General features: G+C 40.8%; 60 protein-coding genes (2 of these 60 cut by a window edge). 13 read left to right on the top strand and 47 right to left on the bottom strand.

What is annotated here, in order from left to right; genetic code table 11:
- From WA256_RS07705 to hutH, 9 genes are all read right to left on the bottom strand, one after another.
- Window positions 1–475, bottom strand: partial view of a helix-turn-helix domain-containing protein gene (locus tag WA256_RS07705; RefSeq protein WP_335990303.1) — the 5' portion only. 44 nt of this gene lie to the left of the window's left edge; only the first 475 of its 519 coding nucleotides appear in the window; the start codon lies at window positions 473–475; the stop codon falls past the left edge of the window.
- 29 nt (window positions 476–504) lie between these two features.
- The gene (locus tag WA256_RS07700) at window positions 505–768 is read right to left on the bottom strand and encodes a hypothetical protein (RefSeq protein ID WP_335990302.1); all 264 of its coding nucleotides are present in this window, start codon (window positions 766–768) and stop codon (window positions 505–507) included.
- Window positions 769–845: 77 nt separating this feature from the next.
- Window positions 846–1,316 carry a DUF4262 domain-containing protein gene (locus WA256_RS07695; protein ID WP_058584388.1) on the bottom strand — a complete coding sequence of 157 codons (471 nt, stop codon included), beginning with the start codon at window positions 1,314–1,316 and terminating at the stop codon, window positions 846–848.
- A 59-nt stretch (window positions 1,317–1,375) separates the two neighbouring features.
- On the bottom strand, window positions 1,376–1,741 hold the full coding sequence (locus tag WA256_RS07690; RefSeq protein ID WP_135926487.1) for a hypothetical protein: 366 nt from the start codon (window positions 1,739–1,741) through the stop codon (window positions 1,376–1,378).
- A gap of 215 nt (window positions 1,742–1,956) precedes the next feature.
- A complete protein-coding gene (locus tag WA256_RS07685; RefSeq protein WP_295509969.1) occupies window positions 1,957–2,319 on the bottom strand; it encodes a hypothetical protein in 363 nt (120 codons plus the stop codon).
- A 26-nt stretch (window positions 2,320–2,345) separates the two neighbouring features.
- On the bottom strand, window positions 2,346–2,738 hold the full coding sequence (locus WA256_RS07680) for a hypothetical protein (RefSeq protein WP_269408511.1): 393 nt from the start codon (window positions 2,736–2,738) through the stop codon (window positions 2,346–2,348).
- 678 nt (window positions 2,739–3,416) lie between these two features.
- A complete protein-coding gene (locus WA256_RS07675; protein WP_335990290.1) occupies window positions 3,417–3,827 on the bottom strand; it encodes a GFA family protein in 411 nt (136 codons plus the stop codon).
- 121 nt (window positions 3,828–3,948) lie between these two features.
- Window positions 3,949–5,949, bottom strand: coding sequence for a urocanate hydratase (locus tag WA256_RS07670; RefSeq protein WP_335990288.1), 2,001 nt, complete (start codon window positions 5,947–5,949; stop codon window positions 3,949–3,951).
- A gap of 11 nt (window positions 5,950–5,960) precedes the next feature.
- Window positions 5,961–7,454 carry a histidine ammonia-lyase gene (hutH, locus tag WA256_RS07665; RefSeq protein ID WP_335990285.1) on the bottom strand — a complete coding sequence of 498 codons (1,494 nt, stop codon included), beginning with the start codon at window positions 7,452–7,454 and terminating at the stop codon, window positions 5,961–5,963.
- A gap of 120 nt (window positions 7,455–7,574) precedes the next feature.
- Here hutH and WA256_RS07660 point away from each other — a divergent pair, with 120 nt between their 5' ends.
- Window positions 7,575–8,471, top strand: coding sequence for a LysR family transcriptional regulator (locus WA256_RS07660; RefSeq protein WP_058584229.1), 897 nt, complete (start codon window positions 7,575–7,577; stop codon window positions 8,469–8,471).
- Here WA256_RS07660 and WA256_RS07655 read toward each other — a convergent pair.
- The 8 genes from WA256_RS07655 to WA256_RS07620 form a co-directional block, all read right to left on the bottom strand.
- Window positions 8,449–8,856: a DoxX-like family protein gene (locus tag WA256_RS07655; RefSeq protein ID WP_304637927.1), complete on the bottom strand. Its 408-nt coding sequence runs from the start codon at window positions 8,854–8,856 to the stop codon at window positions 8,449–8,451. The two genes, WA256_RS07660 and WA256_RS07655, sit on opposite strands and share 23 nt — an antisense overlap.
- A 49-nt stretch (window positions 8,857–8,905) precedes the next feature.
- A complete protein-coding gene (locus WA256_RS07650) occupies window positions 8,906–9,322 on the bottom strand; it encodes a DUF805 domain-containing protein (RefSeq protein ID WP_082665559.1) in 417 nt (138 codons plus the stop codon).
- A gap of 154 nt (window positions 9,323–9,476) precedes the next feature.
- Entirely contained in the window at window positions 9,477–9,719 is a 243-nt protein-coding gene (locus tag WA256_RS07645) for a hypothetical protein (protein WP_250660597.1), read from the bottom strand.
- Between the two features lie 102 nt (window positions 9,720–9,821).
- Complete coding sequence (locus WA256_RS07640; protein WP_062565591.1) at window positions 9,822–10,349, bottom strand: DUF4240 domain-containing protein; 528 nt, start codon at window positions 10,347–10,349, stop codon at window positions 9,822–9,824.
- Window positions 10,346–10,540, bottom strand: coding sequence for a YwbE family protein (locus WA256_RS07635; protein WP_036971837.1), 195 nt, complete (start codon window positions 10,538–10,540; stop codon window positions 10,346–10,348). The genes WA256_RS07640 and WA256_RS07635 overlap by 4 nt, the downstream gene beginning before the upstream one ends.
- A 59-nt stretch (window positions 10,541–10,599) precedes the next feature.
- Complete coding sequence (locus WA256_RS07630; protein WP_335990273.1) at window positions 10,600–11,046, bottom strand: hypothetical protein; 447 nt, start codon at window positions 11,044–11,046, stop codon at window positions 10,600–10,602.
- Between the two features lie 2 nt (window positions 11,047–11,048).
- Window positions 11,049–11,321 carry a hypothetical protein gene (locus WA256_RS07625; protein WP_335990270.1) on the bottom strand — a complete coding sequence of 91 codons (273 nt, stop codon included), beginning with the start codon at window positions 11,319–11,321 and terminating at the stop codon, window positions 11,049–11,051.
- Window positions 11,314–11,520, bottom strand: a complete 207-nt coding sequence (locus WA256_RS07620; protein ID WP_054563817.1) for a hypothetical protein — start codon at window positions 11,518–11,520, stop codon at window positions 11,314–11,316. Before WA256_RS07620 ends, WA256_RS07625 begins: the two co-directional genes overlap by 8 nt.
- Window positions 11,521–11,608: 88 nt before the next feature.
- Here WA256_RS07620 and WA256_RS07615 point away from each other — a divergent pair, with 88 nt between their 5' ends.
- The gene (locus tag WA256_RS07615) at window positions 11,609–12,415 is read left to right on the top strand and encodes an ion transporter (RefSeq protein WP_171037160.1); all 807 of its coding nucleotides are present in this window, start codon (window positions 11,609–11,611) and stop codon (window positions 12,413–12,415) included.
- A 75-nt stretch (window positions 12,416–12,490) separates the two neighbouring features.
- Here the strand turns inward: WA256_RS07615 and WA256_RS07610 are convergent, their stop codons facing one another.
- The 15 genes from WA256_RS07610 to WA256_RS07540 all read right to left on the bottom strand — a co-directional run bounded on the left by WA256_RS07610 (window position 12,491) and on the right by WA256_RS07540 (window position 31,140).
- Window positions 12,491–12,871 (bottom strand): VOC family protein, encoded by a 381-nt coding sequence (locus WA256_RS07610; protein WP_250660596.1) that lies wholly within the window; start codon window positions 12,869–12,871, stop codon window positions 12,491–12,493.
- Window positions 12,872–13,367: 496 nt separating this feature from the next.
- Window positions 13,368–14,051: a hypothetical protein gene (locus tag WA256_RS07605; protein WP_335990267.1), complete on the bottom strand. Its 684-nt coding sequence runs from the start codon at window positions 14,049–14,051 to the stop codon at window positions 13,368–13,370.
- Window positions 14,052–14,536: 485 nt separating this feature from the next.
- Window positions 14,537–14,971 carry a GNAT family N-acetyltransferase gene (locus WA256_RS07600; RefSeq protein WP_335990265.1) on the bottom strand — a complete coding sequence of 145 codons (435 nt, stop codon included), beginning with the start codon at window positions 14,969–14,971 and terminating at the stop codon, window positions 14,537–14,539.
- Between the two features lie 126 nt (window positions 14,972–15,097).
- Window positions 15,098–17,056: a methyl-accepting chemotaxis protein gene (locus WA256_RS07595; protein WP_063529242.1), complete on the bottom strand. Its 1,959-nt coding sequence runs from the start codon at window positions 17,054–17,056 to the stop codon at window positions 15,098–15,100.
- 285 nt (window positions 17,057–17,341) lie between these two features.
- Entirely contained in the window at window positions 17,342–17,953 is a 612-nt protein-coding gene (locus WA256_RS07590; protein ID WP_063529241.1) for an FMN-binding negative transcriptional regulator, read from the bottom strand.
- Window positions 17,954–18,014: 61 nt separating this feature from the next.
- On the bottom strand, window positions 18,015–19,157 hold the full coding sequence (gene asd, locus WA256_RS07585) for an aspartate-semialdehyde dehydrogenase (protein ID WP_063529240.1): 1,143 nt from the start codon (window positions 19,155–19,157) through the stop codon (window positions 18,015–18,017).
- 129 nt (window positions 19,158–19,286) lie between these two features.
- Entirely contained in the window at window positions 19,287–20,183 is an 897-nt protein-coding gene (gene yegS, locus WA256_RS07580) for a lipid kinase YegS (RefSeq protein ID WP_335990261.1), read from the bottom strand.
- A 137-nt stretch (window positions 20,184–20,320) separates the two neighbouring features.
- Complete coding sequence (locus tag WA256_RS07575) at window positions 20,321–22,954, bottom strand: TonB-dependent receptor domain-containing protein (RefSeq protein WP_062565602.1); 2,634 nt, start codon at window positions 22,952–22,954, stop codon at window positions 20,321–20,323.
- 78 nt (window positions 22,955–23,032) lie between these two features.
- Entirely contained in the window at window positions 23,033–25,786 is a 2,754-nt protein-coding gene (locus WA256_RS07570; protein ID WP_062565603.1) for a hypothetical protein, read from the bottom strand.
- Window positions 25,787–26,076: 290 nt separating this feature from the next.
- Window positions 26,077–27,384 (bottom strand): tetratricopeptide repeat protein, encoded by a 1,308-nt coding sequence (locus tag WA256_RS07565; RefSeq protein WP_062565604.1) that lies wholly within the window; start codon window positions 27,382–27,384, stop codon window positions 26,077–26,079.
- 17 nt (window positions 27,385–27,401) lie between these two features.
- A complete protein-coding gene (locus WA256_RS07560; protein WP_054552071.1) occupies window positions 27,402–28,007 on the bottom strand; it encodes an energy transducer TonB in 606 nt (201 codons plus the stop codon).
- Between the two features lie 12 nt (window positions 28,008–28,019).
- Window positions 28,020–28,433 (bottom strand): ExbD/TolR family protein, encoded by a 414-nt coding sequence (locus tag WA256_RS07555; protein WP_036971869.1) that lies wholly within the window; start codon window positions 28,431–28,433, stop codon window positions 28,020–28,022.
- A 45-nt stretch (window positions 28,434–28,478) separates the two neighbouring features.
- Window positions 28,479–29,006, bottom strand: coding sequence for a MotA/TolQ/ExbB proton channel family protein (locus WA256_RS07550; RefSeq protein WP_054552070.1), 528 nt, complete (start codon window positions 29,004–29,006; stop codon window positions 28,479–28,481).
- Window positions 29,007–29,009: 3 nt separating this feature from the next.
- Window positions 29,010–30,377 carry a MotA/TolQ/ExbB proton channel family protein gene (locus WA256_RS07545; protein ID WP_054552069.1) on the bottom strand — a complete coding sequence of 456 codons (1,368 nt, stop codon included), beginning with the start codon at window positions 30,375–30,377 and terminating at the stop codon, window positions 29,010–29,012.
- A 10-nt stretch (window positions 30,378–30,387) separates the two neighbouring features.
- A complete protein-coding gene (locus WA256_RS07540; RefSeq protein WP_062565605.1) occupies window positions 30,388–31,140 on the bottom strand; it encodes a DUF3450 domain-containing protein in 753 nt (250 codons plus the stop codon).
- Between the two features lie 304 nt (window positions 31,141–31,444).
- Between WA256_RS07540 and WA256_RS07535 the strand changes: the two genes are divergently transcribed.
- Window positions 31,445–31,930, top strand: a complete 486-nt coding sequence (locus WA256_RS07535) for a GNAT family N-acetyltransferase (RefSeq protein ID WP_062565606.1) — start codon at window positions 31,445–31,447, stop codon at window positions 31,928–31,930.
- Between the two features lie 125 nt (window positions 31,931–32,055).
- Here the strand turns inward: WA256_RS07535 and WA256_RS07530 are convergent, their stop codons facing one another.
- The 4 genes from WA256_RS07530 to fucP form a co-directional block, all read right to left on the bottom strand.
- Window positions 32,056–32,661, bottom strand: a complete 606-nt coding sequence (locus WA256_RS07530) for a DsbA family protein (protein ID WP_165385120.1) — start codon at window positions 32,659–32,661, stop codon at window positions 32,056–32,058.
- A complete protein-coding gene (locus WA256_RS07525; RefSeq protein ID WP_240701533.1) occupies window positions 32,662–33,741 on the bottom strand; it encodes a diguanylate cyclase in 1,080 nt (359 codons plus the stop codon).
- Between the two features lie 19 nt (window positions 33,742–33,760).
- On the bottom strand, window positions 33,761–35,650 hold the full coding sequence (locus WA256_RS07520) for a methyl-accepting chemotaxis protein (protein ID WP_304637769.1): 1,890 nt from the start codon (window positions 35,648–35,650) through the stop codon (window positions 33,761–33,763).
- A 348-nt stretch (window positions 35,651–35,998) separates the two neighbouring features.
- Window positions 35,999–37,270 (bottom strand): L-fucose:H+ symporter permease, encoded by a 1,272-nt coding sequence (fucP, locus tag WA256_RS07515; protein ID WP_062565610.1) that lies wholly within the window; start codon window positions 37,268–37,270, stop codon window positions 35,999–36,001.
- Between the two features lie 138 nt (window positions 37,271–37,408).
- Between fucP and WA256_RS07510 the strand changes: the two genes are divergently transcribed.
- The 4 genes from WA256_RS07510 (at window position 37,409) to WA256_RS07495 (ending at window position 42,447) form a co-directional block, all read left to right on the top strand.
- On the top strand, window positions 37,409–38,626 hold the full coding sequence (locus tag WA256_RS07510; protein ID WP_062565611.1) for an AGE family epimerase/isomerase: 1,218 nt from the start codon (window positions 37,409–37,411) through the stop codon (window positions 38,624–38,626).
- Entirely contained in the window at window positions 38,626–39,579 is a 954-nt protein-coding gene (locus WA256_RS07505) for a carbohydrate kinase family protein (RefSeq protein ID WP_062565612.1), read from the top strand. The genes WA256_RS07510 and WA256_RS07505 overlap by 1 nt, the downstream gene beginning before the upstream one ends.
- A gap of 288 nt (window positions 39,580–39,867) precedes the next feature.
- The gene (locus WA256_RS07500; protein WP_062565613.1) at window positions 39,868–40,635 is read left to right on the top strand and encodes a hypothetical protein; all 768 of its coding nucleotides are present in this window, start codon (window positions 39,868–39,870) and stop codon (window positions 40,633–40,635) included.
- 75 nt (window positions 40,636–40,710) lie between these two features.
- Window positions 40,711–42,447: a hypothetical protein gene (locus WA256_RS07495; protein WP_062565614.1), complete on the top strand. Its 1,737-nt coding sequence runs from the start codon at window positions 40,711–40,713 to the stop codon at window positions 42,445–42,447.
- A gap of 26 nt (window positions 42,448–42,473) precedes the next feature.
- On the opposite strand, the gene WA256_RS07490 is transcribed toward WA256_RS07495, so the two are convergent.
- From WA256_RS07490 to WA256_RS07480, 3 genes are all read right to left on the bottom strand, one after another.
- The gene (locus tag WA256_RS07490) at window positions 42,474–42,998 is read right to left on the bottom strand and encodes an RNA methyltransferase (protein ID WP_335990250.1); all 525 of its coding nucleotides are present in this window, start codon (window positions 42,996–42,998) and stop codon (window positions 42,474–42,476) included.
- Complete coding sequence (locus tag WA256_RS07485) at window positions 42,998–43,495, bottom strand: YcgN family cysteine cluster protein (protein ID WP_054552059.1); 498 nt, start codon at window positions 43,493–43,495, stop codon at window positions 42,998–43,000. Before WA256_RS07485 ends, WA256_RS07490 begins: the two co-directional genes overlap by 1 nt.
- Window positions 43,496–43,559: 64 nt before the next feature.
- Window positions 43,560–45,383 carry a DUF885 domain-containing protein gene (locus tag WA256_RS07480; protein WP_252949712.1) on the bottom strand — a complete coding sequence of 608 codons (1,824 nt, stop codon included), beginning with the start codon at window positions 45,381–45,383 and terminating at the stop codon, window positions 43,560–43,562.
- Window positions 45,384–45,530: 147 nt separating this feature from the next.
- Here WA256_RS07480 and WA256_RS07475 point away from each other — a divergent pair, with 147 nt between their 5' ends.
- The 4 genes from WA256_RS07475 to WA256_RS07460 all read left to right on the top strand — a co-directional run bounded on the left by WA256_RS07475 (window position 45,531) and on the right by WA256_RS07460 (window position 50,834).
- On the top strand, window positions 45,531–46,799 hold the full coding sequence (locus tag WA256_RS07475) for a Xaa-Pro dipeptidase (protein ID WP_335990244.1): 1,269 nt from the start codon (window positions 45,531–45,533) through the stop codon (window positions 46,797–46,799).
- Window positions 46,800–46,994: 195 nt separating this feature from the next.
- A complete protein-coding gene (locus WA256_RS07470; protein WP_335990242.1) occupies window positions 46,995–49,406 on the top strand; it encodes a TonB-dependent receptor in 2,412 nt (803 codons plus the stop codon).
- Window positions 49,407–49,578: 172 nt separating this feature from the next.
- Window positions 49,579–50,439: a tetratricopeptide repeat protein gene (locus WA256_RS07465; protein ID WP_335990240.1), complete on the top strand. Its 861-nt coding sequence runs from the start codon at window positions 49,579–49,581 to the stop codon at window positions 50,437–50,439.
- A 98-nt stretch (window positions 50,440–50,537) separates the two neighbouring features.
- On the top strand, window positions 50,538–50,834 hold the full coding sequence (locus WA256_RS07460) for a hypothetical protein (RefSeq protein WP_287243505.1): 297 nt from the start codon (window positions 50,538–50,540) through the stop codon (window positions 50,832–50,834).
- Between the two features lie 215 nt (window positions 50,835–51,049).
- Here WA256_RS07460 and WA256_RS07455 read toward each other — a convergent pair whose 3' ends face one another.
- The 7 genes from WA256_RS07455 to adhP all read right to left on the bottom strand — a co-directional run bounded on the left by WA256_RS07455 (window position 51,050) and on the right by adhP (window position 55,353).
- On the bottom strand, window positions 51,050–51,346 hold the full coding sequence (locus WA256_RS07455; RefSeq protein ID WP_335990237.1) for an energy transducer TonB: 297 nt from the start codon (window positions 51,344–51,346) through the stop codon (window positions 51,050–51,052).
- A gap of 98 nt (window positions 51,347–51,444) precedes the next feature.
- Window positions 51,445–51,864 carry a hypothetical protein gene (locus tag WA256_RS07450; protein ID WP_335990235.1) on the bottom strand — a complete coding sequence of 140 codons (420 nt, stop codon included), beginning with the start codon at window positions 51,862–51,864 and terminating at the stop codon, window positions 51,445–51,447.
- Window positions 51,865–51,970: 106 nt separating this feature from the next.
- On the bottom strand, window positions 51,971–52,369 hold the full coding sequence (locus WA256_RS07445; protein ID WP_063529930.1) for a hypothetical protein: 399 nt from the start codon (window positions 52,367–52,369) through the stop codon (window positions 51,971–51,973).
- 125 nt (window positions 52,370–52,494) lie between these two features.
- A complete protein-coding gene (locus tag WA256_RS07440; protein ID WP_335990233.1) occupies window positions 52,495–52,797 on the bottom strand; it encodes a hypothetical protein in 303 nt (100 codons plus the stop codon).
- Window positions 52,798–52,905: 108 nt separating this feature from the next.
- The gene (locus WA256_RS07435) at window positions 52,906–53,289 is read right to left on the bottom strand and encodes a hypothetical protein (protein WP_063529928.1); all 384 of its coding nucleotides are present in this window, start codon (window positions 53,287–53,289) and stop codon (window positions 52,906–52,908) included.
- Between the two features lie 89 nt (window positions 53,290–53,378).
- Window positions 53,379–53,954 carry an MFS transporter gene (locus tag WA256_RS07430; protein WP_130167593.1) on the bottom strand — a complete coding sequence of 192 codons (576 nt, stop codon included), beginning with the start codon at window positions 53,952–53,954 and terminating at the stop codon, window positions 53,379–53,381.
- A 388-nt stretch (window positions 53,955–54,342) separates the two neighbouring features.
- Entirely contained in the window at window positions 54,343–55,353 is a 1,011-nt protein-coding gene (gene adhP, locus WA256_RS07425; protein ID WP_054563854.1) for an alcohol dehydrogenase AdhP, read from the bottom strand.
- A gap of 251 nt (window positions 55,354–55,604) precedes the next feature.
- On the opposite strand from adhP, the gene WA256_RS07420 reads away from it, so the two are divergent.
- Window positions 55,605–56,162 (top strand): GbsR/MarR family transcriptional regulator, encoded by a 558-nt coding sequence (locus WA256_RS07420; RefSeq protein WP_054552053.1) that lies wholly within the window; start codon window positions 55,605–55,607, stop codon window positions 56,160–56,162.
- A 282-nt stretch (window positions 56,163–56,444) separates the two neighbouring features.
- The gene (locus WA256_RS07415) at window positions 56,445–56,849 is read left to right on the top strand and encodes a hypothetical protein (RefSeq protein WP_335990227.1); all 405 of its coding nucleotides are present in this window, start codon (window positions 56,445–56,447) and stop codon (window positions 56,847–56,849) included.
- Window positions 56,850–57,095: 246 nt separating this feature from the next.
- Here the strand turns inward: WA256_RS07415 and WA256_RS07410 are convergent, their stop codons facing one another.
- Window positions 57,096–57,671: the 3' portion of a lytic murein transglycosylase gene (locus WA256_RS07410; protein WP_062565624.1), read on the bottom strand. 450 nt of this gene lie beyond the right edge of the window; the window shows 576 of its 1,026 coding nt (coding positions 451–1,026); the start codon falls outside the window, past its right edge; it ends in the stop codon at window positions 57,096–57,098.

Genomic DNA, 57,671 nt, shown 5'->3' with positions numbered 1-57,671 from the left:
TCGTATTAAACAAAAGTTTAAACTTATCGGTGAATCTAGATTGCGACGAAAAACCACATTGCTGTGCAATGCTGCCAATAGACTGTGAGCTACTTTGAATCAAGTGTAGTCCATGGCTTAAACGCGCGTTATCTTTAATTAACTGAAAACTACTGTCTTCTGCGGTTAGCTTTCTTCTGAGTGTCGATTCGCTCATCGCTAACGTCGTTGCAATACTGCTTGCATCCCAATCACGCGTTAAATCACTCGCGATAATAGTATGTACTTTGTGAGTCAGTGTTGGTGGCTCAATAATTGAACCTAAGTCTTTGAAGCCCTGTGAAAATAACACTTGCAGCAGCTCTTGTCTTCTTATTGGCCATAATTGTGGTGGTGTTACTGCAGCCCATTCAATGAATTGTTTCAGGGTCATTTTAAACAGTGAATCGACTTGCCCAGTAATAAACTTTTTCTTTGCGCCGGCTCGATATTTCAAACACTCAAAGTCGGTGTAATCAAATTCAATCAATACGCAATATAGCCAAAGTTTCGCGGAATGTTACGCATCGCAACCTGTGGTGTATTTGCCATAAAGACAAAATCACCTGCATTGCAGTTAACTTCTTCTGTATCTATTAGCGTTTTGCTGCCAGATAATACAACGACAAGTAATGGGTTTGCGATAGGCACATTTACAATATGTTGTTCATCATTAGCGCAGTAAATCGAAAACGGTAAAGACGGATGTCGCTTTACAGTGCTTAAACCTATCTCTATCAATTCATTCATAATTTACAGTGTTTTTTATTGGACTCGAAGGAACGGATTGGACCGTGATTCTGAGTTATTCGGCGTTAAAACGCCTCCTACAAACAAACTTTTTCGATTATTCCTGTCTTATTTAATATAGGTTGTGCCCATTGATAATAATCAGAAGTACCTTCATCCCATGGCCATAAACCTTTTGTTGTTGGCCATACCATTTGAAGCATCTTAAAATTACTTCCATTATGTAACCACAGGCCATAACCTAAGTATTCTTTATAATGTGAACTATCTACATAGATGAAAGTCACATCGAAGCCTTCAAGAAAATCACTATAAAATTTGCCTACTTCAAAAACCTCACCTTTAAGTAATCTATCTTTGTAGTTATTAATCATTGAGTGAGCCAATGAATTATCTAAACCTAGAATGATTAAGTCCGGTTTCTTCTGTTTTTTATTAATACCAATTGAGTAAGTAAATTCAGGCGCATCCTCCCCTTCCATAACTTTCAATACATGGCATCCAAAGTGTTCAATGTTGTTTAAAGCAACCTGATCTTGTTCGTTCATGATAACCTTTGATTTAAGTAATTTTTTTACGGTCGAAAATAAACTATAAAATTTAAACATTATTTGTAAAAAGCAGGCAATTTCTTTGCTCTAAAGTTTTTAGCGTATATCCACCATTTAACTCCTACATCATCAATTAATTGATAAAAGTTAAAATTTGTTTCTAGGTAATTCTCATTTAGGTAGCTTGATACAAGCTCATTTGCGATAACAATTTTAATAGGCCCAACTAAACTAAATGCTAAACTTAAAGAATCAACATCTAAAAACTCTACTTCTATTTCCCCGTTGTCTCTAGTACCAATATCACCATTAAACTTTATTTTTAAGGAACCAGAAGCTTGTTCTGTTGGTACATTAATTTTTTCAACTGTTGCCTGCCCATGCAACCTTGCGAGGTAAGCATTTAATTCATCTAAATCCATTTGTGCAATAACCTTTAAATTTATACCTTACGCACTAAAGCACCACCTACAAACGCGCGAAACAAGTTTCACGCCTACGTTAGAAAACATTAGGTACTAGGGTTTAGGATCTAGGACGCGATGTAAAATCGCTTCTACTTGTTCGGCGTTGAAACGCCTCCTACAAACTTGTAACTCGCTAACTTTACCCTTGTATGTCGCTAACTTTAACCCAATTAAACAAGCATATTGTTTAACATCATTCCTGGCATTAAAAATACCATTGCAAAAGAGAATGAGCCGGTGAGTGCAACTGCAAGACAGCAAAATGCCGTTTGCATTAAAAAGACGTTGGGTTTACCAGAGGCACTTTTTTGAAATGACACATAGGCAAGTAACAGATTTTCTCTAATTTTTTGAAGGTAAGAACGCACGACTCTGATGATAGGCAAGCTGTACATTGCTAAAAACGCAAATACAACTTCTATTCCACCAAAATGAAATAACAGTGCAATCTCAGGTGAGAACCAACCAACAATAGCTATCAAGCACCAAAATGCAGCTTTTTGGTATTTATTTAGTTCGTGCCATTTGATCATCGTCTTCCTTGTATTTCCAATTATATTTAAATTAAGTGAGCAGCTGATTTATCTAATTTAGTTATATACGCTTTAAGCTCTGCAAGCTTAAGTTTTTCGCCTTGGTGAGCATTCATCGCTTTTGCAAAGTAGCTATTGGCTTGATGCTGATCACCTTCATGCTCATAAATGAGTCCAATGCGCAAATAAGTAAAAGCAAGATTATTAGGACCTAATTCTGTTTGCAGCGTTTTAGCGCTATCAAGCTCAAGAATTCTTGCTAGTGCATTTAACGCATAAAGCGCACTATCGCTCGAACCTTTGATGTACTGAGAATGAGCAAGTTCAAGCTCTTTTTTAAGAAACTCAGCTGTAATTTCATTTGCGTTAGTAGGTACTGCTAACGAGACTAAAGCAGCTAAGGTTAAAACTTTAAACATGTTAAACCTCCTTTTAAAATGTGTTTTACAGATTAATCAAACTCGACCAACTGGTCAAACTTTAATCTCGCATCTCGCTAAACTCTCTTTTAACGCGCTAAAGCACGACCTACATAGTATCGCGCGAAACAAGTTTCACGCCTACGAAAGAAAACATTAGGCGCTAGGATTCAGGCTATGGGACGCGATGTAAAATCGCTGCTACTTGTTCGGCGTTGAAACGTCTCCTACAAACTTGTAACTCGCTAACTTTACTCTTGTATCTCGCTAACTTTACCCTCGAATCTCGCAAACTATACTCTCTTATCTCGCTAAACTCTCTTTTAACGCGCTAAAGCACGACCTACATAATATCGCGCGAAACAAGTTTCACGCCTACGAAAGAAAACATTAGGCACTAGGATCTAGGCTCTGGGACGCGATGTAAAATCGCTGCTACTTGTTCGGCGTTGAAACGCCTCCTACAAACTTGAAACTCGCTAACTTTACTCTCGTATCTCGCTAACTTTACTCTCGTACCTCACTAACTTTACTCTCGTACCTCACTAACTTTACTCTCGTACCTCACTAACTTTACTCTCGTACCTCACTAACTTTACTCTCGTACCTCACTAACTTTACTCTCGTACCTCACTAACTTTACTCTCGTATCTCGCTAACTTTACTCTTTAATCAGGCTTAATCGCGACCAAAACCTATCTGCTTTTTGCCATTTAATCCTTTTTTATGCCATTCGGCTTGCTCTTCGCAGAATATTTGCGCGTCTAATTCCTTACTTGGCTCTTCATTTAAACTGCCTGCAGGTACAAGTAGATATTTACTGTCTTGTGATTCAAATGGCAGCGCTGAGCCACAGGTTTTACAAAACGCTCTAGACAATGCACGTCCAGGGTAATTAAACCGCGTGATGTGATGTTGACCTTTAATCCATTCGATAGCATCAGGCGAGGTAAACAAGTTTGCAGCATGGGCAGTGCCAGTTAGTTTGCGGCATTGTTCGCAATGGCAGAAGAAAAAACGCCTAAAGTTATCAGCAACTTTATAACTCACTTCGCCGCAGCAGCATCCACCAGTAAGTAGTCTAGTCATATCTATCTCCTTATTCGCTAAGCTAAAAATTTATTCCCTAAACGATGCGCTATTTAATAATTTTTGGCAATAAAAAAGGCCATGTTGCGTTTACAACATGGCCTTTTTGCATTGACACAACTTAGAAATCTAAGTTTGATAAAACTTCATCATCAACGTTATTAGACAAGGTCACTTTAAGTTTAGGGGTACGAGCCATTTCACGTTTAATCGCAAAATTAGCTTCTTCGTTACGCGCCCAACTACGACGAGCAATACCGTTGTTTACATCAAATAATAGCATAGATTTCAAACGACGCTCGGCAGCTTCACTACCATCTAGTAGCATACCAAAACCACCGTTGATCACTTCGCCCCAGCCTACACCGCCACCATTGTGAATAGATACCCAAGTAGCACCACGGAAACCATCACCAATTACATTGTGAATCGCCATGTCTGCTGTGAAGCGGCTACCATCATAGATGTTTGATGTTTCACGGAAAGGTGAATCAGTGCCACTTACATCATGGTGGTCACGCCCAAGTACAACCGGACCAATTTCTCCACGATTAATGGCATCATTAAAGGCTTTAGCGATTTCAGCGCGGCCTTGTGCGTCTGCATAAAGAATACGAGCTTGCGAACCAACAACAAGTTTGTTTTGCTTCGCATCTTTGATCCAGGTGATGTTGTCTTGCATTTGCTGTTGGATCTCTTCAGGCGAGTCCGCCATGATTTTATTTAAAACGTCTGCAGCAATCGCATCTGTTTTATCAAGATCTTCAGGTTTACCTGACGTACATACCCAGCGGAACGGGCCAAAACCGTAGTCAAAACACATTGGGCCAAGAATATCTTGTACGTATGATGGGTATTTAAAATCAATACCGTTTTCAGCCATTACATCGCCACCAGCGCGTGATGCTTCTAGCAAGAACGCATTACCATAATCAAAGAAGTAAGTACCTTTTGCCGTGTGCTTGTTTACAGCATCGGCGTGGCGCTTAAGCGTCGCTTGTACTTTTTCTTTAAATACTTCTGGCTCTTCACGAATTAAACGATTTGACTCTTCATAGCTGATATCAACCGGGTAGTAACCGCCTGACCATGGGTTATGAAGTGAAGTTTGGTCTGAACCTAAGTGAATGAAAATATCTTCTGCTAAGAAGTTTTCCCATACATCAACCACGTTACCGATAAAGGCAATTGAAACCACTTCTTCATTTTGCTGAGCCGTACGTACACGCTCAACAAGCTCTGGCATGTTATCGATTAGCTCATCAACCCAACCTTGTTGATGACGCTTAATAGCTGCCTTAGGGTTAACCTCAGCACACACGGTAATACAGTTAGCAATGTTACCCGCTTTAGGCTGCGCACCACTCATACCGCCTAAACCAGCAGTTAAGAAGATCTTACCTTTTGGTGATTCGCCTTTTTCGAGCACTTTACGGAACGCATTCATTACGGTAATAGTTGTACCGTGAACAATACCTTGTGGGCCAATGTACATAAATGAACCCGCAGTCATTTGACCGTATTGAGTTACACCTAGTGCATTGAATTTTTCCCAGTCATCCGGCTTTGAATAGTTCGGGATCATCATACCGTTAGTCACAACCACGCGCGGTGCTTCTACTGATGATGGGAATAACCCCATAGGGTGACCAGAATACATATGAAGCGTTTGATCTTCTTCCATTTCGCTTAAGTACTTCATAGTTAATAAGTACTGCGCCCAGTTTTGGAATACCGCACCGTTACCACCGTAAGTGATTAGCTCTTCAGGATGCTGTGCTACGGCAGGGTCAAGGTTATTGTCGATCATTAACATGATAGCGGCAGCTTGTTCGCATTTAGCCGGGTAATCGCTGATTGAGCGCGCTTTAAGCTCATAGTTAGGCTTAAAGCGATACATGTAAATACGGCCAAATTGCTTAAGCTCAGCGGCAAATTCAGCGGCTAATTCTTTGTGCCATTCTTTAGGGAAATAACGCAATGCGTTACGAATAGCTAATTGCTTTTCGTCAGCCGATAAAATGTCTTTACGTTTTGGAGCTCGGTTTGCATCACTTGGATACGGTTTTGGCTCTGGCAATACGCTTGGGATACCTTGCTTAATTTGTTCTTGAAAAGTCATTATTTGCTCCCTTAGTTAACTTTAAACGCTTGCGATTTAACAAGTTCTACCATGGCATCAATATCTGGCTTAAGTAAGCGGTCTTCTTCTAGCTTGGCAACTTTGCTGCGAATTAGCGCAAAGTTTTCTTCAATGATGTCTGAACACTTGTTAGGACGTCTAAATTCGATTGCTTGTGCTGCATACATCAGCTCAATAGCAAAGATTTTATCAAGGTTACCTAAAATCTGGTTTAACTTACGACCAGAGATACTACCCATAGATACGTGATCTTCTTGACCCATTGATGTTGGTACGCTGTCTGCTGATGGCGGGAAACACAATGATTTATTTTCTGTTACCAGTGCCGCAGTCACATATTGCGGGATCATCATGCCTGAGTTTAAGCCACCCGATGTCGTTAACAAGCGAGGTAAGCCGTGTAAGCCCTCAAGCAATAAGTAACAACGACGATCAGCAATGTTACCAAGCTCTGCCGCTGCGATTGATGCGTAATCTAAAACCATAGCAAGTGGTTGGCCGTGGAAACCACCACCCGAAATAGCTTCTTCTTCGCTAATCACAATTGGGTTATCTGTAACAGAGTTCATTTCTGTTTCAGCAAGCTCTTTTAAGTGGTAATACGCGTTACGTGATGCACCATGGACTTGTGGAATACAACGTAATGAGTAAGGGTCTTGAACACGGTCACAATCAGTGTGTGAAGCCATGTTTTCAGAGCCTGCAAAAAAGCTACGCATGCGCGCTGCAACTTCAACGTTACCTTTAAAAGCACGAATTGCGTGTAACTCTTCACGGAACGGCGATTCGCTACCTTGCATACCTTCAATACTCATAGCACCTGCTACATCAGCAAGGTCTAATAAGTAACGCATTTTAGTAAGCGCAGTAATGGCATGCGATAAAATAAACTGAGTACCGTTAATTAATGCTAGGCCTTCTTTAGCGTGTAAATCTAAAGGCGCTAAACCGTGCTCTTTTAATACGTCTGCTGCTGGCTTGATTGTGTCGTTTACCCAAAATTCACCTTCACCTAAAAGAGGTAAGAATAAGTGCGATAATGGTGCTAAGTCACCCGATGCGCCAACTGAGCCTTGCTCCGGTACAACAGGGATAATATCAAGTTCAATAAACTTAAGCATACGCTCAACAACGGTTAAACGAATACCTGAAAAACCTTGGCTTAATGCATGTACTTTGGTGATTAGCATCAGCTTTGAAATAGGTTTAGCGATTGGCTCACCCACACCAACAGCGTGTGTGATCAATAAGTTCTTTTGTAATAGGTTAGTTTCTTCTGGAGAAATTTGTGTATCACACAATGGACCAAAGCCCGTATTGATACCATAAATGGCTTTATCTGAGGCAGCCATTTTGTCTACGTTTTGGCGGCTTTTATTAATTTTATCAATTGCTTCTTGGCAAAGCTCTGCCTGTAACGTACCGGCTGCAATAGCATTAACGCTGTCTAACGTTAATTGGTCAACACCATACTTAAATGTCATTTATAACTCCTAAAGAACAGGATTAAGTTTTATTTAGATGGAGTCTAGCTTGCTCTAGTTGTTTTACAAATGCATAATTATCGTTATTCATTCCAGATTTATCGAACTAAAAGAAGAGCTATGCAAGTTCATGACGTAGACCTGCGCTTATTGCGCGTTTTTGTAGCAATTGTTGAGTGTGGCGGGCTTTCAGCCGCAGAGTCACGTTTGAATATTGGCCGCTCCACCATCAGTGCGCATTTATCAGATTTAGAGGTAAGGCTTGGTATTAAATTATGTAAACGTGGCCGCAGTGGTTTTGAAATTACAGACGCTGGCGCCATCACTTATCAGGCATCGATAGAATTGCTTCAGCAATGCGAAGCCTTTGCTAATACGGTAGCCAGCTCTAAAAACGAGTTATCGGGACGTTTAAGTATTGCCATGATAGATACCATGGTCAGCGACCCACGCTGTGCCATTCCCCGCGCGATAGCAAGATTAAAAGGCAAAGGTAAAAACATTCAGTTTGATATTAATGTGTGCGAGGCACGAGAGGTAGAAACCGCAGTAGCCAATGGCCGCTCGTTGGTGGGAATTGGTGTTAGCCGCCATCATATTCGCGGATTAAATTACACCGCCCTACATAACGAAACTAACTTTTTGTACTGCGCAGTCGGTCACCCATTATTTGAGTGTGAAGACAAACAAATAGATGAGCTCATTAAAGAAGCCGAAGTCATTACCAGTAACTACATGCGCGATAAAGAAAGCCGAAACGACGGTTTAAACTATCAAAACAGTGCTGTTGCTTATCACGATGAAGGTATTGCACATTTGATTTTATCAGGTGAGTTTATTGGTTATTTACCCGATCACTACGCACAGTTCTGGGTTGATAAAGGTATTTTTAAAGCTATTCAACCGAGTAAATATCACTACGATATTCCTGTGGTATTGATCACCTCAAAAACAAATGCCAGTTCGCCTTTAGCAAATGCCATGATTGATGAAATTAAGCGTTGTTACTCGGTCTAGTGTTTTTGTTTGAAGCTTTTTGCTCATTTATAAGCACGAGACTAAACGCGATCATGGCAAGGTTTGTAGTTACAGGATTAAACGCTTCGACTAACAGTGCGGGCTGCAAAACAGCAACAAACAGCATTAGCCCAACTAAAGCAGCTATATTGAGAATATTGATTAACATTGAACGATAGAAAATAAAAAACAGCACGGCAAATATAATTTCACCTATGCCAGCTGCTCGGGTAATGAGCGTTGAAATTTCAGCATTAAAACCAAAACTGGCCGTCATTTTTAGTTCAAGGGGGGCGATGTGAATAAGTTTTGGCATCAGCCCATGATAAAGCCAACTAAAGCTAATAATAAATCGAGCTATTTGAATTGTAGTGAAATGCTTCATCGGGTAAATTTACTTTGTGTGCTCTGATATTCAGAGCACACAGTATAGCTTATAAGCTAGTAGGTTGACCGAAACGGTTCTCAGCTTCATCACCTGCTAAAAAGCCATTTTCGATTAACGCCCAGATACCACCAATAACTGGAACTAAGCCAATCAGTACCCACCAACCTGATTTATTACGGTCATGCCAGCGCTTTACTTGAACCGCAAGCGAAACCCACATAAGTGGGATATAAAAGATCAGTGTGATCACAGAGATTGCTGTTTCATTACCACCTGTTAATAATGCAACTACGAACATAAAAACAAATGAAGCTACAATAATACCTAAGAAAGAATACCAATAGGTCTTACGAGGAATACGACCTTTAAAAGAAAACAAAATTTCTTTCATGCTTAAAGTGGTTGTTTCTGTTGATGCTGTAGCAAGGTTTGATTCTGGGGCTTGATATACGTTTTCTGACACTGTCATTTCCTTTGATATGTGTTGTAGCAAACAGTTTTAATCTAGTCTGCTGATTTATGTTGTTAATAGTGCTGAATTAAGCATGAATAAGATAACACAAAATGATTGAATTTGGGTACTAAGAAATTGCTGGTAAACTTTATGCCTATGAACGTTATAATTTAGAAAATGGGTCTGAAAGCAACTCAGCTTTGAAATAACTTATCGCATCTTCAACATCAGAGAATTTTTTTTGCTGAAACTTAACCCCTCGTTCGAAGTAAAAGACCTCAATATGACTCTTTGCGTCGTAAATACAATGCCCTTCAATTATTGGCAAAGTATCAATCTCATAGGCTTCTCTTTTGATGCCTTTATTTATTAAATACTGCTTTAACTCAAAAAGCTCCTGACGCATGTTAGCATTCACTTTATTAATATTATTTAATAACTTACTGAGTTGTCATGGTAAAAGCAAGTAACCTAAAGACAAAAAAAAAGCACCCTTAGGTGCTTTTAATTAACTCGGTTGTTGCCAATATTTGGCGTATAAATTTGGATAGGTTTGTTTTAAAAACTTAGCTTTATCTTTAAAGCGTTTACCTTTTGGTTGCTCAAGGCCTGATGGCACAAAGGGTAATTCATCATCATTACGTTCTTCGTAAAGCATACCAGCAATTAAATCGTACTCATCTAAATACGGGTAAGGCTGTTCGTTTAAATGATAAACTGGCGTACACTCGGCAATTGAGTCCGGGTTTTCAAGCGCCTTTAAAAAAGCCTGTTCTCCTCGTGAAATAAGCCAACATAAAAACTCAGAAAAACCATAATCATCGTTACAGCCGGCCATTACATAAGCGGCACCAAATAGATCCCAGGTATAGGCTTTACGCATACGTAGGTTAAACTGCTTATCAAATTCCATCAGCTGCTGGTCAGATAAATCAGTCAGCTTTGCTTTTAATGCGTTACAAACAGACTCAGGCTCAGCAGTTTTATCTTCGGCGGTCACAAGTTGCCAAAATTCACTTTCGCTTAAAACACTCATGATAAAATCTCTTTCACTCGCCCAACTTGACCATCATCAAGTTGAACTTTAATACCATGCGGGTGGTTTGGTGATTTAGTTAAAATACGTGACACCACACCTTGAGTTAACTGACCTGTTCGTTGATCTTGTTTTAAAACAATGTTGACTTCGCAGCCAATTGAAATTTGTGAACGCGTAGGCACTGCCATTGCTATATCTCTTTCAATAATTTTTGCCGATTATAGCCATTTGCGGCTGGCTTACCAAATTAAACCTGTTTGATTGGGCTGTTTTTAAGCAGCGCCTTTGGCAATATCTCATTTAAACGTTTAGTGATTGCTTCAGCTTTGCCTTTTATTTGAAAGTCATAACCTTGGCCGTTGCCATCTAATATGACGGCTAAATAGTTATCAGCAACTTTCAGTTGCGTAATACGGCTTAATTCAAGAGTCTCTTCTTTATCGCCATAATAAACCTGCTTAACCGTTAAGCTTGTGTCTGTTGCCGTGAGTGTTTTACTAAGCGCTGATTTGGCTGCAAATCTTTCTGTTGAGCGGTAGGCCTGTACCATAAAACCGATTGCAAATATAAAACCGGTAAAACTTGAAATAGGTAATGAGTCTGATTGCAAGCTGTACACACCGATACAAATAAATAACATAGCAAGGGCTAGATTTAACCTAACCATCTGTTTAGGGGTTAAATTTACGTACATTATTATTCCTTTAAAAACGCAATTGCTTTTGCATTGATAGCTAAATCTATAGCGCTCAATTCTTTGATAATTAAACTGGAAATTAACTGGGTTTGCTCAGCGGTTATCGGCAGCTCTTTACAATAACAACTTATTTTTAGTGATTGCGGTAGCTTTTTTAGGTCAGCAGTATGCGTTAACCATGAAAATTCCTGTACTTGTTCTTTTGCTTGTTCGCACGCTTGCGTTAATGCAACTCGAATAGCCTTATCTAGACGTTTTTCAGTTTTAGTCATGTTCTGCTTGTTGTTTTTTAAATTCTTCGTAGCTGTCTTGCTGGCGCTTTACGCACTCATGGTACTCTTTATCTGCCATATGATTGCATTCACTTAAACGCGCCGATTGAATTTCATGATAACGGGCATCTGAGCTACAAGCTGATAAAAGTATTGCAAGGGTCGCAATCACGGCCAATTTTAAGGCATTTAAAAACATTAAATTTCCTTTATGTAGTTATACATTGGTGCTGCGTTTTCCTGTATATTGCGTGGGTTTAAATATTATAACCAAAGGGTTCTATATGATGTTGTCGCAGTTACAACAGCTGTTTCAGCGTATCGATAAAAGTAAAATTTTTCAATCATTTGTTATTGCTGTCATTGTTATTTCAGCGCTAACAGTGGGTGCACACACCTACTCTTTACATCCAACTGCTGAGCTAGCCTTGCATTGGATGGACTTAGGTATCACAGTTTTCTTTTTAGTTGAACTGGTGATCCGCTTTATCGCAAGCCGTGGTTTTAAAGACTTTTTCACCAAAGGCTGGAATATCTTCGATTTTATAATAGTGGTGGGTAGCCTTTACCCCGCTGCTGGCTCTACGATTTTTATCGCTCGATTACTGCGTATTTTCCGCGTGTTGCGACTTGTATCTATGATCCCAGAGCTTAGACTGCTGGTTAACTCGCTTTTAAAAGCCATTCCACAAATGGGCTATATCGCCCTACTCATGTTTGTGATCTTCTATATTTATGCCGCCATGGGTAGCATGCTGTTTGCTGATATAAACCCTGTGCTGTGGGGCGATGTGTCTATTTCTATGCTCACATTATTTAGGATTGCCACGTTCGAGGATTGGACCGATGTTATGTATGAAACGATGGCTGTGTATGAACTCAGCTGGATTTTCTACCTAACCTTCATCTTCTTAACAGCCTTTGTATTTTTAAACATGATGGTTGGTGCAATTTTAGAAGTTATGTCTGAAGAGCATCGTAACGCCCGTGAAGAGCAAACATCTGATGCCGACATGCCTGCAACCAAAGGGCAAATTGCTCAGCTACAAGCTGAAATGGCTGAACTCAAACAACTACTGAAAGAAAAGCAGTGACGTTTTTGGAGCTAAGCTTTTTAGATAATAGTTTTTAGCTATTAGGCGCTAGGACCTAGACCCTAGCGCCTTTTTTTACCCTCGCTTTTCTACCTTCCATGGTGGGTTTAAGCGGTTTTCTCCGGCCCAATATAATTTAATTTTATTCCCTGATGGGTCTTTTAGAATTGCTTCTGTCCATAAATAACGCTGGGCTGTTGGCGGCTGTTCAAAGCTAATACCTTTTTTAACAAGGCTTGCATAGAGCTCATCGAGCTGCTGATGTTCAAAATAAATGACCGCACTATTACTAAACTCTTCAGTTTCTAATGACAGCGAAAATGTAGCATCACCATCTGGGCATTGAAAGCGTGCGTAATGCGGTGTATCTACTATCTGAATCATTCCTAGTGTTAAGTAAAAAGCTACCGCTTCATTCATATCCTTTACAGGCAACGTCACCTGATTGAGATTCATTTGCTACTCCCATGTGATGCTTTATTCGTTGCTTCAGCATATCGCGTACAGCTAATTAAGCAAAAGATATGTTATGAGTTAGCGAGTTGCGAGAGTAAAGTTAGCGAGTTACGAGAGCAAAGTTTGTAGGAGGCGTTTCAACGGCGAACATCTAAATTCACGGCTAAAGCCGTTCCTACGGGATTCATCGTATAGGGGTGAAACTTATTTCACGCGTTGTAGGTCGTGCTTTAGCGCGATTGAGGGGAAAGTTAGCGAGTTACGAGAGCAAAGTTTGCGGGAGGCGTTTCAACGCCGAACAAGTAGCAGCGATTTTACATCGCGTCCTAGAGCCTGAATCCTAGCGCCTAATGTTTTCTTTCGTAGGCGTGAAACTTGTTTCGCGCGTTTGTTTATAAGAGGCGTTTCAAAGCCAAACATTTATGGTTCACGGCAAAAGCCGTTCCTACATGAAAATGTTTAAGGTTTTGTCGCCATAAATAGCGACTTACAAAGACTAGCCATTGGTAAAAACTAATTGAGATGGGTTGTCTGTTTGAATAAACAAGACTCTTGTCACTGTTGAACCTGATTCGTCTTTTGATGTGTTTGTGAAAAGGTAGTTTTCATCAAAAGTACTCAACTTATCAAGGTCAAAATCAGAGTTAGCCTCATGGTGAAATGACATAGCACAGACTTTACCTCTGCAAGCAAAGTCTTCAGCATAAACATCGTTTGTGCGAATTTGATTCAACATCTCGAGCAGCTTAACTTCTCTTTCTATTGAATTATCTGTTTCTTCAGTAACTCGTACATTATTCAAAAAGTCATGAAATTCAGAAATTGTGATTGCGCCAAATACGCTTTGCTGTTTAATTTGCCCATTATCAGTGATGAATGAATTGGTAACAGATTCTGATGATGAAAAATGTCTATCAGCTAAATATGTTTGTTGACCTTGCTCTTCACTCACCTTATTACCTTCAGGCTCTGAACTGGCTAATTGTTTAACTTGAATAGTGCTTTGATGTATATCTTTGTTATTCGCCGAGATCACTTCTTTATTAGAATCACTATTAACTTGGCTCTCTATTACGGTAGCCGTCACCTCACTATTGTTGCTCGATGAAGTAACCAAATAAGTTATTAGCGAACTGATAGCAATCAAAATTAAAACTGTGAATCCATTTAGTTTAACCATTGAAAGTCCTTTTATTTTTTAACCTTAATCCCTGAAAGTACAACAGATTAATTTGTATGACAAGTAATGATTTTTTAGTTTGTAAGATACGATAGTAAAGTTAGCGAGTTACAAGGGGAAAGTTTCTAGGAGGCGTTTCAACGCCGAACAAGTAGCAGCGATTTTACATCGCGTCCCATAGCCTGAATCCTAGCGCCTAATGTTTTCTTTCGTAGGCGTGAAACTTGTTTCGCGCGTTTGTAGGTCGTGCTTTAGCGCGTTATAAGAGAAGTTAGCGAGATTGAGGGGAAAGTTACAAGTTACAAGAGTAAAGTTTCTAGGAGACGTTTCAAAGCCGAACAAGTAGCAGCGATTTTACATCGCGTCCTAGAGCCTAAATCCTAGAGCCCAATGTTTTCTTTCGTAGGCGTGAAACTTGTTTCGCGCGTTTGTTTATAAGAGGCGTTTCAACGCCGAATATTTATGGTTCACAGCTAAAGCCGTTCCTACACGAGTTCCATGTGTAATATTGGAAATGGTTTACCCATATCATCAAAAGGTGAGCGTGAGATAACTTTAAATCCCATATGTTGATAAAAACCAACCGCAAGTGGGTTTTGCTCATTAACATCCACTTTGTGAGCAGCTAATTGCTCAACCGCATAGTTAAGTAGGGCTTTACCTATACCCTTACCTCTTGCGGAATTTAAAATAAACAACATTTCTATTTTGCACTCATGTACGCCAACGAATCCTAAAATTGTTTTATTTTCATCCTTAATGCACTTTAAAGTCACATTAGGAAACGCCTGCTCAATGATGATTGGCTTAAAAAAGGCTATGTCGTCTTCAGTTATAAAATCATGGGTTGCTCGAACTGAGTTTTCCCATACAGCAAGTAGCTCTGGGTAATCTTCAGCCTTCACATTATCTATTTTCATTATTTGCCATTTTATAGGAGTTATCCTGCGTTATGTTCTTATAATCAAATAACAGAAGGATTCGTTACTCGTTTTAGTTATTTACTCCATTAAAGCATGTGAAAGTCTTTGAAACAAAGAGTATTATTACACTTTAAATTTACCCACTAAATCTGTCAGTGTGTTCGATAACAGGTTTAGTTTCTCTCCATTGCCTCTTGCACTATCGGCAATTTCGCTTACATCATCAGCCGCATTTTTTATTTCAACAACATTGCGGTTAATGTCTTCAGCTACATGCTGTTGCTCTTCGGCTGCAGTGGCAATTTGTGTATTTAAATCGCTAATATTGACGATAGACGCGGTTATTTCGCTAAATTGTTGCTGTGCTGAATGAGCTAGATCAACCGTTTTGTTTGTGCGGTTTAAGCTGGTTGTCATCTCTTTTGACACTTGATCAGACATTTTACGTAACGTATCTAACTGACTTGCTATTTCTTCTGTCGATTCTGAGGTCCTTTGTGATAACGCACGCACCTCATCTGCAACAACCGCAAAACCTCGACCATGATCGCCTGCCCTCGCCGCTTCAATTGCTGCATTTAAGGCTAACAAATTGGTTTGCTCTGCAATGCCTCTTATCACGCTTAATATCGACATGATGTTTTCGCTTTCAGCGTCGAGTTGGTTTATATCTTGGGTTGCTTTGGTGATCACCTCAGACAAAGACACAACACTATCAACCGTTTCAGATATAACACTTTGCCCAAGCTCAGAGGCCTGCTGTGTTTGCGATGCAAGTTCGGCTGCATTGGCACAACTAGCAGATACTTCATTAGCAGTCGCTGCCATTTCATTAATTGCTGTGGCCGCCATTTCAAGGGCTTGTTGTTGCTGTGATGTTGAGCCAGATAACTGTGCCGCCTGTGATGATGTTTGCGCTGAGGTATCACTAACATTTTGCGCACAATCATTAATTTGCGTGACTAAATCCGATATTAAATTCAAAAATAAGTTAAAGCTGTTAGCCAGTTTGGCCGTTTCATCGCGTGTTTTAATCACTAAACGTTTAGTTAAATCACCACCACCTTGCGATATCTCGGTAAGACCATCACTTACTTCAACAATAGGTGCAGAAATTAATTTAGAAATATAGCTAGCAACTAAAATAAACACAGCAATCAAGATTGCACTGATGACTAAAATAGTAATCGTCATTGCGTTTGCAGCACTCATCACTTCAGATTTTTCAACTAAACCTATAAATTTCCAGCCTAGTTTTTGCGAGGTGTAAATATTCGCTAAGTAATCTTTGCCATTAATGTCAATTTCAAATTGCCCCTGATTATTATCAGCGAGCTGTTTGTATTTTCCGTTATTGACTTGTGCTAGCTGCTTAAACCTGTAATCAGCATTTTTAACGTCAACGAGTACATTGCCACTATCTTCAATCAACATTAAATAGCCAGTTTCACCAAGTTTAATGTTCGCAATAATATCGGTAAGGCCCTGCAAGGATACATCCATGCCCTGCACACCAATAAACTCTCCTGCTTGTTTAATCGCTTTAACAGTAGAAACAATGACCATGTCATCGGCTGCCCAATAATAGGCATTGGTTCTTACTGTTTTACCATCTGCTGCTTTGCCTGTTTCGTACCAAGGCCTTACTCTTGGATCATAATTCGCTGTAACTTCACCCTCTGGCCATTGAATATAACCGCCTTGCTCATTACCCATATAAATATAAGCAAGCCCCGGGTGGGTGGCGCCAAAGTGATCAAACAAACTAAAGGCGTTTTGTTCGGTGCTACTGCCACTTAAATGATCAAGCTTTTCTGCACTAGGTGACTGCATATGGGTTTTAACGCCTTGCTTGGCGTCTAAGATAGCGGCATGGGATGCAAGGTAATCGACGTTTTTTTCGATTTCGGCAAAAAACATACTGATACCATTATCGACTTGTCTTGCTTCTCTTTGACTAAGCTCGGCAAAACTATCGAGGGCTTGCTGTCTTGTTTGTGTAATTACAAGCACAGCAATGATAATGAGTGGCAGCGCAATGGCTGACGCAAAGGCGAGTTTTAATTTTTTTGAAATGTTCATAGCCAACTTCCAACTAAGCACTTAAGAAAATATAGTGAGGCCTTGGAAGTTCGGCAAATAATTAAGTGTTTATTTTTTCGGAGCAAAGTAGATTAGACTAAATAAAATCAATGAGTTTTACATATCTTCTAAGATTGCTTTAACTCGAATCTTACTTTCTCAAAATATGACATTTAGTTGACAGACACATGGAATGTACTAACTTTAACATTAGTAATTAACATGCTTTTAACAAAGCCATGCTAGATACTTTCCAACCAATTGGCAGCATTTGCGGGATGCAAATTAGCTGCCTATTCCTACTTTATGTTTAAGCATATAGCTAAGTAAGGCTTGGGCATCTGGGTGTTTATCTGATTTTAACCCTGTTACAACACCTTGTTGATCCGCAGCCGATTTATGCTGGCCTAACTTTTCTTTTGCCTGAATTGAATCAAGTTCGATTTTAATACCAACAATGCCACGGAGTAACTTGGCTTGATAATCAGCTGGCAATAAACTGGTGTCGTTTAAAATACTCGGCTCGTATTGGCTAATCAGCTCATCTAAGCAAGCTAAGGTGTGGTCATCATCGAGGTATTCTACTGTGCCCTTGGCATGCACCGCAGCGTAGTTCCATGTCGATACAGCTGGCTTCTCACTATACCAAGTCGGTGAAATATAACTATGTGGACCATTAAAAACCACTAATACACGGGTATCTTGCAAGCTTTTTCCATGACGATTTGCCCGTGACACATGACCATATAAAGTACCAAGCTCGCCCTCATCGGGTTTATAAACTAAAGGTAAATGAGTTGCCTCAAACTCACTATCAACCATCAGAGCAAAACTGTAGGTTTTAATGAACTGCGATACTCGCTCTGGTGTCATTTTCCATTTATTAGGGGTGTGCATTACTTTCCTTTAGTGCTAAAAAAGGCCAGCAAACTGCTAGCCTTAGTATTGAGATGTGTGATTAATGTTGGCCATCAACAATAATGCGTAACATACGACGAAGTGGCTCAGCTGCACCCCATAACAGTTGGTCACCCACTGTAAATGCACTGATGTACTCTGGACCCATCGCTAATTTACGAATACGACCTACCGGAATAGACAGCGTACCAGTTACTTTTACAGGTGTTAAGTCTGTAGCGGTAATGTCACGATCATTCGGGATCACTTTTACCCACTCATTGTGAGAAGCAAGAATTTCTTCAATTTTCTCAACGCTAATGTCTTTGCGCAGCTTAATTGTCATTGCTTGTGAGTGACAACGCATTGCGCCAATGCGAACACATAAGCCATCAACAGGGACAGGTTGTTCGCTACTACCTAAAATTTTGTTCGCTTCAACTTGCGCTTTCCACTCTTCTTTACTTTGACCGCTTGGCATTGGTACATCAATCCAAGGAATAAGGCTACCTGCTAGAGGCACACCAAACTGGTCTTGTGGTAAATCGCTTGAGGCAATTTTTTCGGTGACTAACTTATCAATCTCAAGAATCGCAGCATTTGGATCTGCAAGTTTGTCAGCAACAGTTTCGTGAATTGCACCCATTTGCGCAATTAACTCTTTCATGTTGCGAGCGCCTGCACCAGACGCCGCTTGATATGTCATTGGGCTTACCCATTCAATCAAGTCTTGCTCAAATAAACCGCCTAGTGCTAATAGCATCAGTGATACGGTACAGTTACCGCCCACATAGGTTTTAACACCTTGCTCTAAACCCGCACTGATAACGTCTTTATTTACCGGATCTAGCACAATAATACTGTCGTCACTCATACGCAGTGCCGATGCCGCATCAATCCAGTAACCTTGCCAACCTGATTCACGTAATTGCGGGTAAACGGCTTTGGTATAGTCACCGCCTTGGCAAGTAACAACAATATCCATCTTCGCAAGCTCAGCGATATCATTGGCATCTAAAAGCGGTTTAGCAGGACCCGCAAGATCAGGGCCTAATTGACCGGTTTGTGAGGTGGTGAAAAAAGTCGTGTCGATATTAGAAAAATCATTTTCTTGCTGCATACGTTCTAATAACACAGAGCCAACCATGCCCCGCCAACCGACTAATCCTACTTTTTTCATTGTTTGTTCCACTGTTTGATTCATTCAAATTACCTAAACTATTAAAAATTAAAGTCCATTGCGTGAGAATTTAATTTTTACAGGGGTAATCTAGCATTGCGGCCAAAGCAAAACCAGCGCAAACCGAGTAACATCAAAATTTTTCATCATCGTTTATTTAAGTAATGTACAAGCGTCTGGTAGCACCATGTTTAGCGCACCAGCATGCACTTCAAAACGCTGTTGTTTTGAGGTGATTGGCTCGCCGTCTAAGTTTATTGGCATTTCTGTTTGTGTTTGCCATTCAAGCCAAGGCACTTGAAAGCGTTTTACCCACTGTTGTGATGAATTAGGATAGTTACTTAGCTCTTCGATAACCGCTGGTACATCTGAAATTGCAAATGATGTAAACGCCACTAAATCAACCAAGCCATCATTTATGTACGCATGGGGCGCAAGGGGCTGACCGCCACCCGCTTGGCGTCCATTACACACGGCAGCGGCAATAATATCGCCCGAAGTTCGTTCACCATCAGGCAGCGTTAACTCGCCACTGTAAGGCACAAAACTTAGCGCTTGTACAAGCCCTGCCAAGGTATACGCGCCACCACCGAGTAAGTTTTTCAGTGCAGGCGGTGTGGTTGCGGTAATTTTTGCCCCAAAGCCAGCACTGGCTACGTTCACAAAATAACGCTTATCAACCTCTACCGTATCAATTGCATACGGCTGACCCTGTGCGGCAAGTTTCAGCGCTGGCAGGTACCCGTGAGGAATATTAGCGGCTGTAGCAAAATCATTCGCTGTGCCCATAGGTAAAATAGCAAGCTCTAAACGTTGTGACTTTTCCAGTTTCATTAATGCATTAACGGCTTCATTAACGGTGCCATCACCACCAGCTACGACAATACGTTTTACACCTTCTGCGACGGCTTCATTAATAAAGCGCTCAATGTCACCGCCTTCATAGGTAACTCGCACCGCCAGTGGCTGACGAGTTCGAAATTTACCAATGGCATCACGAAGCTGCTCATCAGCCGCTTTTTTGCCATTTATAATTAACCGTAAGTCCATTTTTAATCCCTGTTTAAACACGTTGAACTACCATAACACGCAATGTTTTTTAGACAATACAGAAACAAAAAAGCCCTGCTAGTGCAGGGCTAAATCAACGTTAGGATTTATTATTGTATCCTTCCTTGGTCAGAGATTTAAAACTGATATTTGTACTCAATTGAGAACTCAGTGCCTTTCTCTTTAGAACGAGTTAAGGTACCCGCTGACTCTATTTCAGATTTTGCGCCCAAGATATTCGTCACTTTGAACTTCAAGCTTGAGTTGAAATCAGGGAAATAGGTGTAGTTAAAGTCTAGAGAGTGGAAAGGTTGCTCCATCCAGTCTTCTTGACCTTCAATGCCAGGAATTATAATTCGCTCACCAAATACGTTATAGATTAGTGTTGAAGCATGTTGCCCACTAGGTGCGTCATAACCTAACTGCATATTCACAACATATTTTGAATGACCCGTCATGCGACGTGTTGTATTTGTAACCGCTGCAGAAACCCCTGTTTGTTCAACAATCGCCTGACGGTCCATGTTGATTTCTGAGTCACTTAAAGTCACGTTACCTGTCATGAACACGTCTTGCCAGAATCCACCTAAGAAAGCGAAATCTTTCAGGTATTCAAATTCAACACCAGCAACATAACCATCTTCTGCATTAGCAATACGTACCAATGGTGGACCATCTTGTGCAGGTGATTGAACAGACTCAATTGGATCAACCATGTCTTTATAGAACACACCAACAGAGAAGTTCTCGCCCGTATCAAAATAGTTTTCCCAGCGGAAATCATAGTTTTTGATTTGCGTTGTACGTAAACCAGGCGTACCACCTACAGGGTATTCAGTAAGCGGATCGATGTAAGTTGCATCAGAAATCTCACGTAAATCTGGACGAACAACTGTTTCACCATAGCTTAATCGCCACTGCGTTTCGTCGTTTTGCACATAAGTTAAAGCAAGTGCGCTATAAACGTCATCTTCACGGAATGCGAGCTGATCTAACTCATCATAATCGATTGAAGATGCAAGGCCACCAGTAAATGGGTCAAGAGGAACAGATACTTGACGGAAATCTTCCCAACGTAAACCACCGGTAATACGCCATGTGTTATTGAAGAAGAAATCAGCTTCGAAGTAGTATGCATCCACTTTCTGCGCTGACTTATAGTCATCGCCTGAAACCGTTGTGTCGTTTAAGATTGGCTGCGTTAGTGACGCGTTTGTAAGTACATCATCAGATAAAATGGTGTTTAACTCATTTCCGTTTAAGTCAACATCTGAGAATGCACGTGTATTGATATCAAAACGACGGTTAGTTGCTGAACGCTCTTTAGATATAAAGTCAGCACCTGATTTAAGCTCAACATCCACGCCATCTAACATAATAGGCAACGTAAAGTTAAAACCGTAGTTCTCTACTTCATCATCCAAATCTTGGAAAGTGTAACGTGCAGCTGTTGTTGCATTGGTTAATGCGCTTTCGTTTACTGTATCGTAAAACCCATCTTCGTTAGCATCAGTAACGATGAAACGAGTTTCCATGTTACCTGGTGCGTAACGGTTTGAGCGACCAATTGAATACTTCCAGTCAAAACCCGCGTAATTCAACCAATCAAAAGTATGCATACCTTTTAACTGATTAACGATCAGCTCACGCTCTTCATAACGAACATCGTACGAGCGTACACGCTTGTTGTCTGAGGTATTGTTGTTTTGGTCAATACCTAAACGGTCTGAAATTTTATCTTCAGTATCACGTAAGATTAATGCTGTGTAGTCAATTTTATGCGCTTTGTCATACTCAACACCAACAGTAACCATACCTGATGTTTTAACCGTGTGTTCTGTACTTAGTACTTGGTCATAACCACGGATCATGGTTGTTGAGTTTTCACCAATCAAGAAGCCTTGACCTTGATACTCATCTGCAACAACATGCTTATTATCATAACTAAGCGACGATAAGAAACCATAGCGCCATTTATCTGATTCGAAGCTATTACCTAATGTGGCAGTGAACTTCGTATTCGGATCAACCTTTGCTGATTTTGGATCATATTCGCGATTTAACGACAGTGCTAAAGCACGGCTTTGCTCAGGTGTTAAATCATCAAGCGATTGACCACTTTGGTATACATCAAGGATAGGACGTGGAATTTCGCGTGTGCCATCGTCAACACCGTACCAGTCATCCGAACCACCGCTGTATTCAAGACCATCATCAAAGTTATTGGTGTTGTAACCAAGCTGACCCGTCACATCAAATACAAATTGATCTGGAATTGATTTCAAACGAATATCAACGTTACCACCACCAAAAGACGCTGGCATTGACGGTGAATACGATTTTTGTACTGATAAACTTTCGATAATACCTGATGGAAATAAATCCAGTGGTAATACCGAACGCGTTGGATCTGGGCTTGGTACAGCAGAGTTATTTAACTGTGTACTTGAATATCGCTCACCTAAACCACGAACATAAATAAACTTACCATCAACAAGTGTTAAACCTGTTACACGGCGTAGCGCTGCAGCAGCGTCACTATCACCACTGCGTGAAATTTGCTCTGCACCCATAATATCAGCAACGAATGCTTGCTGTTTACGCTCTTCTAGAACAGCTGTTGCAGTGCCTTTTAAACGACTTGCACTAACAACAACTTCTTCAAGAACAGCTTCTTCGTCTACTTCAGCTGCGTGTGCTGAGACACTCAAGCCGCATAAGATAGCTGCGCTTAGTGCTGTTAAGCTGAACTGTTTTGAATATTGTTTCATGTTTACCTCTATCTGAAATAAGTTACAGAAAGTTGTTTAAAGGTGCTAAACACGTTGTTTAGCACCTCGCTTACTGTGTTATTCCAGACCTACCGTCCAACCTTCAGTCCAGTTGTTATCAGCAGATACTGCACCAATGTGCGTTGTTGTATCGAAGAAACCGTCGATTGCTTTAACGTCTGTCGCTGTTGTTGTATCGATAGTAAAGATACCATTTACAACTTGCGTTTGACCTGTAGCAACTAAGTTACCTAATGTGTTTGTCCACCAGTTCTCAACACTGAAATCTACACCGCTTGGGTCTTTGAAGTTTTCAGAACATGCAATCACTGATGATTTAATCATTAAAGTACCATCTTGGGCATTGTTCACTGTTTCACTTTCACCTGAAGCAGCACCTTCAATCTCAAGACATTCGCCCATACCTTCAGGGCCCGTTACGATTGCGTTATAGATTTGCGCTCCCGTACCTTCACGGAAGTACATACCTTCTGAGTCATCTTCACCATCAAAGGTATTACCGATAATTGTTAAGTTAGCAATTGTTGGGTTTGACTTAGGTGTTTTAGACGGTGTAGAACCATCGTTGTCTGCTTCAATACCACGGTTGGCGTCTGAGTTATCAGCTGCTTGCTTAACAAGAATGTGCTGCATTTTACCTTGGAAACCATTGTCCCAGTCGATGCTGTCATCTTGAATGCTTGTTAGTACTAAGTACTTCGCTTGTACGTTACCACCGAAGAACTCAACACCGTCATCCGCATTTTGGTGTACTTGTACATACTCAACAGTTGTACCAGAACCAACACCACCGAACGTGATACCGTTTAATTCGTTATCTGGTGCGATTTCGTAACCACCATTCATCACACGAACATAACGCAGCGTACCTGAGTTATCCGTTGTATCAGTACCACCGAACACGGCACCTGACTCAACACCTTCAACTTGAAGCGCACAATCGCCTTCTGCTGGACACTTGTTTGATGGTGCGTTACCAAGAAGAACTAAACCGCCCCACTGACCAGCTGCTGTAGTACCACCCATAACATCTTGGCTTGAAGTGAATGAGATTGGCTCATCTTTAGTACCGTTAGCATTAATTTTTGAACCACGGCTAATTACTAAGTAATCATCGCCTGTACGACCATATACTGTTACACCTGGCTCAATTGTTAAAGTAGCTGAATCTGCATTATCATCACCTACAAATACTGCACCGCTTAATGCGTAGTAGTTACCCGCAGTAAGTGTTAAATCTGCGGTGATACGACCAGACACTTCACATGTTGTTGTGCTGCCATCAACTGGAGAAATTGACGTTGTACCTGATGGGCAACCTGCTACTGCTGGTGGTGCAGTTACTTCACCGCCACCGTAACCAAATGCCCAACCTTCACGCCAATCATCTGAGTCATTTAATGCACCAACAAAGTCAACTGTATCAAAGAACGCATCAACAGTATTCGCTACATCTTGGCCCGCGCCTAGTAATGGAGAACCTGCAATTGGTTGACCGTTTGCACCAAGCATTGGCTTATCATTAATTACGTTGCCAGATTGAGCTGTAAACCATGTTTCAAGCTCAAGTAACGTGTTGCCGCTACCATCAACTGGGTTTTTGAAGTTTTCGCCATTAGTACACGACATAAACGTATTTTGCATTAAGATAGTGCCATCGTTAGCGTTGTTAACTGTTTCGCTAGCACCGTCTTCCGCACCTTCAATTTCTAAACACTCACCCATTTCGTCAGAGCCAGTGATCACAGAGTTGTAAAGGTGTAAACCTGTACCTTCACGAAGGTAGATACCCTCTGCATCATCTTCACCGTCAAAGTTGTTTCCGATGATTGTTAAGTTAGAAATGATTGGTAATGATTTTGGTTCTTTAGACGGTGTGCTACCGTCGTTATCTGCTTCGATACCACGGTTTGCATCTGTTGAATCTGGATCTTGTTCAACATAAACGAATTGCATTTTACCTTGGTAACCATTGTCCCAGTCGATGCTATCATCGTCGATGCTTGTTAATACAACGTGTTTAAGGTTTACAGCACCACCGAAGAATTCAACACCATCATCTGAGTTGTTGTGAACTTGTAAGTATTCAACTGTTGTACCAGAACCTACAGCACCGAACGTAATACCATTTAGTTCATTATCTGGGGCAATTTCATAACCAGCGTTTTTAACAACAACATATTTTAATGTACCTGAATTATCTGTATTGTCTGTACCGCCAAATACAGCACCTGATTCAACACCTTCAACTTGAAGAGCACAATCGCCTTCAGCAGGGCACTTATTAGAAATACCATTACCAAGAAGCACCATACCGCCCCATTGGCCTGCAGATGTTTCTTCACCAACTACGTCTTGCTTAGAAGTAAAGATGATAGGGTCGTTTTTAGTACCTGTAGCTTCAATTTTAGAGTCACGGCTAACAACTAGGTAATCAGAACCGCTGTTACCGAATACTACCGCACCTGCTTCAATCGTTAATGTTGCACTGTCTGCTTTATCGTTACCAACAAATACTGCACCATCAAGTGCCCAGAATGCGTCTGTTGATAATGTTGTATCTTCAGTGATTACGCCTGAAAGAACTTGTACTGTCACATCACGACCTAATGCAGCAGACACTTCATTCGAAAGACTTTGGCTGTATACACCCGGTAACTCTTCAGTTGTTGGTGGTGTAGTTGGGTTAGTAGGTGTAGTTGGTTGCTCAACTGTTTCTTCTACGTTGATGTTGATATCACCACCGCCACAACCTGCTAGTGAGATTGCTGTAGCTACAAGACTAACCTTGAATAAGCCAGATAATTTCATTGTTCACTCCGTTAAGATAGATATTTAATTATTGTGTTAGCGCATAAACTCAAGTCACCAAAAAGCACTGAAACTTAATGCTTTTGGGTCACTTGAGTTTTAAACTGCGACTACCTTACGGGAGCTGTATGACAAACTAGTTACACTTTAATAAACATAAAATGACAATATTAATTATTTAAAAAAGAGTAAGTTAGTTTATTTTTGAAACGGAAAAAAGCCGCCCGAAGGCAGCTTTGGTGTTGCGATTATAAATTAGTTCTTTTGTACGCTTACCTGTTGAATACGATTTAGAGTAAAGCGGTACGTAATGTTTCGGCGTGCACTTTTTCACGCTTCACATACTTGATCCATTGCTCAGCTAAACGCTGCGACTTTTTGTGTTTTTCCGCTTGTTCAAACGCTAAAATCGAGGCATCAAAGTTTTGTAAATTGTACTGCGCCATACCTAAGGCAACATATACATTTGATTCGAACTCTAAGCCGCCTTTATCTAGAGCTTTACGTGCTGCATCCGCTGCTTCTTCGTATTTTTCAAGATTAATACTTACCTCTGCAATACGTTGTTCGTACTGACCATGCGTTACTAAATCAGCGGCTTTTGCAAAGTAAGCAAGTGACTTTTCAGCTTCTTTTGCTTGTACCATTGCTTCTGCAACAAAGGCATAGTTTTTCGCTGATTTTTCAGCGACACCGTCTTGCATAGCTTTACTCATCACGTTCGCCGCTTTAAAAGCCAGGCCGTTGTATAAATACACTTGTGATAATTGACGTAAATCTGATTTAGATTTCATGAAACCTTGTTGGTATGCCGCTTCTAAAATCGCTAATTGCTTTTTCTCTGCGCCTGTTTCACCGTACATGCCACCTAACTGAACCCAGTACTCTGGCTTGTTGTAAAGCTTAACTAAACGCTCAAGTACCTCGACCACTTTGTCAGACTGATTAAGTGAGTAGTACATTGCACGTTGTAAGATTAACCAGTTTTCTTTTGGCATTTCACCTTTGCTGTCGGCTTCTGCGATAGCTAGGTTAATGTTCTCAATGCCTTTTTGGTAATCTTTAAGCTGATAATACGCTTGAGATTTCAATACGTAATAAGCATCTGTTTTAGGCTTGTCGTTAATCACATCCCACTGTGCTAAATATTTGATTACCTTTTCGTAATCGCTATTAGCCATTGCAAGTTGCGCTAAGCTAAAGGTGGTGCTTACACGTAATGTTTCTGGGATCGCATCTTCGTTCACTACTTTTTCAAACGATGCAATTGCTTTATCAAGGTCGTTTTCGTTGTAGTAAATAAAACCATAGAAATTATGCATCATGGCAATTTCATACGAGTTCATGCTCGAAGAGCGCTCTTGAATACTATCAAGAGCTTCTAGCCCTGCTTTTGCATCACCATCATCAGCCAGCTTCTGTGCTCGTGCTAATTGGCTATACACTTTTTCGCGCAGTGCAGGTACTCGTTTAGTTTTTTGTTCTTGTGCGTAAGCTGTTGCCAGTGTTACACCTGGTAACATGCTAACAACGCTTGGGACTACAAGGCTGCTTGTGAAAGCAGCCGCGCAAATCACGGCAACTTTTAAAGGTTTCATAATCGCATTCCTCTTTTCTAACCGTTAATTTGGAAAGAAATTTTGTTCTGTACGCCCGCTACTTCAACAGCTTCACCGTTAACAACGCGCGGTTTATATTTAAATTTAAGTGCTGCATCCATCGCAGCGCGGTCAAACAATGACTCTGGTTCAGCTTTAATAACTTTCGGGTCACGTACTGTGCCTTGCTTGGTTACTGTAAACTCAACAATCACATAGCCTTCGATCCCACGCGATAAAGCTCGGCGCGGATAAACAGGCGCTACTTTTACAATCGGTAAGTATTCACCGTCGCTTGATTCAAGGGCTAAGCCGCCAGCTAAGTTAACGTCGGCTTCAACACTAGCACCAAAGTCAAAATTGGCATTGCTCGCGTTAGGATCACTGTTTTGCATTTGCGGTGATTCCATTGGCGGAGGTGGCTCTTTTGGCGTTGGTGGCTTTTGCGGTTTACGTTCTTTCTTTTGCACTGTCTCTTCTTTTTTCAGACGAACAAAATCAAGTACGTTTCCTTTTACGGGCTCAGACATGGCCCCTTCACCACCGGTGATCAGTGCCTGCATGCCTAAAAACAGCATGACAGTCACGATACCAGCGATGATTAATGCAACTATATAACGCATCGCTCACATTCCTTATGATGCTTCTTGCGCTGCAATCGACACATCAAATGCGCCTGCAGCTCGCGATGCATCCATTACTTTAATAAGTACATCGGTTGTGGCTTTTTTATCAGCTTGAATAACCACGCTACCTTGTGGGTTTTCAGCTTTTAAGCGCTCGATATTTGCTTGTACTGCACGAACATCTACTTGGCGTTTGTTGATCCAAATTTCACCTTTGTCAGAAATAGCAACTAAGATGTTGGCACGCTCTTTTTTCACTGCCGTTGCTGCTTCTGGGCGGTTTACATCAATACCGGCTTCTTTTACGAATGATGCTGTTACGATAAAGAAGATAAGCATGATGAAAACAACGTCTAGCATTGGCGTCATGTTGATTTCTTCTGCGTCGTCTTCTTGAAATAAGTTACCTAGTGGCGCTCTCATTGTTAGTCTCCTAGTGGGTGATACTCACATCACCCTAAAATTCGTTTAGTGGTCTAAGACCATGTTGTCTTCAAGTAATTGCACTTCGCGTTTTGCACGACGTTGTAAGAACGTTGATGCGAAAACCCCTGAAAGTGCACCCACCATACCGGCCATTGTTGGGATAGTGGCTTTAGACACCCCTGATGCCATCGAACGTGCACTGCCTGTGCCTGTAATTGCCATTACATCAAATACTTCGATCATGCCGGTTACGGTACCTAACAGACCTAAAAGTGGACATAACGCAACCATTACGTTGATTAGCGCAAGGTTATTATTTAGTTGCATGCCAGCGCGTGAAATCATCGCTTGGCGAATTTGCTCTGCGTTCCAGCTGTTACGCTCTGCTCTATTGCTCCAAGTGCTTTTTACGTCTTTCTTGTAGCGTTTAAAGCCACCAAAGAAATACATAAAACGCTCAAGTATCAATAACCACATCGCGAAGATGAGGACCCCGATGACCAAGAGAACTTGGCCACCTGTGTCGAGGAAATCACGTAGAGCATTGATTGCATCAATCAATAGCACCATGATTTATGCTCCTTTCTCGCTTCGCTCTGCGATGATACCTGCGCTTTGCTCTTGTAAAATCAACAGCATATTTTTAGAACGCGTGTTAAGAAGTGTGTATAAGAATACTGTTGGAATAGCCACAACCAGACCAAGTACCGTTGTTACAAGTGCCTGAGAAATACCACCCGCCATTAGTTTAGGGTCACCTGTACCGAACAAGGTAATTGCTTGGAAGGTGTTAATCATACCGGTTACCGTACCTAGTAGACCAAGTAGTGGTGCTACTACAGAGATAATCTTAATTAGTGTCAGGTTACGAGTAATTTTTGGCATTTCACGAATGATAGCTTCACTTAATTTAAGCTCAAGCGTGTCGTACGCTACATCTGGGTACTGGTCTTTCACTTTCATTACGCGACCAAGTGGGTTGTCATCACGTGCCACTGTGTCTTTAAGCTGACGACGGATTTTGCTACCCATAATCATCAGAGATACAAAACGCTCAAGTGCAATTAGTAAAGCGATTAAGCCAACACCTAAGATGATGTAACCAACCGTACCACCTTGGTGAACTTGCTCTTCAGTGTCTGGTGCTTGTACTAAAAGGCCTAAGATTGAACCACCTGTAGGGTCAAGTGCGAACGGTACAACACCTGAATTTGCTTGCTGTAAATCAGCTGCAGTTGCTGTGTAACGGCTGCTTGGCTGACGCGTAAGCTGGCTGATTGTATTTGTAGCCGGTGTGTACTCAAGGTATTTACCATCTGCGATTAAGTTAAATGCACCAACACGCACCACTTCTTTTTGTGCTTTGCTGCCACCTTCAACGATTACATCTGTTGTAAAGCGAGATACTTTACCTTGCTCAGTCATTTCGCGTTGTAATTCAAACCATACTTTTTCGATATCATCGATAGAAGCAAGCTTTGACGTTGAACCCATTTTTTGTGCTAGCTCATCCATGAAGTTACTACGACCAGGAAGCTCTGCAGAAACAACTGACGTCATGAATTTATTGCTTGAATCGCCCGCTACTTGTTGTAACACACCGAATAGCTCTTTAAGTGAACCCATACGGTTTGAAAGTGTGTCTGTTAAGTTAGCAAGCTTTACTTCGTTCTCTTCAAATTGAGTTTCTAAACGCTCAGACTCGTTAAGCATTGCAGTACGTTTTGCTTGTGTATCTTTAAGCATTTGTACTTGTTCGTTTTGACGCGCCATGAACTCTTGTTCACGTTGTTTATTTTCAGCGCTTTGCTGTGCTTTACCTTGCTCTAATGTTTTTAGTAATGAGTCTAAATCCATTGGCTCAGCCGCTAGGCTACTACCTGCAAAACCAAGGCCAGCTGCAAACACGGCCATTTTTGTCATTTTCGTTAATAATTTCATCTCAAACCTCTTATTCAGCAGCGTGGACTGGCAGTGTTAACATATCTGGGGCAAGTTGCTTACGTGCAATGCGTAAACCTTTGTTGATTTGGCTGATTGCAGAATCTGGTAATTCAACAAACGATTTTGTTTCTTTATCCCAGCTACCTGCTTTTTTGCCGTCGCGTGTTAAATAAATAAGTTCTAAACGACCGATGCGTAAGAAATCTACTTCGCGCTCTTGGCCATCTACATTCAGTAATGCTGTGTACGCTTCGATAGTACGACCGTAATCAACTTCTACTTGGTAAGCTTCAAGTAAGCGGCGGAATTTTTCACTTGAAGTGATGTCTGCGCGGTCCATCATTTCTTTTAATGATGCAATACGCTTGCTACGTTCTTCAGTTAAGAAAGGCACGTCTAGTGCAACAAATTGCTCAAGACCTGTGATCATACGCATCATTAACGGCGTGATTTGACGCTCAATAACTGATACCTGATCCATTGACTCGTTTAACGCGTCCATTTCTGCAATTTGGTTGTTTAATTGCTTAGTAAGTTGCGCGTTATAAACAGTTAAGCCGTCAATTTCTTTATTAAGGGCTTTGAATTGTTGTAAACGACCTTGCATTGAATCTGCAATCTTGTCGATTTTAGTTTGTGATTGCGCTGCAGATTTGTTTATCTCGCTGCTTTTATCAATTACTTTATCTAGATCGTTTGCATGTACTGCTGCAGATGCCGCTACAATACCTGCTAAAATCAGTGGTTTAACGCCTTTCATCGCATACACCTTTACTCGTTAAGTTAGCTTAATTTGCTAGTTGGGTTGTTTTATTGTGCGAAAGGATAACGATGAAAAATGACAAGCATGTTGCGCAAAAAATACAAAAATATGACAGCTGTAACAATTAGTTTATATTGGGCAAGAATAAGGCAAAAGTTGCAGAATTGTGTCCTTATTAATTTTCAATTTTTAGCTTTGGGTTCGGTTTGTTACCCTAAAGAAGGGTAAAATACTAACAAAGTAGAATACTAAAAAGTTTCTTTGATATATTACAACTCAAAATATATCTGAGATAAACAGTATGGGTAAAGTCAGCTTCTTAAAATTAAACGGTAATATTGCAGATCAAGTTATCAACCTCAAAGTTAAAGAATCTCAAAAGCATCTTATCGACAACAATGCCGAGTGGATTATTCAAGCTATTTTCAACGAAGATAGTATCAGTTATGGCATTTATGTAGATAATAAACCTGCTGGTTTAATATCTTTAATCGATCCAAGAATACTCGAAGATTTCGATGAACATTTTCAAAAAGATTATCTCTACTTGTGGCGCGTTATGGTTGACTATAATTTTCAAGGTCTTGGGCTGGGAAAACAAGCAATTAATTTTAGTAAGCAATACGCCTCACTCGTAGGTTTGCAAGGTGTGTCACTAACCACAATGGATAAAGAAGATGGTAATGCACTTTCAATTTATCAAAAGCTTGGATTTGCTCCAACAGGAAGAAGACTAGATGATGAGATTGAATTGATTTTTAATTTTGAGCATATACATTTGGCCTAACTCCCTGATATATGATCTTTATTTGAGCTATTTTCATCTTCGGGCTCGTTACAAAGCCAAAACGAGGTTAATTATCACGTTTGGCTTAAAACTTTTTAATTCAATAGGCTTAACCAGCAACCAAATTAAATAACGTCTATAATTTGCTGATAATTGCTTTGCCAATCTAAATAATTAACCGGGATAGCAGCATACTTCCCTTTATTTTCAAGGACTAAAGATGGAAAACCTTGAATAGGTAAGCTTCTCGCTTGGTTTATTTCGGCCATAAGCAATGAATTTATTTTTTCACTTTCAATTTCTTTAATGAATACGTTTTTTTCTAACCCAATTTGCTCTGCAAGGCTTGTAAGGGTGCTGATGTCAGATGGATTTTGTGCATCTAAGTAGTAGGCTTTTTGAATGGCGTGTAGCATTTCACATTCTTTATTGTGCTGCCTTGCAAGAAGCACAGCACGGCATGCAGGGTAAGTAGAGCGTCGTGGTTGCGCGGTATGCCAAAACTCATGATTGAATGGCGTGCCAAGCTGCTGTTCAATACGTTGCCATGTTTGCTGTAAAAACTGCTGCATATCTTTTGGCATTGGCTCATCTGAATCAGGCGCGAGGCCACCCACTTTATATTCAATAGCAAGTTTATCGCCAAGGGCTGCTTGGAGTTTTAACCAGGTTTCTCTGTAGCCCCAACACCAACTACACATTGGGTCGTATACATAAATTAACTTTGCCATTTAGCTTATCTCAGTTAGATCAGAGACCACTACATTACGCCCTTTTGCTTTGGCTTTATAGAGGTTGTCGTCAGCTTGTTTAATCGCTTTACTAAATTGGCTACCACGTTCTAGGCTGGCAATACCGATACTACAGGTAATAGTCACAGACTGCCCCACATCATAAGGGATCTGTTTCTCGGCGACATAACTACGCAGTTTTTCAGCCACGGCATGGGCAATATTAAGCCCCGCTTTTGGTAGCAAAATAATAAACTCTTCGCCGCCATAACGGGCTTTTATATCTGTGCCACGTAACTTATCGTGCAGCATAGAGGTAAAGGCTATTAATGCCTGATCGCCAAAGTCATGACCATAAGTATCGTTAAGTGATTTAAAGTTATCTAAATCAATTAATAATACCGACATAGGTAAATAATTAGCCGCTTCAGCTTCAAGGCGCGGCTGAATATGCTCATAAATGTAACGACGATTGGCAAGACCTGTTAGCGGGTCTGTTAATGCATCGCGTTTTTCTATTAAAGTAATGTCAGCAATTTTTTGATGGCTTTTTTGCCTAAAGTATTCACTGATCCCAGAAAACAAAATCACCATAGAGAAAGAGGCTAAAAAGCGTGAGGTTTCAACTTGCCCGTAATGCGCTTGCCCGAAGTTGGGGCTAAACAGCAGTGCAACTGCACTAGCATACATAATCCCAACCAACACACTGCCCACTTTTAACCCTAAGGTGACATAAGCCACAATAGGGTAAAACATAAGCCAATATAAAGCGGTGTTTTCTTTGCCGCCGGTGTATACCAATGCTACACAGAGCAGCAAAATGATCGATAAAATAATGCAGCTTACAGAGACTAAAGCACCAGTGCGAAAGTAATAGAGCATGCACAGCACAATAGTTATATCGCTCACCACTAACATAATAGTGAGCGGTAAGGCGTAAATTTGATAGTTAGATAACACTAACGAAGTGATTAATACGATGGCAAAAAAAGCCATGGCAAATAACGTGAAGGCACGACGCTGTTTATCCGCCGTGTCGACACTGTTTAAAGTAATGGCATTAAGCCAATTTTGATCCAAAATTGCAGTCTCTTAACAACTAAACTTTAAATTTAAGTACCAATTGCTCAAGCTCATAGAACTGGGCTTTCAATTTAGTGCACTCATTCAAGGTGTTATTAAGATTGCTTTGACCTTGATTTGAAAGCTCACTAATTGAGTGTATATCACTGTCTAGGCTTTGAATCACTTGGTTTTGCTCAGTCGTGGCATTGGCAACACTGTGGTTCACCTCATCAATTGACTCAATGGCACGGGTTACCTCAGCCATTTTATCGCCTGCTACATGAGCTTGCTCAACACTCTTTTCACTGTCGCGGATACTGGCCGTCATAACTTCAACGGCAGACGCAGAACCTTGTTGTAACTGAGAAATGGTGTCTTCGATTTCTTGTGTTGATTGTTGTGTACGGTGCGCAAGTTGGCGTACTTCGTCGGCTACAACCGCAAAACCACGACCTGCTTCACCTGCACGTGCTGCCTCTATCGCTGCATTAAGTGCTAGCAAGTTAGTTTGCTCACTCACACCTTTGATCACTTCAAGTACTTGGCCAATGCTTACAGTGTGTGCATCTAAGCTATTAATGGTTTTTTGCGCCTGCTCCATATTACGAGATAAAGCATTAATAGCTGATAAGTTGTCAGCTAATGCAGATTGGCTTTGTAATGATTGGCTGTTAGCACTGGTTGCTAACGTTGACGCATTACTTGCACTATTTGAGATTTCTACCGCACTCGATGTCAGCTCATTGATTGCAGTTGCCACGTTATCAGTACGTTTTGTTTGGTCAGCATACATGTCGAGCGTGCCTTGAGTTTGATTAACTAAACTCTCAACTAAGCGCTCAAGCTCAACGGTGGTATTTTTAACTTGCTCAATTGATGTATGAATTTTCTCGATGAACGCATTAAAGTAATGGCTTAGCTCGCCAAACTCGTCATTGTTTTCAACCTCAAGACGGCGGGTTAAATCCCCCTCACCCTCTGCAATATCTTTAATTGCATCGTTTAAGCGCTGCATTGGACGCATTAAATAGCGAAGTAAAAACTGCATCATTAATACAATCGCCACTATACCCATTAGCATGTAGATAGCCGCCATATTTCTAAATGAGGCAACTGATGAGTAAGCAATTTCTTCGTTGATCACCACACCCAAATACCAATCAACGTTTTGAATTCCTTTGATTTTGGTAAACGATACTAATTTGTCTAAGCCACCTACCTGTACTTCAACAAACTCAGATTGTAACGACAAGCTTTTACCGAATAAGTCACTCATGTTTTTATCGTTAAATTTAGTTTCTGGGTGGCTTAAAATGCGCCCTTCACTATCTAGTAAAAAGCCATAACCAAACCCTAAAAAGTCAATTTCGTTGACGATTTTAGTGATGGTTTTCATGTCGATGTCGGCACCTGCAACACCGCTAAACACACCGTTAGCTTGCATTGGCGCTACGGCCGAAATAGTCAGTTCATTGGTGGTTACATCAATATACGGGGCAGTAAAGGCTGTGTTTGTTTTGTTTTCAACAAGCTTGTACCACGGACGTGTTGTTGCATCGTAGTCAGGTGGTAAGACAACAGATTGGTCATTCAATACAAAGGTGCCGTCGGTGATACCGATGTAGGTATTTTTAAAACTCCCCGCTTTGTCGGCAGTGTTCAGCTGAGTAAGTGTAAGCTCTTTGCTATCACCAAGTTGATAGGTATCAGCAACTGACGAAACAATGGCTAATTTAGCATTTAACCAGTTAGCTATATTTTGCGACACTGACTGAGAAATCTCTTGAAGAACAAGCGAAAGCTGCTCCTGCGTTTGGCTGCGCATAGAGATGAAGTTATTAATGGTGAATAAACCGAGCACTATCACTAAAACCAGTGATGCAGCCACAGTTACCTTGGTGGTAAATTTAAGAGTGCTTTGCATGACAAACCTGTTTGTTATTTTTTTCGTTGTTAGCCTCTTTATATTTAACAAATTTAAAGCTCTTTGTCTTATAAAATTAAGCTAAAACTAGAAAAACGTTCCTTTTATTAAAGTACGCTTTCTTTGAAAATCAATTACTTTGTTAACGGCAGCCAATTTCACTTCTTAAGTCGTATTAATAAAAAAGCAGCAAAAAACCACTTGGAACGTTCCTACAGATTATTACTTAAACCGTCCCTGAATACGTATTCATTAAATCATTTTGTCATCTAGTTTTTTTGGTATAGTAAAAAAAATGGCACAAAAAAACCCCGCAACTCAGTGCGGGGTTTTTATTGATAGTTATTTTTAGCCGATGCGTTTTTTCCAGCTATCAGCTAAACGTACAACATTTAAGCCATACCAAGCGATAAATGCATAACAAATCACTGGTACAAAGAAGCTTTGTTGAATGTTTACTGTATCAGCAACTACACCTTGTACTAATGGTACTAAGGCACCACCAACGATTGCTAAACATAACCAACCCGAACCTTTACTGGTTAGTGAGCCTAAACCTTCAATAGCAACAGAGAAAATAGTCGGGAACATAATTGAGTTGAATAAACCAATTGCAAGTACAGAGTAAAGCGCCACATCACCTTCAGTGAATATAGTCACTAACAGCAATACAATAACCATCATGGCATTAAAGAATAACGCTTTTGAAGGCGCAATTTTTTGTAGTGCTGCAGATCCAATGAAACGACCTACCATTGCACCACCCCAGTAATAAGCAATTAAGCTTGCAGCCGCATGCTCTTCAAGGCCAGCAATGTGTTCTTCGCCAAAATAGTTAACTAAGAAGCTACCAATTGAAACCTCTGCACCTACGTAACAGAAGATACCTATAACACCCATCATTAAATGAGGTGCTTCGGCAAGGCTGTGGCCTTTCGCTTTACAGTCTTGCTCTTCTGTATGCTCTGCAATCACTGGTAATTTAAAGAAAGCAAATACCACAGCAATGGTCAGTAGTGCTGCTGCAAGCATAAGGTAAGGCACTTTTACAGATTCTGCAGTTGCTGCGTTTGCAGCTAGTGTGCCTGCTGTACCAAAGAATAAAATACCACCCACATATGGACCAACTGTGGTACCTAGTGAGTTAAGTGCTTGAGCTAAATTTAAACGTGACGACGCCGTTTTTTCAGGGCCTAACGCCACAACATACGGGTTAGCAGATACCTGTAATACGGTAATACCTGCTGCTAGAACAAATAACGCACCTAAGAATAACCAGTACTCATGTACTACAACCGCTGGGTAAAATAACATACAGCCAATTGATGCCACGACTAAGCCGGTTAGTACGCCATTTTTATAGCCCATTTTTTTAACCAACATACCCGCAGGTAGCGATACAATAAAATAAGCACCAAAGAAACAAAACTGAACCAGCATTGCCTCTGTGTAGGTTAAATCGAATACCCCTTTTAAGCGCGGGATCAACACATCATTTAAAACTGTAATGAAACCCCATAAAAAGAACAGGGTTGTCATTGCTGTCAGTGGTAGCAGGTAGTTTTTATTTTGCTGCGAACCATCGGCGACAAACGATTGGTTTGTATTTATTTCACTCACGTGGTTTTCACTCCGTTAACAAGTTACCTTTGATTCTACACATTGAAGTAAAAATAGCACAAAGATTTACTAGGAACGTTCCAATTTTTTTTATTTCCTGCTATAGTTGCAAGATGTACACAGATTTATTAATAACCCATGGCCAAAGTTGACTTTAAAAGCCCCGATTTTCTTAAGCAGCATATTCAAGATACCCTTGCTTTTTATCACCCCCATTGTGTTGATCATTCAGCCCATGGCTTAGCTGGCTTTTATCAGTTCTTTAAAAATAATGGCGCGATTTACGATAAACACACTCGCCATTTAGTCTCGAGCACCCGCTTTGTTTTTAACTATGCAATGGCGTACATAGAGTTTAAAGACCCAGAATATTTAAGCCTCACTAAACATGGTTTAGCTCACCTTGAACATGCGCATAAACAAGCATCTGGTGGTTATGCTTGGCTTATTGAGCAAGATGATAACGGCAAAGTAACCGTGTTAGACGACACCAACCATTGCTACGGGCTCGCTTTTGTAATGCTTGCAAACGCGGTTGCTTTAAAAGCAGGGGTGAACGACTGCAAAAAAACTATTTCACAGGTATGGGATTTATTAGAGCAGCACTACTTTGAACCACAGCATAATGCCTATCTAGATGAGCAAAATGCCGATTTTAGCTGTGCAGATGACTATCGCGGTCAAAATGCCAATATGCATTTATGCGAAGCCTTACTCATGTGTTTTGAAGCAACTAACGAGACCCGTTATTTAAAACGCGCTACAGAGCTTGCCGAAACTTTTACGGTAAAACTGGCAGCTCAGAGTCAGCAGTTAGTGTGGGAGCACTACTCTAAAAATTGGCAAATCGATTTAGATTACAACAAAGATGACCCGCAGCATTTATTTAGGCCTTGGGGATTTCAACCAGGTCATCAAACTGAGTGGGCAAAACTGTTACTTATTTTAAACCGCCATATTGATGAACCTTGGTTGGTGACGCGCGCTAAAAGCCTGTTTGATGAAACCCTGAGCATCGCGTGGGATCAGCAACATGGAGGCATTTTCTATGGCTTTGCACCAGATAAACAAATTTGTGATAGCGATAAATACTTTTGGGTGCAAGCCGAATCATTAGCCGCAGCGGCCCTACTCGCTGATGCCACACATGACGAAAGCTATTGGCAATGGTACGAAAAAATTTGGCAATACAGTTGGCAACATATGGTAGATCACCAATATGGTGCCTGGTATCGCATTTTATCAGCACAAAACCAACCATACAGTGACGAAAAATCGCCAGCAGGCAAAACCGACTACCATACTATGGGTGCCTGCTACGAAGTATTAAGAACCTTAACCTTGAGGAATGCATAATGAGTTTAGTGTGTTTTGGCGAAGCATTAATCGACTTTTTATCAGATGGTAAACAACCAGAGTCATTTACCAAATACGCAGGTGGCGCACCTGCCAATGTTGCTGTTGCAGCAGCAAAACTAGGCCTAAACACCAGCTTTTGCGGCATGTTAGGCGATGATATGTTCGGTCACTTTATTAAACAAGAGCTTGACCAGCATGCAGTAAACACCCAGTACTGTACATTCACCGATGCGGCTAAAACAGCATTGGCGTTTGTATCTCTTGATGACAGTGGCGAACGCTCGTTTAGCTTTTATCGCCCACCAGCCGCCGATTTACTATATCGCGTAGACGATTTTGACTATGCAATGTTTGCAAATCACGCCATCATGCATGTATGCAGCAACAGTTTGACTGAGCACAACATTTATCAAACCACTATTTATGGTTTAACTCAGGCGAAAAAAGCCGGTGCAATTTGTAGCTTCGATATGAATCTGCGCGAAAACCTATGGCCAAGTATGCGCCATACGCTTGATAGAATGTGGCATGTTATTTCTCTGGCAGATATCGTAAAACTCTCATTTGAAGAGCTTGAGTTTTTAAATCAAAAAAGCCATCAAGAAATGCCACTTGAGCATACCATTGATGCCATTTTAAAGGCCGGTGTAACCTGTTTGCTAGTTACCAATGGCGGCGAAGCAATCAGCTTTTACCACGCAGACTTTAAAGGCCAAGTTAACCCACCAGCTACGAAAGTGGTTGATACCACCGCCGCAGGCGATGCGTTTATTGGCGGCATGCTATCAAAGATTGGTCAGCACTGTGAAAACAAACAAAGCTTTAAAGCGTTTTGCCAAACCCCAGCTAATATCGAACAAACCATTGCTTATGCAGCTAAAGCCGGCGCTTTTGCTGTAAGCCGTTATGGTGCATTTGCGTCTTTACCAAGCGCAGCCGATTTAGCCTAGAACTTTGTTTAGGTTGAGTAAAAAGCCCGGCATCAGTAATTAATGCCGGGCTCATTCGCTATTGCTCCGTTTTACATTTATCGATAATTGGTAAATACCTAAACACCTTCATGTTTGGATCGACCACCACATGATCCCCCGCTTTTAAAGCAATGCTAATCTCGCCATTTCAATGTTAAGTTGTTCACTGATTGAATAACAAAACGAAAATATTTCATCATAAAATCAATGCAAAAAAGCCCAGCGTTTCTATAATTAATACTGTGATTTACTTAAAAGGATTTGATTATGCTCACTTTAAAACAACCTCGTATGTTAACGATTTTATCTTTCGGTTTAGTATTCGCCTCACCAACTGTTTATGCCGACCAATGGCAATTTTCTGTAGAGCCTTATTTAATGGCCACTGCGATTGATGGCAGCTCGGCAATTGGCACTATAGAAGCCCCCCTTGAAGTCGAATTTGATACCATTTTAAACAACCTCGACAGCGCATTTATGCTCCATCTTGAGGGATATCATCAATCAAACTGGGGTTTTATTGCTGACTGGGGCTATATGGATTTAAGTAAATCTCATAACGCCCCAAAACTTGGCGTGCTCAGTGCTCGGGTGCGTCAAGCGGTGCTCGAATTAAGTGTTGCTTACCGTTTTTCTAGTCCTTCGATGGGTGATTGGGTTAACTATGTGGGTATTCGTCGTTGGGATAACACCTACGAATTCGATCTTGATCCTAACTTTATGTCACAAGTGTCCGTAGTCGACAGAGATGAAGATTGGATTGATCTCATTTTTGGCTTTCACTTTAACAAACAATTAAGCGAACATTGGCAATTAACAACTGCTGGGGATCTCGGTGGCTTTAACTTAAATGCTAAATTGACTGGCAGCTTTAAATTAGGTGCGGTGTATCAAATAAACCCGCATTGGGATCTGGGTATGAGCTATAAAACCACTTATGTAGATTACCAAACAGGCCAACGCGGAAATAAAAACTTCTTTAGTTATGATACATTTACCCACGGCCCGCAAATAAGCGTGAGCTATCAGTTTTAGTCGTTAGCCTGCTAGTAATTTGTTTCTATTTCATGGTATGTTTTTTAACTAATTAAAGAAAAAGGAATTCATCCTATGAATAATAAGCTTCTTGCTGGGGGCGCAATTGCTATTGTTGCAGGTGCGTTGTTGTACTCACAAAATAAAGCCAGTGTTGATGTAGATTTACCTGAGCTTGCCTACGTACCTGCCGACACGGCGGTTTTTTATGGTCAACTTAAACCGTTTCCGTACAGCAAATACTTTGCGCTTATGCCAGATGCAATGAAAGGCACGAGCGATTTAACTCCCATCATTGCTGAGCTTAAAACAGTTGATGATAAGAATGCCCTATTCCTTGCATCACTGATGGAAAAATACCAACAATCACTGAGCTCTTACGATGCCTTCAAATCGATTTGGGGCTTTGGTGATGACTACAAAGGCATGATGTATGCGCAAGGTTTAATGCCGATTGTACGTTTTCAGGTCGCTGATCAAAGCAGCATTATCAATAGCATTAAGCAATCTGCTGATGAAGCAGGTATTGCGTATACAACAGAAAGCCTTGAAGGCGTAAGTTACACGCGCTTTACCATTGAACTTGAAGGCTTAGATAACTTCAACCTAATTGCATCAACTCACAACAATTGGGCTACCATCACGCTAACCACTGCGCTTTCTAATGATCAAGATTTACGTATTGCCCTTGGCGTAGAAAAACCGGCTCAATCACTGGCTGAAACTAAAAAACTACCTGAGCTTATTAAAACTTTCTCACTTGATGGCAACTCGGTTGGCTTTGTTGATCATCAACGTATCGCTAATGCTGTAACAGGCAAAGAGGACTCTCGCTTACACCAGATGCTTAAAGAGCTACTTGATAAAGCCCAGCAATCCAACGCATTAGCAATGATTTCAACACCTGAGTGTCAAGATGATATTGCAGCTATTGCCGCTAAATGGCCTGCAACAGTATCAGGCACAACAAAAACCCGTATTACCGCCGACTACGCCGACTTTGACGTAAAAGCGGTACTGCAAAGCACAGATCAAGACTTACTTAATACGCTACAAGCCGTGCGTGGTTTTGTACCAAAACATACCACTGAGCTTGACGGGCAAATGATGAGTGTTGCCTATGGTATTGATGTAGCAAAAGTACTGCCGCTTGCCAACACACTAACCGGTGCAATTAAGTCAGCTGAGTTTAACTGTGGCCCAATTGTCGCACTACAAAATGAAATGCAAGAAGTAAGCACCGCTGGCCTTGCTATGATGTCGGGTTTTGCAAACGGCGTGCAAGGTATGAGTGTGAGTGTTCAAGACGCTGCATTGACCATTGATGACTACAACGGCCCACAAATAGACAAACTTGATGCCATCGTTACCCTATCTGCGACCGACGCCCATGGCTTGTATTCAATTGCGCAAGGTTTTGTGCCGCCACTTGCGAACATAAAACTACCAGCCAATGGTGATGCCGTACTGATCAATGAATACATTCCATCGCCTGTGCCACTTAACTTTGATATTAAAATGGCCCTTAAAGGAAATCATATTGTGATTTTCACGGGTGATAAGTCAGCGCAGATTGCCGAGACTTTAGAGTCGCAAAGTGTCACTAAAAATGGCTTTGTGAACATGGCATTCGACGTACAAAAAATCTTATTACCTTTGCTTGATACGATTGCATCAACGGGTCAATTAAGTGATGAAGAAATGGCTGAGCTTGATTCGCTACGCGACCAACCTGTGGGTGTTTATTTTGCCACAGACATTACCGACAACGGCATTGGCCTTGAAAGTAACGTACAAATTACTAAAAAGTAGTTTTGAGTTTGAATCTAAAAAGAGCACTATTTAGCGCTCTTTTTTTGTTGCCATTTAAGTGAGTTGTTAGTGTCTCGACTATTGCAAATGGTGTCGTTTGAACTCTCAATACCACCGAGTTTGGCAAGTCGGTCGTACAGCACAACATTGCAGGTTGCGGCTAGGTTCATACAGCCTATAGTTGGTACATACACTACTTCATCACACCATTTCAGCACGTCTTTACTGACCGAACCATCTTCTGGGCCAAATACATAAAATGCGTTTTCAGGGTGCTTAAATTCAGGCAGTGGCGTTGCACCTTCAACAAGCTCAATCACCACCGTTGTGGCACCTTCAGGCTTTGCTTGCTCTAGGCTTTCAACTTGCGTTAGGGGAATATGCTCAAGCACATTTTTGGTATCGGTGTGGTACTTATTAGCGCGTAAATAGCGGCTACCAGTAAAAAGCACCTGCTTAGCGTTGTAACAACCCGCGGCACGTAATACCCCACCCACATTCGTTGGGCTTTTTGGGTTTAACAAGCCAATGCTTGCTTTAAGGGCGCTCATTAATCAATGTCTCTGGTTGGCCACTCGGCCACGTAAAGGTCAAAGTCATCTAGGTCTACATCACAGTCTTTTACTGTTTTGTCACGCACAGAAATACCCAGCTCATGCATCATATCTTTACTACCACCGTTCAGTAGCGGGTGCCAAGATGCAAGGCCACGGCCTTCGTAAAGGCGGCGGTAGCTACAGCTTTGCGGCATAAAAAAGATATCTTTGAGGTTTTCTTTAGTGAGCTTTACACATGAAGGCACCAAGGTTTGGCGATTCGCATATTCGCTACACCCACAGGTGTCGTTGTCTAGGTATTGGCAAACGATATTAGTGAAGATCAGTTCTTCACCCTCGCGAAGTTGATCCGTTGCGGTAAATTCATCTTCGTCTTCACTGTCGATAAATGTGTTTAAACAACATTTACCACAGCCGTCACAAATGGCTTCCCATTCGGGTTGTGACATTTGCTCAAGCGAGCGCTTAAGCCAAAATTGATCTTCTAACATGGTATTACTCAAAGCCCCTAAACAGCGCGCATTCTAGCGTAAAGCCAGCATGCGCGCAAAGGTGCTATTTTTGCTCGTTAACCCAACGCTTAATTTTCTCTTCAAGAATTGGCATAGGTAATGCGCCATCAATCAGCACTTGCGTATGGAAAGCTTTAATATCGAACTTATCGCCTAGCTCTTTGCTCGCGTAGTCACGTAGTTCTTGAATTTTGAACTGACCTAACTTGTACGACAGCGCTTGGCCCGGCCATGCAATGTAACGCTCAACTTCGGCAATAATGTCGCTTTCGGCCATTGATGAGTTAGCCAACATGTAATCAATACCTTGTTGACGTGTCCAACCTTTTGCGTGGAAACCAGTATCAAGCACTAAGCGCATTGCACGTAATTGCTCATCTGATAAACGGCCGTACCACATGTAAGGGTCGGTAAATAGGCCAAGCTCTTTACCTAAACTTTCTGCATACAACGCCCAACCTTCTGCAAATACCGTGTAGCCACCAAATTTACGAAACAGTGGTAATCCTTCAATTTCTTGTTGCAAGGCAATTTGAAAATGGTGACCCGGCGCGGCTTCGTGAATAGATAAGGTTTCAAGTAAAAACTTAGGCTGCGCTTTTAGGTTAAAAGTATTGATATAGAAAATACCTGGGCGTGAGCCATCTGGTGCTGGCGACTGGTAAGATGCACCCGCAGCAGATTCTGCGCGGAAATCTTCAACTGCTTTTACAACGTATGGCGCTTTTGGCGCAATATCGAACATTTGCGGCAGCTTAGCATCAATTTTTTCTTTTACAGCTTCGTACGCGGCAATTAACTCTTCTGGCGTATCGTAGTAAAACTCATCTGAGGTTCTTAGGTGTTCAAAAAACGCTTTTAAGTCGCCTTCGAAACCGACTGTCTCTTTGACTTTTTTCATCTCAGATAAGATGCGCGATACTTCGCTTAAACCAATGTCATGAATTTCATCGGCGTTTAAGCTCAGCGTTGTATGCTGTTTAATTTGGTACTCATACCAGGCTTTACCATTTGGCAGGTCGCTGTAACCAATGCTTTCACGGGCATTTGGAATGTACTCATTCGCTAAAAAGTCAGCCATTTTTTGATACGCAGGCACTAAACGCTCGCTGATCATCGCCGTGTACGCGCTTGTTAGCTGTGCTTTTTGCTCGTCGCTGAAAGATTCAGGTAACTGAGCAATTGGCCCCCAGAATAATGACTCTTCTGGTTTTTCTACGATATGAGTTTGAAATTGTGGTAATAGTTTTTCAGCAAGCGGTTTAGGAAGAACCACTTTGTCTTTCATGCCTTGGCGCATTGATTGTTCAACACTGTCTAACCAAGCGATGAAACCGTCAGCACGTTTTTCAAATGCTTTATAATCTTCAACCGTATTAAAAGGTTGTGCACTTTGTCCAGAACCTAACGCAGCAAAGGTATTGTGCGCCCCGCCCATTTGGTTAATTGGCATTAAGTAGCTTGGAAACTGAGCGCCTTCAATCGCAAGGTCTAAATCGCGGGCTAGAATTTCGTAGCTCAATAATGACTGACCTGTTAATTGCCCTTTGTCGATATTTGCTAGTTTGTTTTTGTATTCTTTAACAAAGTTAAGCTGCTCGTCGCGGTTTGCTTTACTAATAGGTGCAATAAATTGGTCGTTATATTCGCTGCGACCAATGTAAGTACCACCAATTGGATTAAACTTTAAGCCTGCTTCAAAGTAGTCTGCTAGTAATGTATCAAGTTGCTCTGTGGCTGACGTTGCGCTTGGTGCTTGTTTGCTTACTGCCTGAGTTGTTTTTTCGTTGCTTGGCGTTGATTCATTACAACCAAGTAATGCAAACATCACCGCCGAACTAAGTAGTGCTAGTTTTACGTTTTTCATTCTTTCCCTGCCCTTATATTAAGTACGCGTAAATTATGAGGGTTTAGTTCCCTATTTAGCAAGTATCGCTGCAACTTATCGCAGTTTATTTACACTTTGCAAGCTGATTGCTAGAGTGGCGGCTCGACTTACCAATTTTGAATAAAAATGAAAAAGACAGCTCTTGCTATTAGCTTAGGCCTTGCTTGCCTAACCTCTCTAAATACCTACGCAACCACCTACTTATCGGCAAAAGCCATGGTAGATGTAAATTCAGGTAAACTGATTAAATCACCACTTATCAGTATAGATAATGGTCAAATTACAGCTGTACAAAGCAATAAACAGCCAAACTTAAAAGACGGCGATAAGCACATTCAATTACCAGAGCTGACTCTGGTACCAGGTTTAATGGATATGCATGTGCATTTAACAAGCGATCCTACCGTGCCGCGCAGTGAGCGAATTGGTCAATCGATTCCGCGTAAAGCAATCAAAGCAGCGCACTTTGCCGAAAAAACACTGTATGCAGGTTTTACAACGCTGCGTAACTTAGGCGCAGAAGGCTACAGCGTGATTGCAGTACGCGATGGCATTAACGCAGGCGATATTGTTGGCCCACGTATTTGGGCGGCTGGCCCGTCTTTAGGTGTTACAGGCGGTCACTGCGATAACAACCGTTTACCACCAGAAATGAAATACACCGCAGAAGGCGTTGCTGATGGCCCATGGGCTGTGCGCGCTAAAGTACGTGAAAACATTAAGTACGGTGCCAATGCCATTAAGTTTTGTGCAACAGGCGGCGTATTTTCAAAAGGCACAAAAGTGGGTATTCAACAATATAGCCAAGACGAAATGAACGCCATTGTTGACGAAGCTCATATACGCGGCCTAACTGTTGCAGCCCATGCGCACGGTACCAGTGGTATTAAAGCGGCCATTGTTGCCGGTGTAGACAGTGTTGAGCACGTTAGCTTTGTTGATGACGAAGCCATTAAACTTGCGAAAAAATACGGCACTTGGTTCTCAATGGATATTTACAACACTGAGTACACCCTTGCCTTTGGTGAACAAAACGGGGTTGCAGAAGAAAATCTCAATAAAGAACGCCAAGTATCTAAAAAGCAACGTGATAGCTTTAGCCGTGCAGTAAAAGCAGGCGTAAACATGGTGTTTGGTACCGATGCAGCCATTTACCCTCATGGCGATAACGCAAAGCAGTTTTCACGTATGGTTGAGTTTGGTATGACACCGCTGCAAGCATTGCAGTCTGCCACCATCAATAGTGCTAAACTGCTAAAAGTGGATGATCAACTTGGCCAAATCAAAAGCGGTTTCTTAGCCGATATTATCGCCGTAAAAGGCAACCCGCTTGAAAACATTGCAGTACTTGAAGATGTACAATTTGTTATGAAAGACGGTAAAGTTTTTAAATAAGCTATTATGCTGGCTTTGCATAAGTGGAGCCAGCAACCCACTTTGTATCTATATCGTAAACAAAATTACCAACCATAAAACCAGTTGTTAGCAACTTGTATCCAAACAAAAAAATTCCCCAAAACAGATAAATAAAACTTGAAATGAAAATAGCTCGCATTATCATTGCCGAAAAATCTCGACAGTTTACCTATAATGACGACATATAAATACTCAATTTTAGCCCTAGCCTGCTTAAGCGCATTCAATGCAACCGCCAACGATTTAGACTCAGTTGAACGTATTACCGTTTACGACAAACAAAACCGTGTAGTACTTGAATCTGGCCTTGCCACTAAATCAAATATGACCTTAATGGAAACGCCAGCCCCGGTTGTCGTTGTTGATCAAGAGCTTATCAATTCACAAGGCGCAACAAACTTACAAGACTTAGTGCGTAACATCAGTGGTGTAACCCAAGCCGGTAACAACTACGGTATTGGCGATAACTTAGTGATCCGCGGTTTAGGTGCAAACTATACTTACGATGGCATGTACGGCGGTGCAGGCCTAGGTAACACCTTTAACCCTACACGCTCAATGACCAATGTTGAATCTGTAGAAGTACTTAAAGGCCCTGCAACGGGTTTATATGGTATGGGTAGCGCAGGCGGTGTTATCAACCTTATTGAAAAGAAACCACAATTCACTGAAAAACACACCGTTAATGCAGAGCTTGGTCAATGGGATAGCTACTCACTAGGCTTTGATAGCACAGCGGCATTAACCGAAAACCTTGCTTATCGCGTTAACGCAAAAACCGCTCGCAGCGATGGCTACCGCGACTTAAAAGACGACCGCGATGAAATTTATGGCGCATTAAAATACGTATTAAGCGACAAACAAGACATCATGATTTCTGCCGCTTATATCAAAGATGCCATTGCCGTTGATTCAATTGGCCACCCTATTCGTATTTTTAACAGCGACTCAGTGAATGGTAAAACCGCAGGTGAAGTAACCGCTGCCGATTTAATTAACGATGCAACGGCAAAAGGCCTGCAACTAACCGAACAGCAACGCCAACAATTAGCAGACTCACTGGCAGCAAATGATGGCCTAACACCTTACACCTTTGGTCATAACGGTATTATCTCGCCAATGGCAAATGATAACGAAGGCGAAGAGCTGCGCTTTAAGTTAACCCATAACTACTTTATTACAGATAATTTATTTTTAAATCAGCAACTACAATACCGTAATTACGAATCAAGCTTTGCCCGCCAAACGGGTGCTTATAACTATGTTTATTGGAACCGCAGAGGCGTGATTAATGCCGACCCGCGCGCTCCTTTAGTGGTTGATGACGTACTTTACCCATTTGCAGCGCGTCGCCAAGAATACCGCCAAGTAGAAGCTGACGAAAAATCATGGCAATACTTTGCAGACTTGCGTTATGACTTTAGCTTTGCCGGAATTGATAACGAACTACTGGTAAACGCCAACTACGAAGACCGCGATATTCGTTTTAAACAATACTCAATTTACGATGCCGACAAGGTCATTAAAAACAAAGATGGAGAGGTTATTTACCAAGGTCAATTACCTTACATTTTTGATATTCGTAACCCGAACTGGGGCGAAGGCAGCTTTTTTGATTACGACCCGCTAAAAACCAGCGATTACAACAAAAAGGTTCAGGCTTGGGGTGTGGGTATTCAACATGTTGCCTATATTCACGATACCTTTACAACCCGAGTAGGCGTTGCCTTTAACCGTATTAAACAAAGCTATGAACACTTTGGTGTTGATGCACGCTACCGTGCAAGTGCCGCCGAGCCAACGCCAGAAGCAGATACATCAGACAGCGGTATGACCTACAACCTTGGTGCAACCTACAAACTTAGCGATGATATTTCGTTCTTTGTAAACCACTCTAAAGGCCGTACAGCTTACAGTGTGCTTGGCAGTGTATCGGGTAACGAAGCAGACCGAGATGACGCAGAGTCAGTCAGTAACGACATTGGTATGCGTGTAAAAGCCTTTGACGATCAACTACTAGCCTCACTGGTGGTATTTGATAGTGCCCGTACAAACCTTGAGTATGCCAACCCAGATTATGAAGCCGGTGTATCTGATGCCTCAGTACCAAAAAGCTTTTACGATGGTGAAGAGCAAACCAAAGGTGTTGAGCTTGATTTAAATGCCGATTTAAACGAGCAATGGAAACTTAACGTAAACGCGGTTTATCAAGACGCGCGTGATAAGCAAAATCCAAATTCATCAAGCTTTGATTCTCGCCAAAAAGGTGTGCCTTATGTAACAGCAAGCAGCTGGTTAAGCTATGACGCTAAATGGTTTGATTTAGCCGAGCCTCTTACAATTAGCGCAGGCGTACAATATGTTGATGATCGCAGCACTCATTCAACCTCGTTTGGCATTCCTGATGGCTACGTACCAAGCTACACGGTATACGACGCCGCAATTCAATACCAAACAGTTGATTGGAAACTACAGTTAAACTTAAATAACTTGTTTAACAAAACCTATTACTCAAAAGCAATGTTCTTAGGTGGTATGCCAGGAGAAGAGCGTAATGCTAAATTAACTTTTAGCTACACACTTTAATTGTGAATTGATAGCAAAAAGCGCGGCTTAGTTAGGTCGCGCTTTTTTGTTTGGATTTTTGGTAATAAACATAAGATGATAGATTATAAATGACAGATAATTTTGCAGAGATTTTGTGAATTTTAAGACAATTTTTCTAGTTACAACGCTAGTTTCATTTAAAGGAATCACAATGGAAAACACATACTTCACATGGGCGGAGTTCTCCAAAAATTATAACAACGAAATCAATAGTGCAGATTCTGTTTATTTCAGCATGGAGTCGAATGGCTTAACACCGTATTCAATGCTCGCTTTCGATTTTCATTTTCTTTCTGATAGTAAAGCCAAATTAAATAATTTGGCTTTACTTCTGAAAAATAGTTACGGATATAAAGTTTTAGAGCCAGTTAAGACCGAAAATGGTGCATGGGATTTATCAGGAAAAACGAGTCCCTTTCCTGTAACTGCAGATAACTTGGTGTATTGGACATTAGATATGTATAAAAGAGGATACGAGTTTGATGCAAAATTTGAAGGGTTTGGAGCGCCATTCGATAAAAACAATCAATTTTTTCCGCCATTTGAGGCAACAACAGCAGACGAATTTTTTAACAAAGGTTTTGATTACTATAATCAAGGCAATCTTTCTGCTGCCATTGCGCAATGGACAAATACACTTAAAGTGAATAGCAAAGACGTAGACGCTCTTTATTCGAGAGCGATAGCAAAGAGTGAATTATATGCTTCTAATGCTGCAATGATTGATTATGATAAAGCGATAGAGATTGCACCAAACTTTTCTAGCGCATTATTAAATAGAGGAGCGTTAAAAGATGACAACGGCGATCATCTGGGGGCAATTGCTGATTATGGTACTGTAATTGAAATTATCCCGAAGGATGAAATTACATTGCAGCGCGCTTACGCTAATATGGCAAACTCTTTCAAAGCTGTAGGCGATTTAAAAGCCGCTTGTCAGAATTGGAAAAAAGCAAAAGAGCTTGGTGCAGATTACGTTAATGCACTACTAGCGGAATACTGCAAGAGTTAGATAGGCTATTACAGTCTGTACTGTAACTTTGATGAGAGTTGATAGGATAACAGCCAAACTTTAGCTATACATGTTATAAAATACCAAAAGGTCTGCCATTGAAATACTACAATTCGACAATTATAAAGACTGCAGCAAAAGCATCGTTCTTTTATATCTCTTGGCTAGTTGCATTAATCGGTATTCCAATAGTGTTTTTTAGGGATGGACTTGATCTCATTGAAAAAGCCTTATTATTCACAGGGTTTCTGTTATTTTTCTGGTTGCTGTATTTGCTTTTATGTATTTCATTTCATCGATTTAGTATGCGAAATGAACAAAGTCGTATCAGCTATTTAGCTAAAGAGGATATTGAAAAGGGTAAAGAACTAGGTACATATTTGGATGGTTGGTAAGCATTCAAGTTTTATAAATTTGAGTATGTATATTCTCATTTATAAATTAATCCGATAGGTTAGATAGTTTCTAACTGGTGTAGCATTTATATGCTTGAAACGAGTATCGTCGAATTTAAAAATAAATTCCTTTGGGATTTCAAGATTAGCACCCGCTCTAGCCTATTGTGATTGTTTAAAACAAAGAATGAGTAATATGAGCTTTTATTGGATTATTAATTTTCGTCATTCAACTCAAAATCCAATCTGACTTGCATTTCCTTTTGAGCAACTGGAACACCATTTACAACTTTAGGTTTGAATTTCCATTTCTCCAAGGCAATAACAGCTTCTTTATCAAAAACGATAGACGGATTTGACTCAAGAACTTTGATATTAATTGGGTTTCCATTGCTATCAATATCGAACGAAAGCAAAACCCAGCCTTTTGGAACAGGTTCCACATCAAAAGAAGCACACCCCGATAAAGCATAGATAAGACAAATCAATATCAACTTTTTAATTTTGAACATCCTTTTAACAGTTAACGACCCATTTAGGTTGTAAGCAATACAACGGAATCTTACGCTCTAATAATTAAGCACATAATCAATGTTTGATAAATTGCTTATTAATCCCACCAAACTGCTACTGGGCGGGTTTCAGCGGGTATTTCATAAGCCTCGTAACCTTGATTAACAAAGCCCTCCCAAATTTCGTCAGGTTTTAAGTGTTCAGGGAACCATGAACCTACCTCAGATTCAGAAGCAGAGGTCATTATGTACACTGTATCCGAAAATGGCCAATCTGGATCATCAAAAGCAGACACTTGAATTCTAATATCCTTTACATCAGGTCGTTGAATAATAGCCTTAAATACTCTTAAAAAATCATTGGGATGCGGAATATCAATTAAATTGCATCCTATGCTTCCTACTACATCGTTTCCCTCGAAAAACTCATCAATTGAAAGTAATGGTCTTGGTGTCTCCGGGTCATCTGGATGACCGTTGCGACATACTCTCTCAGTGATTCGTTCTAGTGCTTCCATGGATAGCTCTCTCCTAATTAATTAATTTATAGTTCGCTGACACTGTTGAACACAATGAAAACAGCAAACTGTTAATTTACCCACTTACTGTCTTGTTATATACCCTTTACTTACCTGTTCTTATTTGAGGGAGTTGTATTTGCAATATAACAAACGCAGGAATCAATGGTAAAAAAGCCAACCAAGATAATGGATTAACAACCCAAAACCAGATGAACCAAGCTTCTGCGATAATTAAAAGAAGTAATTTATTAACGCGCTTGAAAAGAATGCAGTCACCGATAGCTAATAAAGGTAAACCAAAACATAACGAGCCAAATAAGACTATAAATGGGTGCGGAGCCTCAATTTGAATGTTTTTTATCACAGAAAAGTAAAATTCGCTCCCATAGCTAGACAACAATGGGCTCATTAGTAAAAACACCCAAACTGCGCTCCAGCTAGCATTACGCTGATGCTTAGAGTGGATTTTATTTTTTTCTTGAAGCTTGCTCAATGCATCCATTTAGCTCAGGCTCTCTCTAAGTAGATAACGAAAAACTATGTGCTACTATGTTTGGTTAAAATTAGTCACGAGAGCGCACGCCAAGGTTTTGCGTCCCAACGAGCGGTACCTAGTGCCATAATTTGTTATAAGGCACTACTAACTACCAGACAAATCACAATAAAGAGGATTACCACGAAAACTTGCTTTAGATCTGACTTCGCTTTTTTAATATACGGATCTAGTTCTGGTCGATAAATGCTATAATTATCTGGTTTTCCGAAAATCAAACCCCAAAACTGGTCAAAGTATTTCAATTGGTTCTCGATTTGCTTAACAAGTCCCTCTTCTCCAAGAGCTTTATTAAACAACTGACCTAAACTTATACTAGCCCTTATCCAAAGTCCAAATCCAATGCTAAAAAATATAAAGAAAAGAATAATTTCCAAATCATTGTTCCTTATAGCACCCTAGTAAGGAGCTGAAAATTCTTGGCTAAAAATCAGCGACGAAGGAGCACAAGCCAAGCTTTAGACGTCCCATAAATGATTGCTTTGTTATGTTTCGTGCATATTTTCACAAAAACTCTCAGTATATTTAAACCCTTTACTTACTTGAGCTGAATCACCTAACGTAAATAACGCACCATCTTCAATGATTACATCAAATTTTATAGTTAAGTTTTGAGCTAAAGTAACACCTAAATTTTTTGCCCGCTTCCTAATTTGAGCGAAATCAGCTTTAAAATGGCAAGTTAACTCACCACAGCAGTATGTATGATTTTTTAAAAAGCTTAATTTCACCGTTACCAGAGAGTTTAAATTACTTAATGAAGTAACTTGCACCCCATAATTATTTTCGAAATCTTTGCCAGTAAAATAGTTTACGAATAAATCATTAATGGTTGCGACTTCAGGTTGCATAATTTTTTCAAGAAACATAACACCCCAAGAAGGGGTAATTACATGTGGGCTAAAATACGGAGCGCAGCGACGGGAGCCCACATGTAATTGTCCCACTTGCTTGGCTGTTATACGTTTTTTAACTTAATAGTTTCAAATAAAACCGGTAAGGCAGAACCGTCGTCAAAAGTACAGCTAGCTTTCACTGCGGCAATAGCTATTTCTTCGGATGTTTTTGTAGTTCCATAAGCGCAATGCAAGGCGCCTAGAGCATATCGCCTTCCAGAGCCTAGTGCCCAATATTTGGAGTATTCGTCAACGGCACGATAACTATCAAATTCATAGATTCCATTGGGGCTGATAATTAGACCGTCTATTTGTGAGGATTCGACTGGTTGCTCGTCATCTTCTCTGGTTTCTATGAAATATTCATCTTTCATTTTTTGATGAATCTTTAAAAGTGAATTAAAGATTTTAGACCTATCGGAGAATTCTAACTCCACAGACTTATCTTTCAGGATGTTTTCTAAAATATTATTGAAATTGTTCCAACCGACTAAACCAACATATGAATCACCGTGTTTAAAAAATTTATGGTTATTCACTTTGTTTTCAGGGCAAACCGTAGTTGAACCATCCGTAGAAAGTGAATCACATGCAATGGTCGCGTATCCGTTTTTTTTAACAACTACCAATGTACTCATGAAGCTCCCTTAACGTATAACAATTCAATAGTGCGCAAATCGCGCATATTTCTACCACGCAACTGCTCACTTTTATGATTACTACGTTTTTATCAAATTAGCTAACCTATTGCTAGTCAACAAAATACTTTAAATTAGTAAAGTGGTCTTACGACAAGAAAGTGCAAATTGCTCATTTTTTTGAATATAGGGGAAAGTTGTAAATTTTGAATATAAAGACTGTATCAAAAAAAATTTTCAATCTTCGTTTGAGGCAGAGCTCTAGAGCAGTTACGTTAACTCATTTTGGGGCAATAACAATTTACAGCACCCTTCTTTTTAGCATAAGAAAAACTGTCAGATTCAATTGAGCCACTCAACTAAACCTGACAGCATTAACTGACTCAGTTTAAAGCGTCATCACGATTCGGCCTGTGATATCGCCTTTTAGCATGTCGTCAAATATATCATTGATATCTTCTAGGCGTTTTTCTTCAATAATGGCTTTAACTTTACCTTTTGCTGCAAAGTCTAGGCATTCTTGTAAGTCCTTACGTGTACCCACAATTGATCCTACAACAGACACACCATTTAATACGGTATCGAAAATTGGCAGTGGCATATCTTCTGGTGGTAAACCTACAAGTACGCACTTACCGCCACGGCGTACGCTTTTATAAGCTTGCTCAAAACCGGGTTTTGATACGGCAGTACACACAACACCATGTGCGCCGCCCACTTGTTCAAAAATGGTTTCTGAGGGCACTTGCTTCATAAAATCTATGGTGATGTCTGCGCCAAGCTCTTTGGCTAGTGCCAACTTGCTCTCGCCGGTATCAACAGCAATCACATTAAAGCCCATTGCTTTTGCGTATTGCACCGCTAAATGGCCTAGGCCGCCAACACCGACAATTGCCACCCAGTCGCCCGCTTTTGCATCAGTCACTTTAAGCGCTTTATAGGTTGTAACCCCCGCACAAAATAGTGGTGCGGCTTCTGCAAAACCTAACCCTTCAGGAATTTTCACCACGTAATCGCCATGAGCTACACAATACTCAGCGTAACCACCATCAACTGAATAACCTGTGTTGTGCTGCTCAAGGCATAAGGTTTCTTTGCCCTCTAAACAAAACTCGCAATGGCCACAGGCGCTATACAACCAAGGAACACCGACACGGTCTCCTACTGATAAGTGTTTAATGTTTGCACCTACTTTTTCGATAGTACCTACGCCTTCATGGCCCGGTACTAATGGCATTTTTGGTTTGACTGGCCAATCTCCATGACAAGCATGTAAATCTGTGTGGCACACCCCACACGCGGCAATTTTAACTAGCACATCGTTAATTCCCACCTCTGGGCATGGAATATCTTCGATAGTTAATTTACCTTTGTACTCTTTATTTACTGCAGCTTTCATAACGTTCCTCCATGGTATAGATTGTGATTCAGCCTATACGATAAACTTATTAACTGTCACTATTATTGATCCACATCAAATAGCTAATCACCACGGCGTTTAATTAAACTATACTTTAAATTCAATAGCTTAAATTTAAAATATGGCGTATCTACACTTTAGTAGTAGCAGATTGCATAGCGGCTATTTCTTTTAGTTATACCCCGAGCGTGCTAGCATTTAATTTCTGAAATTTTTGAATACTAAAAATTATGAGCCTATCTGAAAAAAACTTAGCTTTTGTTATGCACTGCGGTGAAATGGGTAGCCGTTGGGGCTTTAACCGCACCATTGGTCAAATGTGTGGATTATTAACCATTACTAAAGAGCCAATGACGGCCAATGAAATTGCCGATACTTTAAGTATCTCACGCGGAAACGTAAGTATGGGCATTAAAGAGCTACAGTCTTGGCGCTTAATTAAAGTGCATCATATTCCGGGTGACCGTAAAGAATACTACGGCCCTGCTGGCAGCATTTGGGATATGGCCAACCGCGTATTCGAAGAGCGTAAAAAACGCGAGATAGACCCAACCCTTAGCCTGCTTCGCGATAACATTTTAGAAGAAGCCCACAATGATGATGAACGCTTTGCTCAGCAGCAAATGCAAGAAATTCACGACCTGCTCGAAACCGTAACCAAATGGTCTGCAGAGCTACAACGCTTAAGCCCTGAGCAACTTCAAAGCCTAATGAAACTAGGCTCTGGTATTGGTAAAGTGCTTGATTTTAAAGACAAGATTTTGAAAAAGCCGGGGAAAGGGGAATAAGTTAGCGAGTTGCTAGGGGCGAGAGTAAAGTTAACGAGCTACGAGGGGAAAGTTTCGAGTTACAAGAGTAAAGTTTGTAGGAGGCGTTTTAACGCCGAGTATTTGAGGTTCACGGCTGAAGCCGTTCCTACGGGATTCATCGTAGGCGTGAAACTTGTTTCGCGCGCTCTCTTGTAGGTCGTGCTTTAGCGCGTTTTGAACGGGTAATCATAACTACACTTGCCTTTGCTATACTAATAACTAAGCGTTTATTTACGTTATGACTTAAAAGGATCTTAGGCTATGTATAAACAGACAGAAATAAATTACTCGTTAATTGTTATTTTATTAGTGATTAGTGCCTTTATAATTTTATCGCCTGAACTGGCTGATCTCAAAATAATTATATTATCGATAAACCTGCTTGTTACTTTGTTGTTCTTTTCACTAACAATAGTAATCGATGAACAAAAGCTTCGTTGGTATTTTGGTTTTGGGATTATTAGCAAAGATGTTGAATTATCTCAGATTGCACAGACCTCAGCTTACAAAACAAAGTGGTATCAAGGAATTGGCATTCGTATGCTAAATGATGGCTGGTTATACAATGCGTCAGTTGGACAAGCCATTAAAATAACTTTAACTGACGGAAAAAACATATACCTTGGCTGTAAAGACGCTGATGCACTACAAAAAACACTGATATAAACGTTTAAAAATTGTATCTAGGGAAAGTTTGCGAGTTTGTAGGAGGCGTTTCAACGCTGAACATTTAAAGATTCACGGCTGAAGCCGTTCCTACAAAAAATGTTCAAGATTGTGTCGCCATAAATGACGACCTACACCAATAAAATTTCTCGACGTAGGAGGCGTTTTAACGCCGAATAAGTTAGCAAGTTGCTCGGGTAAAACTTGTAGCTTTACCCTTGGACCTTGCTAACTTTTATTAATCAATTACTTAATCGCTGGGTAACCGATGCGATCTGATAAGTAACCAACACTGGTTGCAAAGTAATACGAGCGATTCCAGTGCATAAGTGCTTTGTAGTTATCGTAGGCTAGATACATACGACCGTTTACGTCATCTGGCATTACCATTGCGGCGGTAACATCAACGTTTGGTAAGTCGCTACCATCCATTTTACGAACACCGATTGCTTGCCAATCAGCAAGGCTGCGCTCTGAATCTTTCCAATACTCTAACCATTGGCTGCGTGTTCTAGTGCCACGCTTAAGAATATTTGAGTTATCAAAGCCTTCAGGTAATTTAACTTGGCGACCCCAGGTTAAATCATCGTTCCAACCTGCTTGCTTAAGGTAGTTAGCAATTGAAGCGAATGCGTCTTCTTCTGTGGTCCAAATATCTTTGCGGCCATCACCATTGTAATCAACAGCGTAAGCGTTAAATGAGGTAGGCATAAACTGGGTTTGCCCCATTGCACCAGCCCACGAGCCTTTGAACTTATCAAGGGTAATGTGGCCCTCTTTTAAGATATCAAGCGCTGCCCAAAGTTGATTTTTGTACATGGT

Source organism: Pseudoalteromonas sp. CH_XMU1449-3 (genome assembly GCF_037027245.1).
GTDB lineage: Bacteria > Pseudomonadota > Gammaproteobacteria > Enterobacterales > Alteromonadaceae > Pseudoalteromonas > Pseudoalteromonas shioyasakiensis.
Note: the sequence above shows the minus strand (reverse complement) of the source record. Positions and strands in the feature narration are given on the sequence as shown.

Bases quoted from the DNA above. Each gene is read 5' to 3' on its own strand.
- WA256_RS07695 (WP_058584388.1), bottom strand. From the start codon at position 1,316: ATGAACGAACAAGATCAGGTTGCTTTAAACAACATTGAACACTTTGGA.
- WA256_RS07620 (WP_054563817.1), bottom strand. From the start codon at position 11,520: ATGTTTTTAAATGCCTTAAAATTGGCCGTGATTGCGACCCTTGCAATA.
- WA256_RS07455 (WP_335990237.1), bottom strand. From the start codon at position 51,346: ATGTTCAAAATTAAAAAGTTGATATTGATTTGTCTTATCTATGCTTTA.
- WA256_RS07595 (WP_063529242.1), bottom strand. From the start codon at position 17,056: ATGAACATTTCAAAAAAATTAAAACTCGCCTTTGCGTCAGCCATTGCG.
- yegS (WP_335990261.1), bottom strand. From the start codon at position 20,183: ATGGACTTACGGTTAATTATAAATGGCAAAAAAGCGGCTGATGAGCAG.
- WA256_RS07450 (WP_335990235.1), bottom strand. From the start codon at position 51,864: ATGGAAGCACTAGAACGAATCACTGAGAGAGTATGTCGCAACGGTCAT.
- WA256_RS07540 (WP_062565605.1), bottom strand. From the start codon at position 31,140: ATGAAAGGCGTTAAACCACTGATTTTAGCAGGTATTGTAGCGGCATCT.
- WA256_RS07510 (WP_062565611.1), top strand. From the start codon at position 37,409: ATGGCCAAAGTTGACTTTAAAAGCCCCGATTTTCTTAAGCAGCATATT.
- WA256_RS07565 (WP_062565604.1), bottom strand. From the start codon at position 27,384: ATGAAACCTTTAAAAGTTGCCGTGATTTGCGCGGCTGCTTTCACAAGC.
- WA256_RS07500 (WP_062565613.1), top strand. From the start codon at position 39,868: ATGCTCACTTTAAAACAACCTCGTATGTTAACGATTTTATCTTTCGGT.
- WA256_RS07575 (WP_062565602.1), bottom strand. From the start codon at position 22,954: ATGAAACAATATTCAAAACAGTTCAGCTTAACAGCACTAAGCGCAGCT.
- WA256_RS07655 (WP_304637927.1), bottom strand. From the start codon at position 8,856: ATGAAGCATTTCACTACAATTCAAATAGCTCGATTTATTATTAGCTTT.
- WA256_RS07555 (WP_036971869.1), bottom strand. From the start codon at position 28,433: ATGAGAGCGCCACTAGGTAACTTATTTCAAGAAGACGACGCAGAAGAA.
- adhP (WP_054563854.1), bottom strand. From the start codon at position 55,353: ATGAAAGCTGCAGTAAATAAAGAGTACAAAGGTAAATTAACTATCGAA.
- WA256_RS07590 (WP_063529241.1), bottom strand. From the start codon at position 17,953: ATGCACACCCCTAATAAATGGAAAATGACACCAGAGCGAGTATCGCAG.
- WA256_RS07475 (WP_335990244.1), top strand. From the start codon at position 45,531: ATGAAAAAGACAGCTCTTGCTATTAGCTTAGGCCTTGCTTGCCTAACC.
- WA256_RS07645 (WP_250660597.1), bottom strand. From the start codon at position 9,719: ATGCGTCAGGAGCTTTTTGAGTTAAAGCAGTATTTAATAAATAAAGGC.
- WA256_RS07490 (WP_335990250.1), bottom strand. From the start codon at position 42,998: ATGAGCGCCCTTAAAGCAAGCATTGGCTTGTTAAACCCAAAAAGCCCA.
- WA256_RS07605 (WP_335990267.1), bottom strand. From the start codon at position 14,051: ATGGTTAAACTAAATGGATTCACAGTTTTAATTTTGATTGCTATCAGT.
- WA256_RS07640 (WP_062565591.1), bottom strand. From the start codon at position 10,349: ATGAGTGTTTTAAGCGAAAGTGAATTTTGGCAACTTGTGACCGCCGAA.
- WA256_RS07690 (WP_135926487.1), bottom strand. From the start codon at position 1,741: ATGGATTTAGATGAATTAAATGCTTACCTCGCAAGGTTGCATGGGCAG.
- WA256_RS07670 (WP_335990288.1), bottom strand. From the start codon at position 5,949: ATGACTTTTCAAGAACAAATTAAGCAAGGTATCCCAAGCGTATTGCCA.
- hutH (WP_335990285.1), bottom strand. From the start codon at position 7,454: ATGACATTTAAGTATGGTGTTGACCAATTAACGTTAGACAGCGTTAAT.
- WA256_RS07495 (WP_062565614.1), top strand. From the start codon at position 40,711: ATGAATAATAAGCTTCTTGCTGGGGGCGCAATTGCTATTGTTGCAGGT.
- WA256_RS07530 (WP_165385120.1), bottom strand. From the start codon at position 32,661: ATGGCAAAGTTAATTTATGTATACGACCCAATGTGTAGTTGGTGTTGG.
- WA256_RS07635 (WP_036971837.1), bottom strand. From the start codon at position 10,540: ATGGCAGTGCCTACGCGTTCACAAATTTCAATTGGCTGCGAAGTCAAC.
- WA256_RS07535 (WP_062565606.1), top strand. From the start codon at position 31,445: ATGGGTAAAGTCAGCTTCTTAAAATTAAACGGTAATATTGCAGATCAA.
- WA256_RS07420 (WP_054552053.1), top strand. From the start codon at position 55,605: ATGAGCCTATCTGAAAAAAACTTAGCTTTTGTTATGCACTGCGGTGAA.
- WA256_RS07520 (WP_304637769.1), bottom strand. From the start codon at position 35,650: ATGCAAAGCACTCTTAAATTTACCACCAAGGTAACTGTGGCTGCATCA.
- WA256_RS07445 (WP_063529930.1), bottom strand. From the start codon at position 52,369: ATGGATGCATTGAGCAAGCTTCAAGAAAAAAATAAAATCCACTCTAAG.
- WA256_RS07630 (WP_335990273.1), bottom strand. From the start codon at position 11,046: ATGTACGTAAATTTAACCCCTAAACAGATGGTTAGGTTAAATCTAGCC.
- WA256_RS07600 (WP_335990265.1), bottom strand. From the start codon at position 14,971: ATGAAAATAGATAATGTGAAGGCTGAAGATTACCCAGAGCTACTTGCT.
- WA256_RS07485 (WP_054552059.1), bottom strand. From the start codon at position 43,495: ATGTTAGAAGATCAATTTTGGCTTAAGCGCTCGCTTGAGCAAATGTCA.
- WA256_RS07480 (WP_252949712.1), bottom strand. From the start codon at position 45,383: ATGAAAAACGTAAAACTAGCACTACTTAGTTCGGCGGTGATGTTTGCA.
- WA256_RS07680 (WP_269408511.1), bottom strand. From the start codon at position 2,738: ATGTTTAAAGTTTTAACCTTAGCTGCTTTAGTCTCGTTAGCAGTACCT.
- WA256_RS07415 (WP_335990227.1), top strand. From the start codon at position 56,445: ATGTATAAACAGACAGAAATAAATTACTCGTTAATTGTTATTTTATTA.
- WA256_RS07610 (WP_250660596.1), bottom strand. From the start codon at position 12,871: ATGAATCTCAATCAGGTGACGTTGCCTGTAAAGGATATGAATGAAGCG.
- WA256_RS07615 (WP_171037160.1), top strand. From the start codon at position 11,609: ATGTTGTCGCAGTTACAACAGCTGTTTCAGCGTATCGATAAAAGTAAA.
- asd (WP_063529240.1), bottom strand. From the start codon at position 19,157: ATGAATCAAACAGTGGAACAAACAATGAAAAAAGTAGGATTAGTCGGT.
- WA256_RS07505 (WP_062565612.1), top strand. From the start codon at position 38,626: ATGAGTTTAGTGTGTTTTGGCGAAGCATTAATCGACTTTTTATCAGAT.
- WA256_RS07570 (WP_062565603.1), bottom strand. From the start codon at position 25,786: ATGAAATTATCTGGCTTATTCAAGGTTAGTCTTGTAGCTACAGCAATC.
- WA256_RS07435 (WP_063529928.1), bottom strand. From the start codon at position 53,289: ATGTTTCTTGAAAAAATTATGCAACCTGAAGTCGCAACCATTAATGAT.
- WA256_RS07675 (WP_335990290.1), bottom strand. From the start codon at position 3,827: ATGACTAGACTACTTACTGGTGGATGCTGCTGCGGCGAAGTGAGTTAT.
- WA256_RS07685 (WP_295509969.1), bottom strand. From the start codon at position 2,319: ATGATCAAATGGCACGAACTAAATAAATACCAAAAAGCTGCATTTTGG.
- WA256_RS07625 (WP_335990270.1), bottom strand. From the start codon at position 11,321: ATGACTAAAACTGAAAAACGTCTAGATAAGGCTATTCGAGTTGCATTA.
- WA256_RS07550 (WP_054552070.1), bottom strand. From the start codon at position 29,006: ATGGTGCTATTGATTGATGCAATCAATGCTCTACGTGATTTCCTCGAC.
- WA256_RS07660 (WP_058584229.1), top strand. From the start codon at position 7,575: ATGCAAGTTCATGACGTAGACCTGCGCTTATTGCGCGTTTTTGTAGCA.
- WA256_RS07430 (WP_130167593.1), bottom strand. From the start codon at position 53,954: ATGAGTACATTGGTAGTTGTTAAAAAAAACGGATACGCGACCATTGCA.
- WA256_RS07545 (WP_054552069.1), bottom strand. From the start codon at position 30,377: ATGAAATTATTAACGAAAATGACAAAAATGGCCGTGTTTGCAGCTGGC.
- WA256_RS07465 (WP_335990240.1), top strand. From the start codon at position 49,579: ATGGAAAACACATACTTCACATGGGCGGAGTTCTCCAAAAATTATAAC.
- WA256_RS07470 (WP_335990242.1), top strand. From the start codon at position 46,995: ATGACGACATATAAATACTCAATTTTAGCCCTAGCCTGCTTAAGCGCA.
- WA256_RS07560 (WP_054552071.1), bottom strand. From the start codon at position 28,007: ATGCGTTATATAGTTGCATTAATCATCGCTGGTATCGTGACTGTCATG.
- WA256_RS07700 (WP_335990302.1), bottom strand. From the start codon at position 768: ATGAATGAATTGATAGAGATAGGTTTAAGCACTGTAAAGCGACATCCG.